The sequence below is a fragment of the Shewanella algicola genome (assembly GCF_014648035.1).
GTDB lineage: Bacteria > Pseudomonadota > Gammaproteobacteria > Enterobacterales > Shewanellaceae > Shewanella > Shewanella algicola.
This window is the reverse complement of the sequence record NZ_BMQI01000039.1, coordinates 1-47,914: the sequence shown is the minus strand read 5'-3', so window position 1 is coordinate 47,914 and position 47,914 is coordinate 1. Positions and strand designations below refer to the sequence as shown.

Annotated in this window: 51 protein-coding genes; 20 read left to right on the top strand and 31 right to left on the bottom strand. The window is 42.3% G+C overall.

Features of this window, described 5'->3' with window-relative positions:
- The 5 genes from IEY42_RS15815 to hemC form a co-directional block, all read right to left on the bottom strand.
- On the bottom strand, positions 1-668 hold a 668-nt coding region (locus tag IEY42_RS15815), incomplete at its 3' end, for a retention module-containing protein (RefSeq protein WP_188926139.1).
- 334 nt (positions 669-1,002) lie between these two features.
- Complete coding sequence (locus tag IEY42_RS15810; protein ID WP_188926138.1) at positions 1,003-2,172, bottom strand: heme biosynthesis HemY N-terminal domain-containing protein; 1,170 nt, start codon at positions 2,170-2,172, stop codon at positions 1,003-1,005.
- Positions 2,169-3,410 carry a uroporphyrinogen-III C-methyltransferase gene (locus tag IEY42_RS15805; RefSeq protein WP_188926137.1) on the bottom strand — a complete coding sequence of 414 codons (1,242 nt, stop codon included), beginning with the start codon at positions 3,408-3,410 and terminating at the stop codon, positions 2,169-2,171. Before IEY42_RS15805 ends, IEY42_RS15810 begins: the two co-directional genes overlap by 4 nt.
- A gap of 75 nt (positions 3,411-3,485) precedes the next feature.
- Positions 3,486-4,214: a uroporphyrinogen-III synthase gene (locus tag IEY42_RS15800; RefSeq protein ID WP_188926136.1), complete on the bottom strand. Its 729-nt coding sequence runs from the start codon at positions 4,212-4,214 to the stop codon at positions 3,486-3,488.
- A gap of 26 nt (positions 4,215-4,240) precedes the next feature.
- Positions 4,241-5,170 (bottom strand): hydroxymethylbilane synthase, encoded by a 930-nt coding sequence (hemC, locus tag IEY42_RS15795; RefSeq protein WP_188926135.1) that lies wholly within the window; start codon positions 5,168-5,170, stop codon positions 4,241-4,243.
- A gap of 292 nt (positions 5,171-5,462) precedes the next feature.
- Here hemC and IEY42_RS15790 point away from each other — a divergent pair, with 292 nt between their 5' ends.
- A complete protein-coding gene (locus IEY42_RS15790; protein ID WP_188926134.1) occupies positions 5,463-7,934 on the top strand; it encodes a class I adenylate cyclase in 2,472 nt (823 codons plus the stop codon).
- A gap of 28 nt (positions 7,935-7,962) precedes the next feature.
- Here IEY42_RS15790 and cyaY read toward each other — a convergent pair whose 3' ends face one another.
- On the bottom strand, positions 7,963-8,298 hold the full coding sequence (gene cyaY / locus IEY42_RS15785; RefSeq protein WP_188918961.1) for an iron donor protein CyaY: 336 nt from the start codon (positions 8,296-8,298) through the stop codon (positions 7,963-7,965).
- A gap of 79 nt (positions 8,299-8,377) precedes the next feature.
- Here cyaY and lptM point away from each other — a divergent pair, with 79 nt between their 5' ends.
- The 6 genes from lptM (at position 8,378) to IEY42_RS15755 (ending at position 13,098) form a co-directional block, all read left to right on the top strand.
- Positions 8,378-8,560 carry an LPS translocon maturation chaperone LptM gene (gene lptM / locus IEY42_RS15780; protein WP_373292865.1) on the top strand — a complete coding sequence of 61 codons (183 nt, stop codon included), beginning with the start codon at positions 8,378-8,380 and terminating at the stop codon, positions 8,558-8,560.
- Between the two features lie 20 nt (positions 8,561-8,580).
- Positions 8,581-9,825 carry a diaminopimelate decarboxylase gene (gene lysA / locus IEY42_RS15775; RefSeq protein ID WP_188926132.1) on the top strand — a complete coding sequence of 415 codons (1,245 nt, stop codon included), beginning with the start codon at positions 8,581-8,583 and terminating at the stop codon, positions 9,823-9,825.
- 41 nt (positions 9,826-9,866) lie between these two features.
- On the top strand, positions 9,867-10,694 hold the full coding sequence (gene dapF / locus IEY42_RS15770) for a diaminopimelate epimerase (RefSeq protein ID WP_188926131.1): 828 nt from the start codon (positions 9,867-9,869) through the stop codon (positions 10,692-10,694).
- 131 nt (positions 10,695-10,825) lie between these two features.
- Positions 10,826-11,443 (top strand): DUF484 family protein, encoded by a 618-nt coding sequence (locus IEY42_RS15765; protein WP_373292866.1) that lies wholly within the window; start codon positions 10,826-10,828, stop codon positions 11,441-11,443.
- 15 nt (positions 11,444-11,458) lie between these two features.
- Positions 11,459-12,358: a tyrosine recombinase XerC gene (xerC, locus tag IEY42_RS15760; protein WP_188926129.1), complete on the top strand. Its 900-nt coding sequence runs from the start codon at positions 11,459-11,461 to the stop codon at positions 12,356-12,358.
- Positions 12,358-13,098, top strand: coding sequence for an HAD-IA family hydrolase (locus IEY42_RS15755; RefSeq protein ID WP_188926128.1), 741 nt, complete (start codon positions 12,358-12,360; stop codon positions 13,096-13,098). Before xerC ends, IEY42_RS15755 begins: the two co-directional genes overlap by 1 nt.
- Before the next feature lie 60 nt (positions 13,099-13,158).
- On the opposite strand, the gene IEY42_RS15750 is transcribed toward IEY42_RS15755, so the two are convergent.
- The 8 genes from IEY42_RS15750 to prmA all read right to left on the bottom strand — a co-directional run bounded on the left by IEY42_RS15750 (position 13,159) and on the right by prmA (position 19,281).
- On the bottom strand, positions 13,159-13,683 hold the full coding sequence (locus IEY42_RS15750) for an AlbA family DNA-binding domain-containing protein (RefSeq protein ID WP_188926127.1): 525 nt from the start codon (positions 13,681-13,683) through the stop codon (positions 13,159-13,161).
- A 202-nt stretch (positions 13,684-13,885) separates the two neighbouring features.
- Positions 13,886-14,407, bottom strand: a complete 522-nt coding sequence (locus tag IEY42_RS15745) for a hemerythrin domain-containing protein (protein ID WP_188926126.1) — start codon at positions 14,405-14,407, stop codon at positions 13,886-13,888.
- Positions 14,408-14,523: 116 nt separating this feature from the next.
- Positions 14,524-15,699 (bottom strand): Kelch repeat-containing protein, encoded by a 1,176-nt coding sequence (locus tag IEY42_RS15740; protein ID WP_188926125.1) that lies wholly within the window; start codon positions 15,697-15,699, stop codon positions 14,524-14,526.
- 170 nt (positions 15,700-15,869) lie between these two features.
- On the bottom strand, positions 15,870-16,274 hold the full coding sequence (locus IEY42_RS15735; protein WP_188926124.1) for a hypothetical protein: 405 nt from the start codon (positions 16,272-16,274) through the stop codon (positions 15,870-15,872).
- Positions 16,275-16,341: 67 nt separating this feature from the next.
- Positions 16,342-16,515, bottom strand: coding sequence for a hypothetical protein (locus IEY42_RS15730; RefSeq protein WP_188926123.1), 174 nt, complete (start codon positions 16,513-16,515; stop codon positions 16,342-16,344).
- Positions 16,516-16,746: 231 nt separating this feature from the next.
- A complete protein-coding gene (gene fis / locus IEY42_RS15725; RefSeq protein ID WP_011635942.1) occupies positions 16,747-17,052 on the bottom strand; it encodes a DNA-binding transcriptional regulator Fis in 306 nt (101 codons plus the stop codon).
- Between the two features lie 23 nt (positions 17,053-17,075).
- Positions 17,076-18,038: a tRNA dihydrouridine synthase DusB gene (gene dusB / locus IEY42_RS15720; RefSeq protein WP_188926140.1), complete on the bottom strand. Its 963-nt coding sequence runs from the start codon at positions 18,036-18,038 to the stop codon at positions 17,076-17,078.
- 361 nt (positions 18,039-18,399) lie between these two features.
- Positions 18,400-19,281 (bottom strand): 50S ribosomal protein L11 methyltransferase, encoded by an 882-nt coding sequence (gene prmA, locus IEY42_RS15715; RefSeq protein WP_188926122.1) that lies wholly within the window; start codon positions 19,279-19,281, stop codon positions 18,400-18,402.
- A gap of 262 nt (positions 19,282-19,543) precedes the next feature.
- Here prmA and IEY42_RS15710 point away from each other — a divergent pair, with 262 nt between their 5' ends.
- The 4 genes from IEY42_RS15710 (at position 19,544) to IEY42_RS15695 (ending at position 23,879) form a co-directional block, all read left to right on the top strand.
- Positions 19,544-20,287, top strand: coding sequence for a fumarate reductase cytochrome b subunit (locus IEY42_RS15710; protein ID WP_188926121.1), 744 nt, complete (start codon positions 19,544-19,546; stop codon positions 20,285-20,287).
- A gap of 12 nt (positions 20,288-20,299) precedes the next feature.
- Entirely contained in the window at positions 20,300-22,294 is a 1,995-nt protein-coding gene (locus IEY42_RS15705; protein WP_188926120.1) for a fumarate reductase flavoprotein subunit, read from the top strand.
- On the top strand, positions 22,291-23,031 hold the full coding sequence (locus IEY42_RS15700; RefSeq protein ID WP_188926119.1) for a fumarate reductase iron-sulfur subunit: 741 nt from the start codon (positions 22,291-22,293) through the stop codon (positions 23,029-23,031). Before IEY42_RS15705 ends, IEY42_RS15700 begins: the two co-directional genes overlap by 4 nt.
- A gap of 146 nt (positions 23,032-23,177) precedes the next feature.
- A complete protein-coding gene (locus IEY42_RS15695) occupies positions 23,178-23,879 on the top strand; it encodes a hypothetical protein (RefSeq protein ID WP_188926118.1) in 702 nt (233 codons plus the stop codon).
- 108 nt (positions 23,880-23,987) lie between these two features.
- On the opposite strand, the gene rho is transcribed toward IEY42_RS15695, so the two are convergent.
- The gene (gene rho, locus IEY42_RS15690) at positions 23,988-25,253 is read right to left on the bottom strand and encodes a transcription termination factor Rho (RefSeq protein WP_188740564.1); all 1,266 of its coding nucleotides are present in this window, start codon (positions 25,251-25,253) and stop codon (positions 23,988-23,990) included.
- Positions 25,254-25,474: 221 nt separating this feature from the next.
- The gene (gene trxA, locus IEY42_RS15685) at positions 25,475-25,801 is read right to left on the bottom strand and encodes a thioredoxin TrxA (RefSeq protein ID WP_188926117.1); all 327 of its coding nucleotides are present in this window, start codon (positions 25,799-25,801) and stop codon (positions 25,475-25,477) included.
- A gap of 153 nt (positions 25,802-25,954) precedes the next feature.
- Between trxA and rhlB the strand changes: the two genes are divergently transcribed.
- Both rhlB and IEY42_RS15675 read left to right on the top strand, forming a co-directional pair.
- Positions 25,955-27,262 (top strand): ATP-dependent RNA helicase RhlB, encoded by a 1,308-nt coding sequence (rhlB, locus tag IEY42_RS15680; RefSeq protein ID WP_188926116.1) that lies wholly within the window; start codon positions 25,955-25,957, stop codon positions 27,260-27,262.
- Positions 27,263-28,210 carry a Ppx/GppA phosphatase family protein gene (locus IEY42_RS15675; protein WP_188926115.1) on the top strand — a complete coding sequence of 316 codons (948 nt, stop codon included), beginning with the start codon at positions 27,263-27,265 and terminating at the stop codon, positions 28,208-28,210.
- Positions 28,211-28,289: 79 nt separating this feature from the next.
- Here the strand turns inward: IEY42_RS15675 and IEY42_RS15670 are convergent, their stop codons facing one another.
- From IEY42_RS15670 to rraA, 13 genes are all read right to left on the bottom strand, one after another.
- Positions 28,290-28,841, bottom strand: a complete 552-nt coding sequence (locus tag IEY42_RS15670; protein WP_188926114.1) for a thioredoxin family protein — start codon at positions 28,839-28,841, stop codon at positions 28,290-28,292.
- Between the two features lie 183 nt (positions 28,842-29,024).
- Positions 29,025-30,035 carry a porphobilinogen synthase gene (gene hemB / locus IEY42_RS15665; RefSeq protein WP_188918922.1) on the bottom strand — a complete coding sequence of 337 codons (1,011 nt, stop codon included), beginning with the start codon at positions 30,033-30,035 and terminating at the stop codon, positions 29,025-29,027.
- A 14-nt stretch (positions 30,036-30,049) separates the two neighbouring features.
- Positions 30,050-31,969, bottom strand: coding sequence for a sensor domain-containing diguanylate cyclase (locus tag IEY42_RS15660; protein ID WP_188926113.1), 1,920 nt, complete (start codon positions 31,967-31,969; stop codon positions 30,050-30,052).
- Positions 31,969-32,784, bottom strand: coding sequence for a TatD family hydrolase (locus tag IEY42_RS15655; RefSeq protein WP_188926112.1), 816 nt, complete (start codon positions 32,782-32,784; stop codon positions 31,969-31,971). The genes IEY42_RS15660 and IEY42_RS15655 overlap by 1 nt, the downstream gene beginning before the upstream one ends.
- Positions 32,785-32,803: 19 nt before the next feature.
- On the bottom strand, positions 32,804-33,373 hold the full coding sequence (locus tag IEY42_RS15650) for a hypothetical protein (protein WP_188926111.1): 570 nt from the start codon (positions 33,371-33,373) through the stop codon (positions 32,804-32,806).
- Positions 33,374-33,478: 105 nt separating this feature from the next.
- Positions 33,479-34,237, bottom strand: a complete 759-nt coding sequence (gene tatC / locus IEY42_RS15645; RefSeq protein ID WP_188926110.1) for a twin-arginine translocase subunit TatC — start codon at positions 34,235-34,237, stop codon at positions 33,479-33,481.
- A 3-nt stretch (positions 34,238-34,240) separates the two neighbouring features.
- Entirely contained in the window at positions 34,241-34,654 is a 414-nt protein-coding gene (tatB, locus tag IEY42_RS15640; RefSeq protein ID WP_188918912.1) for a Sec-independent protein translocase protein TatB, read from the bottom strand.
- A gap of 6 nt (positions 34,655-34,660) precedes the next feature.
- Positions 34,661-34,906: a Sec-independent protein translocase subunit TatA gene (gene tatA, locus IEY42_RS15635; protein ID WP_188918910.1), complete on the bottom strand. Its 246-nt coding sequence runs from the start codon at positions 34,904-34,906 to the stop codon at positions 34,661-34,663.
- A gap of 110 nt (positions 34,907-35,016) precedes the next feature.
- Positions 35,017-36,666, bottom strand: a complete 1,650-nt coding sequence (gene ubiB / locus IEY42_RS15630; protein WP_188926109.1) for a ubiquinone biosynthesis regulatory protein kinase UbiB — start codon at positions 36,664-36,666, stop codon at positions 35,017-35,019.
- Positions 36,663-37,283 (bottom strand): ubiquinone biosynthesis accessory factor UbiJ, encoded by a 621-nt coding sequence (locus IEY42_RS15625; protein ID WP_188926108.1) that lies wholly within the window; start codon positions 37,281-37,283, stop codon positions 36,663-36,665. Before IEY42_RS15625 ends, ubiB begins: the two co-directional genes overlap by 4 nt.
- Entirely contained in the window at positions 37,283-38,038 is a 756-nt protein-coding gene (ubiE, locus tag IEY42_RS15620) for a bifunctional demethylmenaquinone methyltransferase/2-methoxy-6-polyprenyl-1,4-benzoquinol methylase UbiE (protein ID WP_188918904.1), read from the bottom strand. The genes IEY42_RS15625 and ubiE overlap by 1 nt, the downstream gene beginning before the upstream one ends.
- Before the next feature lie 270 nt (positions 38,039-38,308).
- On the bottom strand, positions 38,309-39,337 hold the full coding sequence (locus IEY42_RS15615; RefSeq protein WP_188926107.1) for a formimidoylglutamase: 1,029 nt from the start codon (positions 39,335-39,337) through the stop codon (positions 38,309-38,311).
- Positions 39,338-39,449: 112 nt separating this feature from the next.
- Complete coding sequence (rraA, locus tag IEY42_RS15610) at positions 39,450-39,935, bottom strand: ribonuclease E activity regulator RraA (RefSeq protein ID WP_188918900.1); 486 nt, start codon at positions 39,933-39,935, stop codon at positions 39,450-39,452.
- Between the two features lie 384 nt (positions 39,936-40,319).
- Between rraA and IEY42_RS15605 the strand changes: the two genes are divergently transcribed.
- From IEY42_RS15605 to IEY42_RS15595, 3 genes are all read left to right on the top strand, one after another.
- Positions 40,320-40,568, top strand: a complete 249-nt coding sequence (locus tag IEY42_RS15605; protein ID WP_188926106.1) for a YgjV family protein — start codon at positions 40,320-40,322, stop codon at positions 40,566-40,568.
- 258 nt (positions 40,569-40,826) lie between these two features.
- Positions 40,827-41,342, top strand: coding sequence for a phosphatase PAP2 family protein (locus tag IEY42_RS15600; RefSeq protein WP_188926105.1), 516 nt, complete (start codon positions 40,827-40,829; stop codon positions 41,340-41,342).
- 67 nt (positions 41,343-41,409) lie between these two features.
- The gene (locus tag IEY42_RS15595; RefSeq protein ID WP_188926104.1) at positions 41,410-42,459 is read left to right on the top strand and encodes an MJ1255/VC2487 family glycosyltransferase; all 1,050 of its coding nucleotides are present in this window, start codon (positions 41,410-41,412) and stop codon (positions 42,457-42,459) included.
- An 88-nt stretch (positions 42,460-42,547) separates the two neighbouring features.
- Here the strand turns inward: IEY42_RS15595 and rsd are convergent, their stop codons facing one another.
- Positions 42,548-43,015, bottom strand: coding sequence for a sigma D regulator (gene rsd / locus IEY42_RS15590; RefSeq protein WP_188926103.1), 468 nt, complete (start codon positions 43,013-43,015; stop codon positions 42,548-42,550).
- 452 nt (positions 43,016-43,467) lie between these two features.
- Between rsd and hemE the strand changes: the two genes are divergently transcribed.
- The 4 genes from hemE to IEY42_RS15570 all read left to right on the top strand — a co-directional run bounded on the left by hemE (position 43,468) and on the right by IEY42_RS15570 (position 46,535).
- The gene (gene hemE, locus IEY42_RS15585; protein WP_188926102.1) at positions 43,468-44,532 is read left to right on the top strand and encodes a uroporphyrinogen decarboxylase; all 1,065 of its coding nucleotides are present in this window, start codon (positions 43,468-43,470) and stop codon (positions 44,530-44,532) included.
- A 427-nt stretch (positions 44,533-44,959) separates the two neighbouring features.
- A complete protein-coding gene (locus IEY42_RS15580) occupies positions 44,960-45,148 on the top strand; it encodes a YgaP family membrane protein (RefSeq protein WP_188926101.1) in 189 nt (62 codons plus the stop codon).
- Positions 45,149-45,308: 160 nt separating this feature from the next.
- Positions 45,309-45,911 carry a class I SAM-dependent methyltransferase gene (locus tag IEY42_RS15575; protein WP_188926100.1) on the top strand — a complete coding sequence of 201 codons (603 nt, stop codon included), beginning with the start codon at positions 45,309-45,311 and terminating at the stop codon, positions 45,909-45,911.
- Positions 45,912-46,097: 186 nt separating this feature from the next.
- Positions 46,098-46,535, top strand: coding sequence for an energy transducer TonB (locus IEY42_RS15570; protein ID WP_188926099.1), 438 nt, complete (start codon positions 46,098-46,100; stop codon positions 46,533-46,535).
- Positions 46,536-46,795: 260 nt separating this feature from the next.
- On the opposite strand, the gene IEY42_RS15565 is transcribed toward IEY42_RS15570, so the two are convergent.
- Positions 46,796-47,914 (bottom strand): sensor histidine kinase (locus tag IEY42_RS15565; protein WP_229780103.1); only part of this gene is annotated, 1,119 nt, incomplete at its 5' end.

Here is a 47,914-nt window from a genome sequence, read left to right as displayed (position 1 = left end):
ACGCCATTTTCTAGAGTAACTTCAGTGCCCGCAGCATAGGTTTCACCTTCAACTTCAAAGCTGGTAACTGTTAATGCGGTGTCTGCATCTGTGTCATTACTGAGTACATTACCTGAAGCAACTTGGTCTTCTGCAATCGTAATTGCATCATTAACTAAAACTGATGGGGAATCATTTTCACCTAGACCTTCTTCCTGGATTTCAGCTGTTGGGGTAACTAAAGCTCCAGTCGTGTCATAGCCATTAGAGGCTAATGTTTCGTTAGCATCTCTTGATACAGCGATATATCCAAAATCACCAGGGTTGGCAGTTGGGGTGCCAGCAGCGGTTTCAGGTAATTCTTCAGTAGGATCTTCGCCTGCAGCGATTAAATCTTGCAGAGCTTCAATTTCGTCCAATGTTGCCTGGTCTACAACTTGTTCAGCTGTGACTTCAGCATCATTGATGGTATTTGCAATCGATTCATCTAAAGGCGTTTCAGCACTGTTAAAAATGGTGCCATCATCAAAAGTAATCACGAAGTTAATATCGTCACTACTCGTCACAGTCGCTCCAGCTGGCACCATTTGACCTAACTGAAGCTCTGTCGTGTCATTGTTGATGGTCATGGTTACTTTGCCTTCTGAGGCAGAAAGTATTCCATTTTGTGATGTTTTAATCGATTCCATGTGAAGCTCCCAACAGCTTTGATATATCAGATAATTACTACGTAAGTATGTGTGTTCTTGGTCAAAAATTCATATTAAAAAAATTTAACTACAATCTAACAATTTTATCATTTACACGCTAGGCAGTCAATTTTTTGACATTGCAGTTTTGTTAAATTAAGTGATTGAAAAATTGTTAATTTACATTAAAGGATTACGTAAAAAATGTAGACTTTATAAGAGGTGTACATGTGCAGCGAGTAAATTTATATCGGCAGAAATGGAGATTAATTGAATAAATAACCCGCAAAAAGCGGGTTATTTAATTAAAGGCATAGAATTTAATACTAAAGTATTATAATGCATTGGCTGCTTTGCGGTAGCTCTGATTTGCAGCGCTATTTTCTCCTAATTGCTCTTGAATTTGGGCAAGTGATAGCCACGATTGATGTGTAGGAGCAATTCGACAGACATTTTGCCAATGAGTTTTAGCCTGTTTTGCATCGCGCTGTTGCATAGCTAACTTAGCTAAACACATTTGATAATCGGCGTCATTTTCATGAGTTGATTCTAAACGAGCTAATACATTACGAATATCGGTGTCATCGGCACCAACCAAATCAGGTAAAGCCTCGAATAAGGTCGCTGATGGAGCGGATTTTAATTGTTTTTCCAATAACTTTAATGCTTTAGTTTGGCGATTAAAACCGTTTAAGCCGTGAGTATAAGTCACAAGTAATGCATCGTGTTTACGTTCACTTTTGCTTAGCCATTGCCAGCATTTTTCTAATTCTGTTTCAGATTTTTTAGCCGCATCTGCGAGTATAATGGTGTTTGTTTTTACGCTGAGTGTTTGTAATTCAACATCATTTAAAAGCTTGCGCTTAACGATAATGGGTAATAATAATTTTAGTGCCTGCCAGTCTTGCTGTTGTTGATACAAATCAATAGCCAGTTTGAGTACGGGCTCACTGCTTTTACTCGTTGGTTCGAGCTTGTCTACAATAGCTCTTGCTTGTGCTAACTCACCTTGTTTAATGAAATAGCGCGCTCGAGAAGTATTGACTGCAGTTTTAGCAACTGGACTCTTTTCTGCTTGAGTTAAGTAATGATCGCGGGCAGTTGTTTTACCTTGATGGTGTGCGGCACGGGCTGCGGCAAATAAATTAAGTAGCGGAATTTCACCTTGTTGTGCGCCTTTTGCCATGGCGGTTTCTGCAGTGGACCAATTTTCTTCTGCAATAGCTAGGGCACCGGTTAGGGTATGTTTTTTAGCCGCTTTTTGGCGCCATTTAGTGGGTAAGTAGCGGCTGTTAAGTATGAGATTAAGCAATAACATGATTGCCCACTCAAGTAATTGCAGCGCAAAGTAAAATACAATTAACCCTACAACGGCAGCAACAAGACTGGTTTCTATTTGGTACTCACCGATAGCAATATAAACATAACCGCTTTGGCCAATAATCAATGGACTAAGACACAAACCCACTAATATGAGTAATACAAATACTAAGACTTTGATCATTGTGTCAGTTCCTCCACAGGCATAATTTCACCATAGATCACCAATTGCTGTAGCAATGGAGAGGCTTGGAACTTATTCAAGGTTACTTTTTCAATTTTGACCCGGGCTAATTTATCTAACGCTTCGATTGTGTCTTTCGTTTTGGCATCTGACACATCAAAATATTGCTGTAACCATTTGTCTGCTAACGCAATAGATTGCTTGTAGTTTACTTGATCAAAGCGATATAAAGACAATTGTGCTTGGAGTAATTTATTACGAATATTTTCAACTAAATACCACTGTTGTTCTGGTGATAGTAGAGGCTCCAAATCTGTTGTACGTTTGCGGATGGTGACAAAACCATCTGTGAGATCATGCCAAGTACGCGCTAAGTTTTGTTGCCAATCGTCAACCGAATCACTGATAGGCTGATTATCTGATTTGTCAGCAAAGTCTTCATTAACACGATTAAGCGGTAAAGCGGTTAACTGACCAATCACAGTATCTAACTCAAAAATAGTATTGGTAATGTCAGTGGTTTTTAAGGCTTTTACTCTGGTTATGTCATCAGCTAAGGCCTTACGTAAATGAGTTAAGGCAGGGTCTTTCATAGCACTGATACGTTCATCAGCTGATTGTAATAAGCCAATTGCGGTTTGTGGATCATTTTCTAGCCACAATTTACGGCCCGCCATGCGGACTAAATATTCAGCCTCAGATGCCATCCAATGATTAGGACTACGCTGGGCTATTACCGCTACACGCTCTTGTAATAACTTACTTGATTGCTGAAGTTCAGCTAACTTTGAATAAGCTTTGGTGTCGTTTAATTGTTGTTTTTCAAGAGCAGTAAGACGCTTATTACTGTCCATTGAAATCTGTTGTAAATCGTATTTTAAAGACTGATTTTCTTTGGCTTGTTCAGAGATGCTTTTGCCGAATTGACTCTGGTTGCCATCTTGTTTGTCCAATTGCAAATAAAGCCAATAGCATGCAGCAATGGCAATAATGGCGATGATTAAACTAAATAGTACTCCAAGACGGATCCACCACGAGCTTTTCTTCGCCTGACGACGGTTGCTATTGACCGGAGCGCTTTGAGCTTGCATGTTTTTGGGCGGAGTGTCATTGGTTGGTTTGTGGACCGTGCTGTCTTCTTGGATATCCGCCGGTTTTTCTGCTGGCGCTGTTGTTGGAGAAATGACTTTCTCATCCTTGTCTGCTGGCGAGTTTGGATCTTTTTTATTGTTTTCCATGAACAGTCCTTGAAAGCAAAAATACAACCAATAAAAGCTATGTTATTTAGTGCGCGTCAACGCCAATTAACAACATTATAACAAATTAATTCCCAGACTTGTTAATGTTGCTTGAGTATTTGCTCCATTTGCATTGCTAATATGGTTCAAACCCAAAGCGTTAGCTTGTATTTCGACGCGGTTACTTGGGACTATGATATGACATGAACGTAGCCATGCAAATAATTCTTTTGGTACAAGGGCAACTAAATTGGATAATATTTCGCCGCTAGTGACCACAATGGTATCAATACCGAAAGATTGCCATTGGCGACAAATGTAGTATCCATCAAGTTTAGGGAGTGTGCGTTGATATACCTGCCAGTAATTTACTTTGGCGCCACGCTCCGTTAATTGCTCTGCTAATGTTTCACGTCCACCTACACCACGTACAATGATAAATGTTTGCTTATCGACGTGTTGTAATTCGGCTAAAGATAGCAGGCCCTCACTGTCTTGACTTTTGTCTGGCGAGGTTAGCGCATTAATATTGTGCAGCGCTAAGCTATCTGCAGTCGCTTGTCCTACTGCAAAATATCGACAATGGGTTGGGAAGGTATACGCTAATTTTTTTGCGGCAAAATCAACTGCATTGGTACTGATAAATAATAAATTGTCAGTACAACTGAGGCAAGATTCGGAGAGTTGTTCAGTGGTTTCTACAACGGCTAGAAGGGGGGTAACAAAATAAGCAACGTCACGTTGTGACAGTTGCTCTTCCATTGCTTGATTGCGCCCTTGCGGGCGCGTTAACAAGACTTTCATAGTCTAATTATCTTGATGATAAAAGATTAGCTAGCATATACGGCATCTAAAATCGTTTTGGCGCCGCGACTTAATAAGTCATCTGCCAATGCTTGTCCTAGGCTTACCGCATCAGTTTTTGCACCCGATACAGTGCCATTAATCACTTCGCTGCCGTCAGGGTTACCCACTAAACCACGTAGCGTTAATTCGTCACCGTTAATTTCAGCAAAAGCACCGATAGGAACCTGGCAACCGCCTTCTAGGCGAGTGTTCATTGCACGCTCAGCTAACACTCTGTAACGTGTTTCTTGGTGCTCTAATGGTGCAAGTAATGCTTTTACTCGTTCATCATCTGTACGGCATTCAATACCAACAGCACCTTGACCATTAGCTGGTAAAGATTCTTCAGCAGAGATAAAGCTGGCAATACGGTCATTAAGTTTTAAACGAATAAGACCTGCGGCAGCAAGAATAATGGCATCATAATCACCACTGTCTAATTTTGCTAAACGAGTGCCCACATTACCACGTAAGTCTTTAATGACTAAATCAGGACGGGCAGCTCGAATTTGGCATTGACGACGTAAGCTTGAAGTGCCCACAACAGCGCCTTGAGGAAGCTCGCTAATCGTTTTGTAGGTATTAGAGACAAATGCATCACGAGGATCTTCGCGTTCACAAATCACTTCTAAGCCTAAACCTTCAGGAAAATCTACCGGCACATCTTTCATCGAGTGCACTGCAATATCGGCACGGTTTTCAAGCATAGCGACTTCAAGTTCTTTAACAAACAGACCTTTACCACCTACTTTTGCTAAAGGCGTATCTAAAATTACATCGCCTTTTGTACTCATCGGCAAAAGCTCGACGCGTAAACCAGGATGAATACGTTCAAGTTCTGCTTGAACAAATTCTGCTTGCCACATAGCCAGTGGACTTTTACGTGTTGCAATACGAATTACATTTTCAGACATGTTAATAGATCCAATCAGATAGCCTTATTTAGCTAATGCTATCATTGCCAAAGCCTTGATGTAATATATGGATGCTAATTGTTTGAAGTCTGTAGCGGTTATTTAACTCAAATTCGCTCAAAGGTTTGATTTAAAGTACTAGCGAAATGAATAATTAATGCTACGATGATCACATAACTGGTAAGTTTGTGACGTTCAATTGACTTCGGATAGTGATAAATTCAAATTCTAAAAATTAAACGTGTATCCAGCTTTTGTATATATCTCGCATGAAGAAATAAGGAAATAGGCTTTGGCGACCGTCCCTACAGGTTATCAACAAGGATTAGCACAACAACTCAATAGTATTCGCTTGGCTCGAGTGTTGAGTGTGTTGCCACACACCCAGCAGCACCTGTTCAACATTATTCCTTTATTACTCAGTTGCCATCACCAAGATTTACCCGGCGTAATAAACTCAAAAACACCTTGCGGTATTGAAGGGTTTTCTCTCTCTGATAAAATCAAAAACGCTTGTGCTGAGTTATCACTGGCCATCCCTCAAAACTGTGCGTTTCAACATATCGATACTGATATTGCTTTTGAAGGCGTATACGCCATGGGCAGCACAGCCAGTTTTGGCCAACATTTCAAAAGCGATGTTGATGTATGGTTAGTGTATAAACCCCACTTAACTCAAAGCGAACTCAATTTAATTAGCCACAAAAATGCATTGTTAACTCAATGGTTTGCTGGGTTTGATTTTGAAGTTAATTTTTATCTTGTTCACCCGCAACAATTTATACAATCCAACGCATTTGATAGTAATCAATCTCTCGGGCTAGAGCACAGCGGAACCAGCCAACATTGGTTACTGTTGGAGGAGTTTTATCGTTCACATATTTGTTTAGCAGGCAAAACGGTTGCATGGTGGCCAAATGCCCATTGTGATGGCAACACACGTGACCCACAATTACTGTATTTAGGTGATATTGAGTCATTGCCTGCTGCAGAATATTTTGGTGCATCATTATGGCAACTCTATAAAGGATTAAATAAGCCTCATAAAGCATTGTTAAAAGTGTTGCTACTTGAAACTTATGCATCTGAATATCCGCAGACAACATTGATTACCCAACAAATTTGGCAACTGTGTGAACAAAACAACTTTAGCTGCGATAACGATGCATATTTATTGTTATACCAGAGGATTGAGACTTACTTACTGGCGCAAGGTGATACAAGTCGATTAGAAATTGTTAGACGTTGCTTTTATTTGAAATCGGGCGTGATGTTGTCGCAAAAGGCTGTTAAAAGTGGCTCTGATTGGCGTTTAGTCAAAATATCTCATCTTGTGCAAGAGTGGCGTTGGAGTTCTGATTTAATCGCGACATTAGATAACAGCCCACACTGGCACGCCGGCCAATTAAAATGGTTTAACAAACAATTGAGTGAGTTATTGCTTGTCAGTTATAAAAACTTGCTCCAATTTGCTTCCAAACAGGCGTTAAGCGACCGAATGCGAGTTGAAGAACTCGGCTTGTTAGCAAGAAAGTTACACAGTTATTTTAGTGATGATGACCATATATTACAGCCACTTAATCGGTTGTGGAGTATCACTACCACTGAGAAAGCCCTTACAGTGCGTTATTGTGAGTCAACGGCTCGGTTTTACCTTTATCGTCAGCCCCAATCTGAAATTGCAGCTTCTGTTACCCCAAGCGACTTATTAAAGGAGGTTGATGACGGTCTTATTATCCACCAAGCAGACAATGTATGCAGTTTAGTTGCTTGGTCGGTAATGAATGGAATCGCTACATCTAATACCACCTGGTCACAAATTGGCAGAGGCCATCGCCGGGCAAGTAAGTTGGCTTATTTAACGCGTAAATTAATGCCGGTGTTACACAATGTGCCTATGGTGTCTAAGCGACATTTGTGTGAACCCTGGTATTACCAAAAAGTCGTGTTAGTGGTGAATGTTGATTACGATCCAACCGGGCAGTGGCAAGGTCAGGAGTTGATGTTTGATTATATTGACTTAAATATTTTGTCGTTTGGCCGCGATAAAACCAATATGTTGTCGTCAGTCGCGGTCGTGTGCTTAAACAGCTGGGGTGAGTGGCAAAGCCACCGTTTTGACGGGGATACAGCATTATTAGAAGCCATTTCGTTTGTGATTTTAGGGCTTAAACGCTCAGATGATAAAGTCGACTTATCGATTATTAGTTGTTCTGCAAAATTAAAACAACCAATATTCAACCAGCTTAAATCATTATTATTGCGTTGTTATGGCTTAATGAAAAAGGTAAGCCAAACCAATACATTAATGCATCAAGTTTCCATTGGCGAGCATCGATATGGTATGTACTTTAACTCCCTAGGGATGATGTATCGTAAAATTGATACCGCGGTGAAAAGAGATTTAGTAGAAAACCTGGTGTTAGCCAGACCAGAACTGGTAGATGATCCTTATGCGAGTGTCCCATCGATTATTCAGCAGTTTGTGGCATTAGGTGCCAAGCAATATTTTTTGCGTGAACGCACTAATACGCTAGATGTGTTTATCGTTGATGAACATAACCGCTTAACTCAATTAGAGTATCAGCAGACCAGTATGAAAAGTTTTGTTGAAAAAGAAAGTCACTCATACGTATTTGATGGTCAAAAACAGCGTTTGTCGGTGTTTAATATGCCGCAGTTTTTCTTGCTGTCTCGTATTGAAGGTGAGTTAACCGTGATCCCGTTTGGGTTGTCAAATGATGAAATGGGGTCGGCTTTTTAACCGTCCCCATTTAGGTAAGATGCGTGCGTTAAGCCTTAATGTCTAACACTATACCGCTTTGCTTTTTGATTGAATCAATTACAAAAGGCATAAATTCTAAGCTGTTACGTGTATCAAGCCATTTACCGTCGTTATAGTTAAAATGAAAACCACCAAACTTAGTCGCGATCCAAATTTCATGAAGTGGCTCTTGTTTGTTAATTACAATTTGCGAGCCATCTTCAAATGACAATTGCAACACGTTTCCGCTTGCATCAATATCAACATCAGCATCTTGGTCGTCAATTGCTCGTTCAACCGCGTTGTCAATCTCGCCAAACATTTCATCTGCTAACCGGTGAAACTCAGTATCTGTCATAGCCATGCATTTCTATCCTTTGCTTTCTGCGTTATGAATGCGATTATAAGGCCATTATTCATTAGATGCACAGATGTTGAGAAAAATGAGACTGCTTTTATTTATTATGCTTGCTAGCCTATTCGTAACCGCATGTGGTCAAAAAGGGGATTTATACAAATCTCCCGAGCCAGTGGACAATAAAGTTGCCTCGCAACCTGTCAGTACCAATGTGGCTGATAAAACGCTAGCAACCGACGAACAAACCTCAATTTCACAACAAGAATAGCTTTTTTAAGGAACCGCATTTTGGACTACTTTTCTTATCAAGACGATGCTTTGTTCGCAGAAGACTGCGATGTAGCACAGCTGGCAAAAGTGCATGGCACGCCTCTATATATTTATTCGCGGGCAACCTTAGAGCGTCATTGGCATGCATTTAATAATGCAGTGGCCGAGCATCCTCATCTTATTTGTTACGCAGTAAAGGCTAATTCAAATTTAGCGGTACTCAATGTGCTTGCGCGTTTAGGCAGTGGCTTTGATATTGTCTCTGGTGGTGAGTTGTCTCGTGTGCTTAAAGCGGGTGGCGACCCGCAAAAAGTGGTGTTTTCTGGCGTAGGAAAAACCATCGCCGAAATGGAACAAGCACTGCAAGTTGGTATATATTGCTTTAACGTTGAGTCCAGCGCAGAACTTGAACAGCTTAATGAAGTTGCAGGTCGCTTAGGTAAAGTAGCTCCGGTGTCATTGCGAATTAACCCAGATGTTGATGCGGGCACCCATCCTTATATTTCTACCGGGCTTAAAGAAAACAAATTCGGTATCGCGATGGATGAAGCAGATACCGTTTTTGCCCGCGCAGCAGCGCTTCCGCATTTGCATGTTAAAGGGGTAGATTGCCATATTGGTTCACAGTTAACTGAACTTAAGCCATTTTTAGACGCCATGGATCGTATGCTGGCGTTAATTGACCGCTTAGCGAACCAAGGTATTGTGATAGAGCACTTTGACGTAGGTGGTGGCTTAGGGGTGACTTATAATGGGGAAACTCCGCCGCATCCAGATGCATATGCAGCCGCATTGCTCGAACGTTTAGGTGGTCGGCCACTTAAATTAATTTTTGAACCAGGACGTGCGATTGCAGCTAATGCAGGTGTTTTTGTTACCCAAGTGCTGTCTTTAAAAGAAAACAGCGACAAACGTTTTGCGATTGTTGACGGCGCAATGAACGATCTTATCCGCCCATCGCTATACAGTGCTTGGCAAAATATTATTCCAGTTCAACAAACTGATGCCGCTACGTGTGCTTATGATATTGTAGGTCCAGTATGCGAAACGGGTGACTTTTTAGGTAAAGACAGGCAGTTAGCGATAAAAGCTGGCGATTTGTTAGCCGTCCGCTCGAGCGGTGCTTATGGATTCGTGATGTCATCAAACTATAATTCACGTCCGCGAGTGGCTGAAGTGATGGTTGATGGTGATAAAGATGTCGTGGTGCGTGAACGCGAAACCATAGAACAGCTTTGGCAGGGCGAGCACCTGCTACCGTAAATCAAATAATCGTCGGTATAACGTTTTATAAGGAAACTTTAGTGATCCATTTCACCAAGATGCATGGGCTAGGCAATGATTTTATGGTTGTCGATGGCGTAACACAAAATGTGTTTTTTTCGCCTGAGCAAATTCGACGCCTTGCCAATCGAAATTTTGGAATTGGGTTTGATCAATTATTATTGGTTGAGCCGCCTTATGATCCAGATTTAGATTTTCATTATCGTATCTTTAATGCCGACGGTAGCGAAGTTGAACAGTGTGGTAATGGTGCACGCTGTTTTGCGCGTTTTGTTAGAAACAAAGGCTTGACACAAAAGAATAAAATTAGCGTGAGTACCAGCTCAGGTAAAATTACTCTTCGTATTGAGCGTGATGGCAATGTGACCGTTAACATGGGCGTGCCGATTATCGAGCCGAGCCAAATTCCGTTTAAAGCCAAAAAAAGCGAAAAAACCTATTTATTGCAAACGCCAATGCAAACCTATTTGTGTGGGGCGATTTCAATGGGTAATCCACATTGTGTGCTTCAAGTTGATGACGTACAAGAGGTCAATGTAGACGAAATTGGTAGCAAATTAACCCGCCATGAACGCTTTCCAAAAGGTGTGAATGTTGGCTTTATGCAAATTGTTACTCCGGGGCACATTAAATTGCGAGTATACGAGCGCGGTGCAGCCGAAACCTTAGCGTGTGGTACGGGGGCATGTGCCGCCGCCGCCGTGGGGCAGTTACAAGACAAATTAGCAAAGCAGGTCAGAGTCGACTTACCTGGTGGCAGCTTAGTCATTAATTGGGAAGGCGAGGGCAAGCCACTGTGGATGACCGGCCCAGCTGAACACGTATACGATGGACAAATACAACTATGAGTGACATTACCTCAGACATTGCCTCTGAAGTTACCGACATGGCAGATGACAACCAGCATACTGTGAGCAGTTCACAGGCAAAAGATATCAATGCCATTGGCCATGATTTAGGCGCTGAAATGCTTACTAATATGCAACAGCTTCCTTTTGATGAAGCGCTCATTCGCGAGTATTTACTCGATAACCCAGACTTTTTTAATCGTTACCCTGAGCTATTAGTGGCCATGCGTATCCCACATGCAGAGCGTGGTGCAGTGTCGTTAGTGGAACGTCGGCAAGAGTTGCTACGCCAACGAGTCAGTGAGTTAGAAGAAGAAATAACTTCGCTGATGAAGATTGCCACTCATAATGAAAGAATATTAAACTTTAATAATGAGTTGTCTTTTAAATTACTCGCCAGTAACGACTTAGGTGAGCTGCGCCAAGCTTTGTCAGAAGGCTTAAAAGGTGAGTTTGGTTTTAGCCATGTTAGGTTAATAACCGTGCATGACATTGACAGCGAATTAGCCAATATTTGGCGACATCGTTTGCAAGCAGGTTATTATTTTGGCCGCTTAACCCAATCAGAGTCGTCTCGATTATTTGGTGGTGAAATTGGCTCAGTAGCATTAACTAAATTGTCAGACGACAATGGCCAAGTTATTTTTGCTATTGCCAGTCAAGATCCCGCTCACTTTCACCCCGATATGGACTCATTATTGTTTAGCCAATTACGCGATTTATTAGACCATATACTGCCGCAATTATAATTGAGGGCCTGCCCAATGAAGCAAATAAACTGGCTAGAGACCTATCGCCAATATCTGACTTCAGAGCGGCAGTTATCGACCTATACTGTACGTAATTACTTGTTCGAATTACGCAGAGTCGATAGCCAATTAGGTGACAACGTAGCACTTGTCGCTGTGACTCGCGAGCAACTGCAGTCAGTTATCGCTGGGTTGCACCGCAAAGGGTTAAGCCCGCGGTCTTTGTCTTTATGTTTGTCATCAATTAAGCAATTTTTTGATTTTTTACTGCGCGAAGGTGTAGTGAAAGTAAACCCTGCTCAAACACTTAGCGCCCCGAAACAAAACAAACCTTTACCCAAAAATATGGATGTTGATTCAGTCAACCATTTATTGTCTATTGAGGGCGACGATCCTCTTTGTCTGCGTGATAAAGCCATGATGGAATTGTTTTACTCCAGCGGTTTACGTTTGGCTGAATTAGCAAACTTAGATTGTACAGACATTCACTTTGATCAAGCTGAAGTGAAGGTGATGGGTAAAGGCAGTAAACAACGCATTGTGCCGATTGGTAAAATGGCGCTAGCGGCAATTCAACACTGGCTAAGTTGTCGTGAGCAATTGCCGCATGCTGAGGCTGGAGACGCTCTGTTTATTAGCACTCAAGGTAAACGTTTGTCACATCGGAGCATTCAGGCGCGGATGAACAAATGGGGTCAAGAGCAGGCTATGTCAGTAAAAGTTCATCCGCATAAGTTGCGCCATTCGTTTGCAACCCATATGCTTGAATCAAGCCAAGATTTACGCGCAGTGCAAGAATTACTCGGACACGCTAATTTATCGACGACACAAATTTATACCAGTTTAGACTTTCAACACCTCGCAAAAGTATACGACGGCGCGCATCCAAGAGCGAAAAAAGACAGGGGAAAATAATGACATATCAGCAACCAGCCGCTTCAATTACCCAGTATCAACGCCTGCAACCTTTTAAAGCCATTAGTTTCGATTTAGATGACACGCTGTACAACAATTTACCTTACGTGACCCACGCAAGTGAGCAGTTATTTGCATTAATGAACACTCATTTCCCTGCCACTTCATCGTGGAATTCTGTCCAGTGGCAACAGCTTAAACATCATTTGTTTACGTTGCGTCCTGAGCTGGCTCACGATACTACAGCTGCGCGATATGCCATGCTGCATCAAGGCTTATTGCAATTTGGTTATTCTGAAACACAAGCTAGTCAAGGGGCACAAATGGGCATGGATTGTTTTCATCACCATCGTAGTGACTTTACCATCGCGCCTGAGGTATTGGCGGTGTTGCAAAAACTCGGGCAACACTTTCCATTAGTTGGTATCACCAATGGCAATGTCGACTCCAAACGCATTGGCTTAAGTGATGTGATGCAATTTGTATTGCACCCAGGTCACGGAGTTAAAATGAAACCACACAGCGATATGTTTACCTTGGCATGTCGACAACTTGCCATTGAACCATCACAATTGCTGCATATTGGCGATCACCCCTCGTCGGATATTGCAGGGGCTAAAATGGCAGGGTGTCAAAGTATGTGGTTAAATCCATGCATGCAACAGCGTCATAAAAAAGCCCAAACTGTATTACCACATGTTGAAATAAACCAGTTAGATTTGCTGCTTGAGTTTTTATAACGATTGCTGAATAACGACGACATAAGGTCAATAGGTCGTGTACATTGAACTATTGTATGGTTAGGGCTTAAGTCCTTTTGCCGTACGGCGGCTTAGCTCAATGCCTGCCTTTAGGCTCATTTGCTCCACTTGTTCACGACTGGCGTGCATGTCCGCATCACCAACTCGAAAATATGTCCCGCTGTATGGGTCGGTGCCGATATAGATAGGCCTGAGTTTTACCTCAACACTGGGAACGTGAATACGGATCAGCTTTTTTGCCATGATTTCGATAATTTGTACATCTGTTGGCGCTAAAATATTGTGACTGATTTTTTTAGGACCATTTAAAATGGCCCAGATTTCACTGAGCATTGGCATGGGATTAACAATCCCCTCGATAGTAAATTCCCCCTGATGTTCTTTCACTCCTAAAATGATTTCGCCACCTAACGTATTGGCAAAGGCACTGTAGCTTTCCCACATGCCTTCAGGCAGTTTGCCGTTGCCATCACGGCCGCCGGCTAACTTAAATTCTACTTGAGCAGATTCTTGTAAGTTAGCAATGTCATCTAACGCAAATGTAGGGTAATGATGTGGCGACATAGTGACTCCATGTAATTTGCAAACAGATAATGTCACTTTAGGGCCTGCTGATCTTTCAAGGTTGTTTTTGACTCGAACAAAATTTAACCAGTAAAGATTCAGTAGGCCATAAGAACTATAGCTAAAAAAAGGAAGAAATTCCTGGCTGGCGAGGCTTAGCAATAAACCGTTAGGCAGCGATAAAAATTATTGCGCTGGTTGATTACAATGATTGTAAGTCTAACGTTTTTGAAAACAATAGTGTGTCTTCAACATTGATATGCTCTTGTAAATCGGTGTCAAATTCTGCCAGAGTGCGATAGCACGTTTTCCAGGTGCTGCATGCAGCTTTTGGCGGTGTGTAATTATTGGTTATTTGCCTAATGGTTTGCAGAATATGCTCGGCATTATCATGCTCATGTTGCATCATTTTTATTGGGTTTCCCACATGACCAAAACAACATGTTGAAGGTTGCCCTAAACTTAACGATCTAATTGCAGGAAATAATATCCGCTCTTCTTTCATTAGGTGTGGCATTAGTTCGGCAATTAATTGGTTTACGGCGTGTGCAAGGGGTTTGATTTCACTGTGGTCATTGCCATGGGCGTGGACCATTTTTTCGGTGTATTCGACGAACAATGGGGCGGTATCACGAATGTATTGATGGTGAGTGGCTTCAATGTGGTCAATTAAATCGATCAAAGACAACTGTTGCAATGCGGGTAACGCGTATTCAGCTAACATGGCTTTTCCGAAGATACACTAAGTGACATGCATTTTATTCGCACCTTAAATTTGACTCAAATGATTACCCTAAAGTTGTTAGCAAACTCACATTATTATGCCTAATTGATACCTTATCACCTGCAGGTTTCATCGTTGTTGAGAGGTACACTTAATATCTCATCGCTCACCTGTAGCTGCGACAACATGCCGCCAACCCGCAATAAAGTATGTTGCCAGCACAGCAAGCCTCGATGATCCATACTCGGTTGCGATAAGGCCTGTGGCGCAAGCCATTGCTTGCTCGCTAAGTCGAAGCGGTATTGATAGTTACCGGGCTCACTTGGTTGACCGTTATAGCCAATACCTGAATAGTTATAGGGATTATCACTGCCACCTAAAAAGACGATTTGGCCGCCTTTTGGTGTCATAATACCTGTAGCAGCCATACGATAATGCGCTGTTGCTGCATTTGGCTGGCTTGCGGATTGCCCCACGGGTAGATTTGCAATTGAGTAATGCGGCAATAATTGCCAATCAATGCGTAAGTGGTTATTAGAGTTGATCTCGCCGAATAAACACACTGGTGAGGCTTTATAACTTCGGCGTGCATTGATATTGGCTTGTACTTTTACGCCATCACACAACACCAATTGATTATCCACAAGACCAACCGCTTGACCAAATACTGCTGGCGCAGGGATAGGGCTGGCTTGCGCCCAGCTGTCGGTTTGGGTGTCATACACTTGAACTAAATTAACATTGCCGTCGTTGTGCCAACCGCCAAACAAATAAATATAACGTTGCTGATATGTGGCTGCTGTGGTGTCATCAACCGCAACAGGCATATCGGCAATACGCTGGTAGCTGTTGGTACTGATGGAGTATTGATAGTTGTCTACAGTGCTTATTTCATCATGATTTTCAGCCACGGTATACCCACCAAATACATATGCATGCTCTTTTATGCCTACTGCAATAGCCGCTAAGCGACCAGAAAGTGGCGCGACATGCGGTACCGCTTTTATCGATTGCCATTGAGCTGCGGGGCTATTGATGGGTAATGCCCACGCCAAGTTGTGCACATCTTGATAATCTTTGCCTTTACCAAGGCCCATGAAGCTCAATAAATATGTTTGTTCGTCGCTGTGCACCATCGCGACCGCGTTATTGCTCACGGCTTGGGGTAAAGGCGTTATTTGAGTAGCGTAGAGCGGCGCAGATACTATCAAGACGGACCATAAACATACTTTACGCAAATGCTTAATAACCGGTTTAGAAGTTAGATAATGAGGTTTAGTTAAGCGTGGCATGAAGTCGGTCCTGTGTTGATATGTGACGAGTACAGTAGGTTATTGAGTGTTAAATTAAGGCCTAATGCCTTTGCCCATGCGTATTTCAATTGTCTGTATATATGGCGGTTTTTTATTATCTTGGCCATTTTTTTCGACAATAATATACCAATCAAAGCCAAGTTGCTCGGTTAGTGTGGACGCTTGAGTCTGTGCATAAACAAGTAAATTTGCTTTGTGGTTAATGCATAGCTCACATCAGCAAAGGCTAACTGCAGACTTGAATCATAATCGCTGGCCGTTTGATAGCTTTTATCATTGATACTGTAGCCACTGTCTATGCGTAAGTTGTCACTCACTTGCCAACCTAGGTCGAGTTGAGCATCAAGCACGACAGCGGAGTCAAACTCGCCACTAGCTTGCTCTATTTCACTGATGTTAACGTTAGACTGATAGTCCATTCCCGCTTTGGCTTTACCACTAAATGACCAGGCATCGGCATTGTTGTTTGCCGATACGTTTACCCATAATAATGGGCTCGCACTGGTCAGTACGATAGCCGTTGAAAGCGCGGTGTTACGATTGAATAAGGCCATAATGTCAGGTCCTACTGTAAGCAGAGAAAGATAAGCCGGCAATATTGCCAGCATAAACGAGGTAGGATTAAGCGCTTATAAGCCGCTGGTTAGCGCTAACACTCATGTGTGTTGATTGATCTTGGCTAAATTGCACATCAGCTTGTGCAGAAGTAGAGGTTGAAACAGACATTTCAGCACTCATGGCCATCGTTGAAAAACAGGCTAGTGCGATTAAAGTAGGTTTGAATAATGTGTTCATTGTAGTTCCCTCGTTGTTGTCGTGATTGACACAGTGATAACGAGACAACGACAGATTCTATTCCAATTATTTTTTTTAAAATTGAAGATAAATTAAATTAACAACGAAAATAAATCTTAAGTTATTGTAAATTATTGGTTTTATTTTTTAAATTATGCGTTTTGTTAAAAACAAAACGGGCTTATCATTGCTGATAAGCCCGTTTTATTACAATTACTTAGACGTTAAGTCTTAGTTCATGCCGTATTTCTTTAATTTCTTACGTAAAGTACCACGGTTGATACCTAACATATTAGCAGCGCGCGTTTGGTTGCCACGAGTGTGTTGCATAATGATGTCTAGTAAAGGCGCTTCTACTTCGCACAATACCATTTCATATACTTCAGAAGCTTCCTGACCGTCTAACTGAGAGAAGAAGTTAGTTACGGCACGTTTAACTGCGTCACGTAATAACTGCGGCTTGATAGTGCCGTTTGCTGTTTCGATTTTGCCTACGGTAAGCTGGTGAACTTCTGTGTTAGTTGTCTGATCAAACATTCTATTCTGCTCTTTATTAAATTCTAAACTAATTCATCAAAATAACATTCCACTAAGGAATGTTGCTGGGCAGCGGTTTCAAGCCGATTGAAGTCAGCACGAAATTGGCGCTGTTCCTCATGGTTTAGGTACCACCCGACATGCTTTCTAGCAAATCGGACACCTTTATACTCGCCATATAAGTTGTAAAGTTTGTTAAGGTGTTCGAGCATCACAGTGCGTTGCTCGTCTGCCTTAATTGGCGCTAACTTTTTACCTGTTTCCAGATAATGTAGGATTTCTTTAAAAATCCAGGGCCTTCCTTGTGCACCTCTTCCTATCATCAGGGCATCGGCACCGGTGTAGTCAAGCACAAACTTGGCCTTTTCCGGACTGTCGATATCCCCGTTGGCGACAACAGGAATTGAGACATTTTGCTTGATGGCTTTGATGGTGTCGTACTCGGCAAAACCTTTGTACATGCATTTTCTTGTACGGCCGTGAACGGCTAACGAGACGATGCCACAATCTTCAGCTATCTTGGCTATTTCAACACCATTACGATGTTCAGGTTCCCAACCTGTGCGAATCTTTAACGTTACAGGCGCATCGACGGCACTCACCACGGCTTGCAAAATATCTTTGACTAAGTCGGGGCTTTGCATCAGCGCTGAGCCAGCAAACTTTTTATTCACTTTCTTTGCCGGGCAGCCCATATTGATATCAATGATATGCGCGCCTTGTTCAACGTTGAACTTTGCGGCATTGGCCATTAACTCAGGGTCTGCACCTGCAATTTGTACGGAGCGTACACCTTCTTCACCAGAATGCGTCATGCGCTGGCGGCTTTTATCGCTGTCCCAAACTTCAGGATTTGATGAAAGCATTTCTGATACTGCTAAGGCTGCACCATAGCGTAAACAGAGATTTCGAAAGGCTTGATCGGTGACACCTGCCATTGGTGCCACAATCAGCTGATTCGACAGTTGATACGGGCCAATTTGCATTGCGAACTTCACCTTGCTCTTCAAAGGGGCGCTATAGTAGCCCTTTTTGACGGCCATGAAAAGGTCAATAAATGACCTAAATGCAACTTTTTTGCTTGACTTTTATTGGCTGTCACAACTTTGACTAATAATTAGCGTTTTTTCGTGATGTGCGAGTGCTGGTGCGAGCTGTAGCTCACCTTTTTTATTGACGTAGGTTTTTTTTAGGTTAATTCGGCTGTAAAAAACATCAAATGGACTGTAAAAAAGCAAGGATGATTTTGTTAAAAAACAAAAGTCATAATGTAAAAAATATGTAGTCGGTTATTTTGTATATAAAACAACCGACTCATATTGCAATCGTCAATAGCATGTAACGAATTTATTTGCGGATCCCGCTTAGGCGACTCCAATCTTCTTTATGACAAGCTGGGTCCATATCAAACCATTGACTGTAAAAGTCAGACACTTCTTGTGCTTGTTCCTGAAGTAGACCGGATAATGCTAGCTTGCCACCTGTTTTGACTTTTTCTGCAATCAGTGGCGCTAACTCTTTGAGTGGACCAGCCAGAATGTTGGCAACCAAGACATCAGCGTGTAGATTTTCTGGCTGGTTTTCTGGTAAATATAAGGCTAATTTGTCGGCGACATCGTTGCGCTCGGCATTGGCGGTAGATGCATCAATGGCCTGGTAATCAATATCAACGCCAGTGACTTTTTTGGCCCCAAGCTTAATGGCTGCAATGGCCAAAATACCTGAACCACAACCAAAGTCGATCACTTCTTGGCCTGCTAAATCTAGGCTGTCTAGCCATTCTAAACAAAGCGCTGTGGTGGGGTGAGTACCAGTACCAAAAGCGAGGCCTGGATCTAAGATAACGTTAACCGCTGCAGGGTCTGGAATTTCACGCCAGCTTGGGCAAATCCATAGGCGTTGACCAAATTGAATTGGGTGGAAACTGTCCATCCATTCACGTACCCAGTCTTTGTCTTCAACTTGTTCTATTTTATGGGTAAAACCTTTGCCTAAAAATGGCATGGTTTCTAAAAACTCGATAGTCGGTGCTAAGTCAGTTTCGGCATCAAATAAGGCGATTAAGATGGTGTCTTGCCACAGTGGGGTTTCGCCTAATTTAGGTTCAAAAATCGGCTCGTCTTGGCCATCTTCATAAGTGATGGAAACTGAACCTTGATCCATTAATAAGTCACCAAGCATATCTGCATGGTCGCGATGGGTGTGAATGCGCAATTGGATCCAAGCCATGGAATGTTCCTAATCGATAATAATACAATGTAATTGGCGACTATTATACCCAAACCACCTGCATTTGTGCGTTTTCGTCGACAGTTTATCTGCCTTATTTGTAAAACCCTGCAGACGAATTGCACTGTATTTGTGACCCGTGTCTAACTAACTGTAAATAATAGTGAGCGTTGTCACGTATTGTTTTGCGAACAGTGCTGTAGGGTTGAAAGACTTGCTATGTTCATTATCTCTTATTGTGTCAGCACAGGATGTAATGTTTATGGCCGTAAACCCTCTACCTGCAAAAAATATTCTGAGTCGTTATACCGCCAAGGGATTTTCGCATCCTATTTGGGCGGCTCGAGCAGATAGATTGCAAAGTGCCTCGGGTGTGTTACTCGGCTTGTTCCTTATTATGCATTTGCATTTTGAGTCGAGTATTTTACTGGGTAAAGAGGCTTTTTATCAGGTAGCGCAATTTCTCGAAGGTGGTATTTTTAGTGAAACCGGACATGGTTTTCCCATTCTTACACAAATCTTTTCTGTCGTAATGTTGTTGGTTGTACTTATTCATGCCGTGTTTGCCTTGCGACGTTTTCCAACTCAGATTGGCCAGTGGCGAGCCCTGCGTCAACAGATGAAATTTTTACCCCATGAAGACACCAAAATTTGGTTCTGGCAAATGATCAGTGGTTTTTTATTGTTTTTTTTAGTGCCAGTTCATCTATTTACCATGATAACAAACCCTGAAATTGGTCCGCATTTGTCAGCTGAACGAGTGGTATTTCAAAATACTTGGGTGTTATATGTGCTGTTATTACCGGCGGTCACAATACACGCCATATTTGGTTTGTATCGGGTTTCGGTTAAATGGGGCCTTATCACTCAACGCTTTGCACTATTAAAGTTAGCTAAAGTGATGCTGGCCTATTTAATGGTATTGGGTGTTGCGAGTTTAGTGGCTTATATCATTATTGGTCGTTCATTGAGTTTGCCTGTGGTGCCTTTTGTGCCTGGTTTGTAATAAGGATATGTTGTGAAAATTATTTATACCGATTCCTTAGTTGTCGGGGCTGGTTTGGCTGGCCTTAGGGTCGCGATCGCGTCTAAAGAACGTGGGCTTGATACCATAGTACTGTCACTTATTCCGGCTAAACGCTCTCATTCTGTTGCCGCGCAAGGCGGTATGCAGGCCAGTTTAGCCAATACTGTAAAAGGGATGGGCGACAATGAAGATGTGCATTTTCAAGATACAGTAAAAGGCTCTGACTGGGGCTGCGATCAGAACGTTGCCCGAATGTTTACCCATTGTGCGCCTAAGGCCGTACGCGAATTAACCCATTGGGGCGTGCCGTGGAGTCGAGTGAACCAAGGTGATCGCGAAGTCATTGTTAATGCGCAAAAAGTGACTTTAACCGAAGCAAAAGAAGCCCATGGCTTAATTAACGCTCGCGATTTTGGCGGTACTCAAAAGTGGCGTACTTGTTATACCGCCGATGGTACCGGGCATTCATTATTATACGCTGTCGATAACCGTGCGATTTCAATGGGCATTCCAGTTCATGAACGCATGGAAGCACTGAAAATTATTCACGATGGTAAACGTTGTCATGGGGTGATTGCTCGCTGCTTAATTACTGGTGAAATACGTGCATATGTGGCTAAGTCGACCACCATTGCAACCGGCGGTTACGGCCGTGTTTATGAAGTGTCGACCAATGCGATTATTTGCGAAGGTATTGGTCAGGCATTAGCGCTAGAAACCGGTGTTGCCACACTCGGTAATATGGAAGCGGTACAGTTTCACCCAACGGCCATTGTGCCAGTAGGGATTTTAACCACAGAAGGGTGTCGTGGTGACGGCGGCGTATTACGTGACAAAGATGGCCACCGCTTTATGCCTGACTACGAACCCGATAAAAAAGAGCTCGCCTCGCGCGATGTCGTATCGCGACGAATGACCGAACATATGCGTAAAGGCAAAGGGGTCGATAGCCCTTATGGGCCACATTTATGGTTAGACATCACCTTGCTTGGCAAGAAACACATCGATACCAATTTGCGCGAAGTCAAAGAGATCTGTCAGCACTTTTTAGGCATTGACCCTGTGACAGATTGGATCCCTGTGAGACCAACACAACATTATTCAATGGGTGGCATTCGCACAAAAGCTAATGGTGAAAGCCCACAGTTATCTGGGCTATTTAGTGTCGGTGAAGCGGCGTGTTGGGATATGCATGGTTTTAATCGTTTAGGCGGTAATTCGTTAGCTGAAGCCGTAGTGGGCGGGATGATCATTGGTCAATATGTGGCAGATTTTTGCCAACAAGCAACCTTAACCATTGATACCAAATTAATTGAGCAGTTTGGCCAGCAAATAGACAGTGAAATTAATGAGTTGATTGACGGTGGTGGCACCGAAAAAGCAATGACAATCAAGCAAGAAATGCAACGAATTATGATGGATTACGTCGGTATTTTCCGCAATGGCACTCAGCTCGATCAAGCCGTTAATGAGTTAAGTGAACTGCTTAAGCGCTCAGGTAATATTGGCTTAACCTGTAAAAAGCGTCACGCTAACCCTGAATTAGTCGACGCGTTAAGAGTGAAGCGCATTTTAAAGGTGGCGTTAACTGTAGCCAGCGGTGCTAGAGCTCGTACAGAAAGTCGCGGAGCGCATTCGCGTGAAGATTATCCTGAACGAAATGACCGTGATTGGCTTAATCGTACCCTCAGTTCATGGCCTGATGAAAAGGCATTAGTGCCAACGTTAAGCTACGAACCAATCGATGTGCTGTCTATGGAATTACCACCAGGATACCGAGGTTATGGTACTAACAATGCCATTGCTCATCCTGATACCGTGATACGCCAACAGCAAATTGAGCAAATACTGGCAGACTTAGATAACCCAAGTGATCGCGTAGCAAGACAGGCGGCTATTATGCCCTATGAGTTACCCGACGATTTTATGCCAGCTAACCAAAGGTTGTTTGATAACGTCAATGTTAAAGGAGATACCGCCAAATGAGCCAAGCCCGTCAATTGACGTTTTCAATATTTCGTTATGATCCACAAGACCCTAACGATAAGCCACAAATGGTTAATTATTATATTACCGAAACCCCAGGCATGACGGTATTTATAGCATTAAATAAAATACGCGAGACGCAAGACCCCTCGCTGCAATTTGATTTTGTCTGCCGAGCAGGAATTTGTGGCAGTTGTGCCATGGTCATTAATGGTAAACCAACGTTAGCGTGTCGAACGCTTACCGCTAACTTCCCAGGTGCTGAAATGAGTTTAATGCCATTACCGGGGTTTGAGTTGATTGGTGATTTATCTGTCAATACCGGTAAATTTATGCGTGAATTGGCAGAACGTTTGCAATTGTGGTTGCAACCCAACGACACCGACATGGACATTCATCGTATTGAAACGCCTATGGCGCCAGAAGAAGCGGCCAAACTTTATGAGCTTGAGCGCTGCGTAGAATGTGGTGTGTGTGTATCGGCGTGTGCCACTAAGCAAATGCGTGACACCTTTGTTGGCGCGGTAGGCTTAATGAAAATTGCCCGCTTTGAACTCGACAGTCGCGACAGCCGCAGCAGTGATGATTTTTATCATGTGATTGGTAATCAAGATGGGGTATTTGGTTGTATGACGTTATTAGGTTGCCAAGATACATGCCCTAAAGATTTACCGCATATGCAGCAAATAGCGTATCTTCGTCGCAAAATGAGTATTAGTGTCACTAATATAATTTAACTGGTTACATTCTAAACAGCCGCTTACAGCGAGAATGATCGCAGTAAGCGGCTGTTTTGTTTTTAAGGGATTATGCAGTATTGTTAACTTGTAGGTTTTTTCTACAGTGATTCGCGATAAAAAGCGATTTAAAAAGGAGTTTAACAATGCAAACTCAATTTACTGTTCAAATTGGCTCATTTCATAAAATCAATAAAATCCCCAACGCTTGGTCAAATGATGCTTACTTACAGCTTATGGCGCTCATGGGCCTTGATGATGGCTTAGAGGGTATGGATTCTGCCGAGCTACGAGAAATGTGCATGATGTCGCTCAATGATTTAGGCACGGTTGAAGCCGCAAAAATGGTATTGACGCATTTATTTTCCGATGAGGTTACCGAAGGCAAAATTGACCAGCTTGCTAATGATATGGCCAGTGACAGACTGTGGGAAGAATATTCAGACTGCTTATTTCATGAACGTTTCTTTAGTGCCTATGCGCTACTGCGTGAAGCATTTAACGGTGTGTTTGCTCAGCCTACCGGGGTTGAGTTTAGCGTTAATATTACCGCTGAAAATACCGATGACTTAACGATGTTCGATCAATCCTTACATCCCGCAATGGTGCGTTTGTTAGCGTGTGGATTAAGCCCAGATGCATTAATGCATCGTTTATATGAAGAACAAATTAGTGGCACTCAATTCCCAGAGGCTGAAGGGATTTTATGGCAATTAGTTTTGGTGTCCACGCAAGAGGGCGCACGCCAATATAAAATGGTTAGCTCACAGTTTTGGTTCGGCCAATTTGCACAAGTTGAACAATTTGATGCAACAAGCCATGCTGATGTGGCAGATGAGGATGAGTAACACTCATTCTATTAATAAAATCGTGAACTCATGTGAAACAGATAAATAAAAATGCCGCTAATTTAGGTTAGCGGCATTTTTGAGTCTATTACTCGATAATCGCCGGAATTAAGATTTAGCGCGTTTCATCGCAGTAAAGAATTCTTCATTGGTTTTGGTCATAGCCAATTTATCGATTAAGAATTCCATTGCAGAAACTTCGTCCATTGGGTGAAGGATTTTACGTAAAATCCACATCTTCTGAAGTTCATCTGGTGTCGTCAGTTTTTCTTCACGACGAGTACCTGAGCGGTTGAAGTCAATCGCTGGGAATACGCGTTTTTCAGCAGCTTTACGAGAAAGATGTAACTCTTGGTTACCAGTACCTTTAAATTCTTCGTAAATCACTTCGTCCATTTTTGAGCCGGTATCAACCAATGCTGTTGCAATAATGGTTAAGCTGCCACCATGTTCAATGTTACGTGCAGCGCCAAAGAAACGCTTAGGGCGGTGCAGGGCGTTAGCATCAACACCACCGGTTAACACTTTGCCCGACGATGGGATAACAGTGTTATAAGCACGTGCTAAACGAGTGATAGAGTCTAACAAAATCACAACGTCCTTTTTGTGCTCAACTAAACGCTTAGCTTTTTCAATAACCATTTCAGCAACCTGTACATGACGGCTTGCAGGCTCATCAAAGGTAGAGGCAATCACTTCACCTTTAACCATGCGTTGCATTTCGGTTACTTCTTCAGGACGTTCATCGATAAGCAATACCATCAACACCACATCGGGGTTGTTGTAAGTAATACTTTGTGCAATGTTTTGCAGTAATAACGTTTTACCCGCTTTAGGCGGCGCAACAATCAAACCACGTTGACCTTTACCGATAGGCGAACAAAGATCAAGAATTCGAGAGGTAATATCTTCAGTTGAACCATTACCACGTTCCATGCGAAGACGTTCTTCTGCATGCAATGGGGTTAAGTTTTCAAACAGGATTTTATTACGAGAGCTTTCTGGCTTGTCAAAGTTAACTTCGTTGACTTTTAACAGTGCGAAATATCTTTCGCCTTCTTTAGGGGGGCGTATTTTACCAAAAATGGTGTCACCGGTGCGCATGTTAAAGCGACGAATTTGGCTTGGCGATACGTAGATATCGTCAGGACCCGCAAGGTATGAGCCGTCTGAACTTCTTAAAAACCCGAATCCGTCTTGGAGGATTTCTAATACACCGCCACCGAAGATGTCTTCTCCGCTTTTAGCGTGAGCTTTTAAAATAGAGAAGATAATATCTTGCTTACGAGTACGAGCCATGTTTTCTAATTTCATGCTTTCAGCGAGAGAAACTAGATCCGAAATGGGCGTGTCTTTTAATTCTGTTAAATTCATGTATGGGAGTCTTGTGTTACGCGACGAAGCTTACCGCAATCAATCAGTAAGGTTGAAAAGAAATATATGATTGATAAACGAGAAAGGTTATTTGAAAAAATCTGATGAATAAATTAGCACTATATGACTTGTCCGTCCAGAAATTTAGACTAATTTTGATCTAAAAACGGCACAAATTGTATAAAACTTGTGCCGTTTAACACTTTTTAGATAATTGAAGCTTAGATTTTAGCGTCAATAAACTCTTTTAATTGTGTTTTAGATAGTGCGCCAACTTTAGTTGCCACTAATTCGCCACCTTTAAACATAAGCAATGTAGGAATACCACGTACGCCATACTTAGCTGGTGACACGTTGTTTTGGTCAACGTTTAATTTAGCCACGACCAACTTGCCTGCATACTCTTCAGCAACGTCGTTTAAGATTGGGGCAATCATTTTACAAGGACCACACCACTCAGCCCAGAAGTCTACTAAAATCGGTAAATCAGACTTTAGTACGTCGTTTTCAAAGCTGTCATCGCTAAGGTATACAATTTTATCGCTCATGTTGTTCTCCAGATTTGGTTCCATTGCTAGTTTATTAATGGCTTACCATGTATATTGGGTCAGTTAAATAGCTTTTCAAGAGACCGTTTTAATAATGTAGCTATTTCAAACGATCGAATCTTTTTTTGCAACCCCTACAGGTATGCTTGTGCTATGAGCCAAACACATTTATCGACCCAAAAATTCGCCGACTTCCCTTTAAAGCCTGAAGTACTTGCGGCATTAAATGAAAGCGGGTTTGAGTTTTGCACGCCAATTCAGGCGTTATCTTTACCTATTTTACTAAAAGCAAAAGACATTGCCGGACAAGCCCAAACCGGTACCGGTAAAACAATGGCCTTTTTAGTAGCCACATTTAACCATTTGCTTACCGTTGCAGCGCCAGAGGGCCGCAAAGCAACTGAACCCCGCGCAATTATCATGGCGCCAACTCGCGAGCTGGCGATCCAAATTGCTAAAGATGCTAACTTGCTCGCTAAGCATACCGGCCTTAAAGTCGGTATTGTATATGGTGGCGAAAGCTATGAAACCCAACGAGAAGTGCTCGACAAGGGGGTGGATATTTTAATTGGTACCACTGGACGTATTATTGATTACGTTCGCCAGGGTGTGATTAGTTTAAATCACATTCAAGCCGTGGTGCTTGATGAAGCCGATCGCATGTTCGATTTAGGCTTTATTAAAGACATTCGCTTTTTATTCCGCAGAATGCCTGATGCGCAGTCACGATTGAACATGTTATTTTCTGCCACGCTTTCAATGAAAGTGCAGGAATTAGCTTATGATCACATGAATGACCCTGAAAAAGTTGAAATCGCGCCGTTAGAAAAAACCTCTAAAAACATTAAAGAGGAAATTTTTTACCCGTCGATGGAAGACAAGATGCGCCTACTGCTTTCGCTAATTGAAGAAGATTGGCCAGATAAAGCCATTGTGTTTTCGAACACAAAACATAGCTGTGAAAAGTTATGGTCTTATTTAGAAGGTGATGGACATCGTGTTGGGTTGTTAACGGGCGATGTACCGCAAAAGAAACGCATCCGTATTCTTGAGCAGTTTACGACAGGTGATTTAGATATTTTAGTGGCGACTGATGTGGCTGCGCGTGGATTACATATCTCTGATGTGTCACACGTTTATAACTATGATTTACCTGATGATTGTGAAGACTATGTACACCGTATTGGCCGCACTGGTCGTGCGGGTAAAACCGGTGTGTCAGTGAGTTTTGCGTGTGAAGAATACGCGCTTAATTTACCTGCAATTGAAACTTATATTAACCATTCAATTCCGGTGTCTAACTACGACCAAGATGCATTATTGGATGATATTCCTGCGCCAGTGCGTATCCATCGCAAACATCCTACATCACGTACCCGTGACGGCGGATCAAGCAAAGGTGCACATCGTAGTGGCGGTAATAGCCGTCCACCACGTCACAGGACACGTAGACCACAGTAAATGCCAGAGTTGAATACATCTAAACCCTATGCAGCGATTACGTTAGGGTCTAACAGTTTTAATATGTTAGTGGCTAACACGGTGGGCAACAAGCCTACCGTTCTCGCTAAATACAAGCGTAAAGTGCGTCTTGCTGAAGGCATCGGCGACGATGACATGTTGTCTGAAGATGTTATTTTGCGTGGCTTAGATTGTTTGGGCATGTTTGCGTCTATGCTTAAACAGCACCATATTGCGGCTGAGAATGTTGCGGTATTTGCCACTGCAACATTACGGGTAATTAGTAACGCCGATGAGTTTCATCGACGTGCTTTGCCTATTTTGCAACATGAAATTGAAGTAATTTCAGGCTTACGTGAAGCAGAACTGATTTATCAAGGTATGGTTGCCACTACACAAGGTGACGGTCGTCGTTTAGTGATTGATATTGGTGGCGCGAGTACTGAGTTTATTATTGGTGATGGCAGCAAAGTGTTGTTTAAAACCAGCGTGCCGATGGGCTGCGTGTTATTTAACCAACGTTTTTTTAATCAATATCCTTTGCAAAACATTGATTTTGAGCAAGCCATTGAATACGTTAATGTGATGCTCAGTGAACATCGTGAGCAACTATTGTCACTAGGATGGCAGGCTGTGCTTGGCGCTTCTGGTGCCGTGCAATCAGTAGTGTCAGTGCTACAACACAGGCAATGCTCTGCGATTATCACCCAAGAGAGTTTATTGGCTTTTAGGGCAGAGATTCTGGCGCAAAGTGATGCGAGTTTGGCAGGCATTAGCGGCCTTGATGCTGAACAAGCTCCGACATTTGCTGCCGGTGTTGCGATACTCATGGCGTTGTTTGAAAATCTGTCTATCAGCAGTTTACATCTTGCTGGTGGAGCACTGCGCGAAGGCGTATTGCAGCTATTGGCCGATCGCATTGCTGCTAAGCAACTTGATAATGAATGACTTGGGCATTTTGAACATAAAAATAGGTCGCAATGGCGACCTATTTTTTTGGTTTATTAAACGCGTATGCTAAAGATATTTATTTTAATATTTCAACTAGGTCAGCTTCTAAGGTGACTTTTGGGCGTTCAACAATACGGCCTAACTCATTACCTTGCTGCTTAACAATAAAGGTTGGAATACGGCTAAATGCGTACTTAGCGGCCAATCCTTCAGTGTCTTGTTTGTTACGATCAACACCAATGTATTCAACTTGAATATTAGGGTTGGCAGCAGCTTCAAGTACGCGCATAAAGTGTGGTGTTTCACGGTGGCAATCTGGGCACCAGGTACCAATAATAACGGTGATTTGCGTTGGTTCATCAATGGCTTTAAGTACTGCGACTGCTTGCGCATCAACTTGATAACTTGCAAAACCATCGGCGTAGCCGGGTAATGTGGTGGTTAGGGTTTGTGGTTCAATGATGCCAGTTAAAATCACTTCTTCTTTCTCCTCGCTGCATGTCGCAATAAAGCCTTGGTTTTCTTCTTCAAACGCGCAGCCAGAATTGGCAGATACCGTCATTGGTAATAATTGCGTGCTAAAAAAGAGTACGGTAGTAGCTAATAATGTTTTAACGTTATTGTGCATGATAATGCCTCGTTTCAGAAGAAAAATACTTGGAGATAATGCCTGCGAGTATTCAAACATGCTAATAATGATCTGTTAAGGCTAAAATAATGTTGATGCTAGCTAGATCACTAAAAAATAAAGCCAATCATTGAGGTGATTGGCTTTATTTTTAATAACTGAAACTAAATTGAACAATTGATACTAATCTTGCTCTTTTAGCCATTGCGCAGCACGTTTGGCAAAGTAAGTTAAGATGCCGTCTGCTCCAGCACGTTTGAAGCACAGTAATGATTCCATCACAATGGCTTTTTCAGCTAACCAGCCATTTTGAATCGCGGCCATGTGCATAGCGTATTCACCACTGACTTGATAAGCAAACGTTGGCACTGCAAGTTCAGTTTTCACTCGGCGGACGATATCTAAATAAGGCATACCCGGTTTCACCATCACCATGTCTGCCCCTTCTTGAATATCCAATGCAACTTCATGTAATGCTTCATCGCTGTTGCCTGGGTCCATTTGATAGCTATGTTTGTTGCCACCTTTTAGGTTGCCTGCAGAGCCGACAGCATCTCGAAAAGGCCCATAATAGCTTGAAGAGTATTTAGCTGAATACGCCATGATTTGAGTGTTAACAAAGCCATTTTCTTCTAATGCTTGACGAATCGCACCAATACGGCCGTCCATCATATCTGATGGAGCAACAATATCTGCACCGGCTTCAGCATGAGATAGGGCCTGTTTAACTAATATTTCCGTGGTGATGTCATTAAGGATATAGCCTGTGTCATCAATAATGCCGTCTTGACCGTGTGTCGTAAACGGGTCTAACGCTACGTCGGTCATCACTCCTAACTGCGGAAAGGCTTGTTTTAGTTCACGTACGGCACGTTGCACTAGGCCATCAGGGTTGTATGACTCTTCAGCCATTAAGCTTTTTTTGTCAACGGGTGTCACAGGGAATAAAGCAATCAGTGGGATCCCTAACTCAACAAGCTCAGCCGCTTCTTTTAATAACAAGTCGATAGAGTAGCGTTCAACACCAGGCATAGAGGCGACTTTTTCTGTGCGCTGAAAGCCTTCTAATACAAACATAGGGTAAATAAGGTCATTTGCCGTTAGCGTGTTTTCAGACATTAAGCGACGGCTAAAATCATGTTTACGCATGCGGCGCATTCTGCGCTGAGGAAAGGCACTAGTAATAATATTCAATTTCGACTCCTGGATTAAATCTGGTCTGCTTTGAGGGTGTAATAACACACTTTGTTTCGGCCGCTGCGTTTTGCTTGATACAGGGCTTTATCTGCTTGCTCGAGTAATAACATAGGGTGCTCATCGCTGTCGATAATATCTGCACTCACACCAATACTGACTGTTAACGGTATATGATTATCGTTATGTACTATTTTTGATTCGCTAATTGCTTGGCGGATCTGTTCGGCAACTTGTTGGGCACCTTCAGCTTCGGTACTTGGCAGGATGATAGCAAACTCTTCACCACCAAAACGTGACACGAGATCGGTTGGGCGCTTTAAATATTCATTCAACATTTGGGCAATTATTTTAATGGTGTAGTCACCCGTTAGATGACCAAATTTGTCATTAATATCTTTAAATTTGTCGATATCTATCATTAAAAGTGCCATTGATGTTTGCTGACGGCGGCTAATGCGGCCTTCTGCAACGAGGCGACGGTCAAAGGCGTTGCGATTTTTAACGCCAGTGAGGCTATCAATGGTATTTTGTTCCGTTAACTTTTGATTCGCTTCGTTAAGCTCTCTTAGGGTGATTTCTAACTCTAGTGTGCGTTCTTGGACCATTTGTTCGAGCTTTTCATTATTTTCAGATTCAGCAAGCAATGCTTCTTCGCGAGTTTCTCTCATGCGTTGTGCTTGTTCCAGTGCTTGTTGTTGAATTTTAAACTTGGCTTTGCGCTCGTCGTTGTAACGTAATGCGAGTACCCCCGCCATAATGATAACCTCAAATGTGAGTCCTATCATGGTGGGTACGTGTGGTGCGACATCAAGCTTTAACAGGCCAAGATACAATAAACCGGTCATGATACATCCCATTAGCAAGGCAATTCTGCCTATGGCGTATAAAGTGGCATTGCGTTGACCGACAAACGCCTGGATCAGTGAAAATGTCACTAAAATGGTGCTCACGGTTAATACTACAAACACCAAGATATAAATCGCTGAACTGTATGGCATAAGCGGCATTACAAGGGCAAGCGAAAATGACATAAAAGCCATTACCCGGCAAATACGCAGCATTTTGAGGTTGTGGTACTTAAGCTGTAACACTTTTTCGGTAAACATTAAGGAAAACCCTAATGTTAATGGAATAACGAAGGTAAAAATATATTGCTGCATGATGGGCCAGTTAGGCCATAAGTAGCGAAATGAGACGCCATGAATGCTGGCTGTAAGCAAGGTTAACCCCAATACATAGCCGCTGTAATAACTGTAACTGAATGACAATGATGCAAAGGCGATAAATAAACTGAATATGCTAATGGCAATCAATAATCCGATTTGCAAACCAATATATAAGTTTTTTGTTTCAGTTAATTGCGTTAAATCATTTGATGACCATAACACCATCGGCGTATTTACGCTGCCGAGGCTATCTATTTTGATATAAAACTTGTGAGTGTCGCCGGGTTGTAAATCAATCGGATATAAAAATATATTACTTTGCATAGGACGAAGGCTAAACGGCAATGTGTCCCCCATTTTTTTCGCGTCAACTAACTCACTATTAATAAAATGATAAATCACAATGCTGTCGAGCAATGGATTATCTAATGCAATGATCCGCGATAAGTAATCGTCTGGATTATAAATACTGAATGTCAGCCAGTAATTACTTACACCTATTTGATTTGGTTTATCAGTGGGTAATTTTTTCCAGGTGCTGGCAGGTTGTTCTAATAGTTTGGTTAGTTGGCTAATATTTTTACTGTTATTGATATAAACCCAGTCTTTTAAATCAATTTTAGTAATCGAATCGGAGGTTAGCCTTAACGGTACTGTTTGTAATGAGTTTGCCCAACTGAGTTGGCTTAACAGTAATAAACATAAGCCCAATATAAGGGCCAAGCTGCTTTTTAATGATAAACCTGCGCCGTTAAAGGTATTCATTAATCGTCAACCATCAGTGGAGGGACGTTCAAACCAAAAAACTCACTGCTATTGTGGTAGCAATGTAGTGCCAATTCTGCGGATGTTTGTTGGCGTAGAGCTGCCATGCACTCAACAATATAAGGTAAGTATTGCGGCAGGTTTTTACTCGACTTAGGTTTAGGGCGCATACTGCGAGGCAATAAATAAGGGCTGTCAGTTTCAGCCATTATGCGGTTGTTAGGGATTAATGGCACTAGCTGTGCAAGCTCTTGTCCACGACGTTCATCGCATATCCAGCCTGTAATACCAATATATAAATCGGCATTTAAACAGGCTTCAAGTTCATCTTTAGTGCCGGTAAAGCAATGTAATAAGCCTTTAGGTAATGCGCTGCGATATTCATTCACAATGGCAATAAAGTCTTGATGGGCATCGCGGCAGTGCATTAACACCGGCATATTGAGCTCACAAGCTAGCGCTAATTGTTCTGCAAACGCTTGTCGTTGAGCAGGCCTAGGTGAAAAGTCACGGTTATAGTCAAGGCCACATTCACCAATGGCAACAACACTTGGCTGTGCCGCAAGCTGTTTAAGAGTTTGGCGGCTTTCGGAGTGCCAAGTTGATGCTTGATGAGGGTGAACACCAGCAGTACTAAACAGTTGTAGGGGGTATTGTTGGCAAACCGCATTGGCTTCAGCGCTTTCATCTAAATCGCTACCAATAACAATCAGCGGCGAAACATGCTGTTTCGCCGCATCATGAATGATCGAATCTATGTCGTGCTTTAACCTTTCGCTGAGTAGGTTAACCGCGATATCGATGTATTGAGTCATAAGAATAAAATGGCTTAGGCTACTTTAAACGTTTAACTCGAGTAGTGGCATTACGCTCATCACTGCCCATTAAAAATGAGTTAAGTGCGCCAGTTTCAATATAGATATCATGGCCTTTTTTGACTTTGTAACGCTCTGCGTTCGTTTGTTTCCACACTTGACCGTTTTCTAAAGTCACAATGAGGGCGCCACCTGGTGCTTTAGAGACATTGGCAACGGTAAAATACAAACGGTCGATTTCATCTTCGATGACTTTTTTCTGTAACCCAAAATCATTGACACTTAGTTCGGGCGATGCGGTAGCAGGCACTGTAATTGCGACAGGCTTGACAGGTTGAGGTGGAACACTGGCAACAACGGGTGCTGCAGGCTTATTTGCGGTAACAGCAACAGTAGGTGCTTTGGCTACGGCTGGAAGGCTTATATTAGCGCTTGGTTTGGCGTTTGCGGCGAGTTGGTCATAGCAACTCAGGCGCTCAGTATTATTGGTTTTTTGGGCACAAAAAGACAGTTGTTCGCCAAGTTGAGTGTTGGCCTGTGCGTTAACTGATATCAATAAGATACCAGTCGCAATTAAACATAAGCGCATTGTTATTCCTTATTATTATTTAGGGCAGTGGAACGTTTTTGCATATTTTTTGTTGCAACGTTCAAAAGGCCTAGCAAAAAAATGGCCAATTAAGGCCATTTTTTATTAGCTATCTGCGTGCTCGTTCTCTGGCACGTCATCTTCTTCATCTTCTTTTTTACTGTAAAAACGCGCAGCTATCAAGCCACCTTCAAACAATAACAGCATTGGTACGGCTAGCATAGTCTGAGAAATAATATCGGGAGGTGTTAACATCATGCCGATCACAAAGGCACCCACCACGATGTAAGGGCGTTTTGCCCGCAATTCATCAGGGGTTGTTACGCCAGCCCAGCATAATAGAACAACGGCTACCGGTATTTCAAAAGCCAAACCAAAAGCAAAAAAGAGCTTTAAAATAAAACTTAAGTAACTACTGATGTCTGTTGCAACTTGTACACCCTCGGGGGCGACATTGGTAAAAAAACCAAATACAACAGGAAATACAATGTAGTAGGCAAACGCGATACCTAAATAAAACAACAATGTGCTACTGGTTAATAATGGCACGACCAAGCGTTTTTCATGTTTGTATAACCCAGGGGCTACAAATGACCATATTTGGTAGAGCACATAAGGGATAGCAATAAAAAATGCTAACACTAGTGTCAGTTTAAAAGGGGCAAAAAACGGCGCGGCTACATCGGTTGCAATCATGCTGCCTGTTTCAGGTAGCGATCGCATCAAAGGCAGTGCAATGTAGTGGTAAATATCGTTTGCCCAATACACAATAGCAATGAATACAAGTAATACACTGCCAATAGCTTTAAGCAGTTTATTGCGTAATTCAAGTAAATGGCTGATAAGCGGTTGCTGTTGCGACATGAATTATCCGTTAGATTTAGGAGGTGAACTGTTCTCAGTCGTTTTTTCGGCTGGTTGCTCCACTGTCGTGCTCGATGTCGATGCTGTCTCGGTGGTTGGCGTTTTAGGTGAATCGTCTTCAACTTTATAAGGTCGATTAACTGATTCAGCAGCTTGTTTTAACTGATCAATCGACTCTTTTAACTCAGGCGATAAATTAGCTAAACCTTTGCTTTCCGCTTTTTTTAAGTCAGCATGTAACTGCTCGATTTTAAGTTCTTGCTCGAGTTCATCTTTGACAGAGTTAGCCATGCGCTTTAGGGCGCGTATCCAACCTGTTACCGAACGTACCGCCACTGGTAATCTTTCGGGGCCGAGAACAACTAGCCCCAAAATACCAATCAGCAGCAGCTCCATAAAGCCGATACCGTCAAACATAATAAATTACGCCTGTTTATCTTTAGATTCAGGTTGCTTTTCAGCTGCCTGTTGCGAAGTCGCTGCAGTCTGCTCTTGTTCTGGTTCTTTGTCTTCTAGTGATTTCTTTTCTTCTTCAGGTGACATGGCATTTTTGAAGCCTTTTACTGCTCCACCCAAATCACCGCCTAAAGAACGAAGTTTTTTAGTACCAAATAATAAAATGACAATTAACGCAACAATTAGAAGCTGCCAAATACTGATGCCGCCCATGAAGATTATCCTCTTTCAATAAATAATGGTTTATGCAAAACGTGATGTTAAAAGGTTACAATATCATCCAATTCTTTAAGTATTATGAACCTCTAATGAATTAGTGCTAGCTAAAATTTACGATTCTTTGGCCTAGATCTCCATCCGATTGCCCAAATCATCACACCAGCGCCAATACAAGTATATGCAGGCCATAGTGTATCTATTTGTGAAATTAAAATTGTGCCGCAGATCAATAATACCGCAGAGGTGATCAGTAGATAATTACTTTTGTGTGATTTCTGTTGATAGCGCAAGTACTTATCTAACATTTGCTGTTGGGTACCAAGCAGCTTACGGCCTACTTTTAAGTTGTCGTAAATAAGCTCTGGAAACTCTGGCAGTTTGTCTGCCCAAAATGGCGCGTTAGATTTTACTTTGTTGAACATGGCTTTAGGGCCAACTTGCTCTGACATCCATTGTTCAAGGAAAGGTTTTGCGGTTTGCCATAAATCTAATTGCGGATAGAGCTGACGACCTAAGCCTTCGATGTAAAGGAGGGTTTTTTCAAGCAATACCAGTTGTGGCTGCACTACAATGTCAAAGTGGCGTGCGGTGCGAAATAGTTCTAGCAATACATGGCCAAATGAAATCTCGTCTAATGGTTTATTAAACATGGGTTCACATACCACTTTTACGGCCTGTTCAAAGGCGATAATGTCAGTGTGCTCTGACACCCAACCTGATTCAATATACAGTTGGGCAATGCGGTGATAGTCGCGATTAAAAAAGGCTAAAAAGTTTTCTGCGAGGTAGCGTTTGTCGACCTCGGTTAAGGTCCCCATGATGCCGCAGTCTAAACCTATGTAAAATGGGTCGTCTGGGTGTTCTCGGCTAATAAAAATGTTACCGGGATGCATGTCTGCATGGAAAAAGTTATCACGAAATACCTGGGTAAAAAACAGTTCTACGCCACGTTCTGCAAGCAATTTAAAGTTGGTGCCTTGGGCGCGAAGCGCTTCGGTGTCTGATACTGGAATACCGTAAATACGCTCCATGACCATTAAGCGTTCATAGCTGTGTTCTTCATAGACAAAAGGCACATAAAGCGCATTTGAGTCGATAAAGTTATTGCGTAATTTAATGGCGTTCAGTGCTTCAAGTTTTAAGTTAAGCTCACCTAAAATCGTGGTTTGATAATCTTCAATCACTTCCGCTGGGCGTAAACGGTTACCTTCACCGAGTATAGTTTCAAGCAAGTTTGCCGTTTGGGTCATTAATTGTAAATCGGCCAGTATTTGCTGCTCTACGTCAGGGCGAAGTATCTTAAGTACCACGTCTTTGCCGTTAGATTTTAATATTGCAGTATGTACTTGTGAGATAGATGCTGACGCTAATGGGCTGTCGTCAAAGTCATCAAAATAGGTGTCGATAGGGACGCCAAGTTCGGCTTCTATAGCCTCACGCGCAAGAGCTGAATCAAACGGCGGCACTCTGTCTTGCAACATGGCAAGTTGGTACGCCCATTCGTCGTCGAGTAAATCACGGCGAGTTGACAGCATTTGGCCGAGTTTAATGTAAACCGGCCCTAGATCTTGCATGGCGAGTTTTAAGCGTTCAGCGGGAGATTTACGTTTATGCTTATTGCGGATCCAAAATAGGCTGTTACGTAAAATGACAAAATACCAAGGCTTTTTGTGTCGAGGAATGAGGTCATCTAAGCCAAAATGCAGAATGGTTTTAATGACATGGTAACCACGCCTGATACTTGCAAATGTCATTGAATTATTTGCTCTCTTAATTTAGCTATTTTGGCTTCTATTTGTTCGGTTTGGCTTACGAGCTCTTCTAGATTATCACGAAAATGAATGATCTCAATTTTGTGCGGTGCCAGTCGGTACTCTTCGGTGGTTAACTGGCTCACGTGTGCCCGTGATTTAAGCATCACTTGTTTAACCTCTTGGCCTAGTTGCTTGGCGCCTGTGATTAACTTGTGGGTTGGGGCATCGCCGAGATAACGTGATAAGGGTTCGGCAAAGTCGAAATGAATATGTTGTAGATAATGACTCAGTGTTTGCAGTAGCTGAATATCACCCTCTAAGCTGAGTTTATCTTGTTTGATCAACTCAGTTAAATTGGCGCCTTCGGTTAACTGATACAAAGTCGATGCATCGGCATTCACCGTAACCGCAACATCTCCTTCGTAATGGCTCATCACTTGTATTTGTTTGGCAAATATTAGGTATATGGGCCAACTGAGCTGACTTAATTGGATGCAAATCACTTTGCCATGCAATGATTTCTGCTTGGCATAATCATCTTTAGCTTGTGGCGGTAATCGATTAAAACCGGTTTCGATTGCCGCACAAACTAATAAAGCAAACTGATTGACGGCCATTAAAACTTATAACCTTTGTGTAAAGCCACAACGCCATCGGTCATATTTGTGTAATCAACCTGTTCAAAACCGGCATCTACCATCATTTGCTTTAAGGTTTCTTGATCAGGATGCATACGAATTGACTCGGCTAGGTATTCGTAGCTATCGGCATCTTTAGTGATAAGCTCGCCCATTTTTGGCAATACTTTAAAGCTATACATGTCGTACACTTTACGCATAATTTCATGCTTAGGTGTTGAAAACTCAAGTACCAACAGCTTGCCACCTGGCTTTAAAACACGCTGCATTGAGCGAAGCGCAGCATCTTTATCGGTAACATTACGTAAGCCAAATGCAATGGTAATGATGTCGAAGTGATTATCAGGAAACGGTAATGCTTCAGCGTTTGCTTGTACATAACTGACGTTATTAACAATGCCTTTGTCGCGCAGTTTAGTGCGACCCACTTTAAGCATAGAATCATTGATATCAGCCAGTACCACTTGGCCACGATCACCGACTAAATGTGAAAATTTAGCCGTTAAGTCGCCGGTGCCGCCTGCTAAATCTAGCACTTTCATCCCTGGGCGTGCAGCCGCAGTTTCGATAGTGTGACGCTTCCAAAAGCGGTGAATACCGAAAGACATCACGTCATTCATAATGTCGTATTTAGCGGCCACAGAGTGAAACACATCGGCAACTAAGTCCGCTTTTTTATCTGCTTCAACGGTTTTATATCCAAAATGCGTGTTCTTTGGGTCGCCCTCAGACATTGGTATATTCCTATAATGTGCGATTATTCATTGCGAGTGTTAGTAAGTGCGAGTGTAAGTCATTGCGAATGATTGCTGAAACACTGTGGTGCTAGAGTGTGACAACAATCAATTAGTTGTCTTGTCTGCACGCAATGGGTAATTCACATCATCTTAAGCGCTACAATGAGCTCGCGTCGATTAACCCTGATAAAAATGACCATCAAAGGCTAAAAATTTGCACTGCATTAGAGCATAAAATTAGCCTTTAATGAATAGCTTCAGCTGATTCTAATTCAGCCGAGTTAATCGTCCTTGAATATAAGCATAAATTAACTCACTCAGCCCTTGGCCTACGTCACGATAACCCGCATCCGCACCAGCGTGATGACATGACGGGGCTGCTTCGGCAAAGTGCACGTAACTGCACGAGCAATGTTTGGCAATATAATGCACATATTGGCAGGCATCGAGAAGCGGAATACCGGCAAATGTGGCCGCGCTACTGGGCATATTGGCTATGGCGTCAACGTCGAGCTCTAACGCAACCGGTAATTGAGTTTGATTTAATCCTGCTGCAATGTGCTTTAATGCGGCGTCGAGCTGCAATTCTCTGCGCACCCAAATTTGTTGAAAACTGTGCCATGTAGCACCAAATAAACTCAATTGTTCTAGGGTTGATTCGCTATTTTTAAGCTCGTGTAGCCCCAAAATATGGTAATGATCTAACGCTCCATTGGCTGCTGCGTAGCTAAACCCATTGCCACTGTGACGACCTTCACGGGGCCTAAAATCGGAATGAGGGTCTAAATTAACCGCGGCAACGGGTAGACCTGTGTAGGCTTTAATCGCCATTAATAATCCGTACGCATTATTGTGACCACCGCCAATGACGATGGGTTCTAACCCGGCTTGAAACAGCTGGCTTGTCGCGTCAATAACAAGTTGATCAAGTTCGGCTGTGGCCTGGCGAAGGCTTTCAATGCTGGTGGTTGAGTCTGGTAGTGTGGTTAAGCTTATTTGCCCAAGAATGGCACATTGATTTCCGTGTAAAAAACGGTTCGATTGTAAATTTAAAAATTGAGCCATGCAGGCACGTAAGGTTTCACTTGCGCCACCACGGCCTAGGTTTGCCCGTGGGCCAATATCTTCTGCAATGGCTATGATGCCAAACCGGGCGCCGGCATTGGCTGCAAACTGGGCATTTTCCGCCAAGTTCTTTTGTGGGTTAGCCAATAAGACTTGCTGGCCCAATTTGGTTTCATTGGCTCTGATGCTCAGTAAAGCATCACAATGTTGTTGGGTAAACGCAGTAAACATTGGTGTGTACCTCACATTGGCTAAATATTGACATAAAAAAACCAGCATAGCTGGTTTTTAGAAATCGTGTCGCCCTAGATTATGTTAGGGCGCTGTCGTTGAGTCTTAGCTATTATTCAATATCTAATGGTTCAGGTGACAAAATTACGCCGGTATTGTCAGCATAAATATGATCGCCGGGTAAGAAAGTTACGCCGCCAAAGTTAACTGGAATTTCAACTTCGCCAACGCCATTGCCTTCCGCGCCAACAGGAATAGATGCAATAGCTTGAATCCCAATGTCAAGCTCCTCAAGGGTGTCGACATCGCGAACCGAACCATAAACAATAATACCTTCCCAGTTGTTTGCAACGGCAAGTTCAGCAATTTTGGCGTCAACTAAGGCACGTCTTAATGAACCGCCGCCATCAACTAGCAAAACTTTACCTTCACCGTCTTCTTCTAAAGCATCAGCAATTAGACCGTAGTCTTCAAAGCATTTAATGGTACTGATTGAGCCACCGAAGGAGCTGCAACCACCATAGTTACTGAACATAGGTTCGACGACATCAACTACATCTATATACATGTCGCAGAGTTCTGAGGTGTTGTATTCCATATTTAACTCCTATTGGGCAGCAAGGGTAAATTGCTGGGTAAAGCAAAGATAAATGAATTATATGAGCTTTTTGTGAAAATAAAAGCCTTATCAATCACCAGATTGCTGTAAATCAACTTATTGCAAAAACAGGCTAATTTTGTCGATTGACCTAAATACAGAACAAGGGTCAAATTTGGAAGTAATTTTCTTTCAAATTGAATGTTTTAGTCGATATATGTTGATTTAGGTCATTCTAATACGTTTTTTAATTACAACTTTGAAGTTCATTTTGTTAACATAACGCCAAGATTTTTAATGTTAGTTTACAATTAATACTAGCTTTAGGGGCATGGATCCCCCGTTACGCTTACGGAAGGTAGAGGGCCTGAAATAGAGGTTCTTATGGAAAATATCAATTTTATTGAAATCTTAGGTTATGCAGCATCGGTTATGGTTGCTATTTCTTTGATGATGAAAGACATCATATTACTAAGATGTTTAAATTTTCTTGGTTGTTCTTTTTTTGTTGCTTATGGGTATTCAATCGAAGCTTGGCCTGTTGCAGGCATGAACGCCTTCGTTGCCTGTATTAACATTTATCACCTAGTGAAAATTTATCGCAACAGATCATTAGAAGCACAAACAGCTTAAATCGCATTTAGCGTTTTTAGTACGGTAAAACGTGCGAGCTTAGTCGATTACAGAAACCTCTCAAACTTATGTTTGAGAGGTTTTTGGTTTTATAAGCTTGATGATTTATACCCTATAGTTATTCACTCTTTCATTGTCATAAAACTGTAGACTCGCTGTCACCTCGCGTTCATTCCTTCTCTTTATTATCTAGCTTGTTAACAAATAGATAACCTTGCTCGGGTTGAAGATGTCCCAGCGTTTGGCATGGAGTCAAGCATGAGAATGAGTATCAGTGAGTTAGATAAATATTGGTTTTATTGGATAGTGCAATTTAGTCGTGACAACCAGTTAAGCCCTGCGGCTAAACGCGTGTCGGCAACAGGCGATGGCCACTACTATGTCTATTTATCTGTCGCGTTACTTTTTTTTCATCCTCATGGGCAGCAATTCTTTAATTTAATGCTGGCTAGTTTTATTGTCGAGTTTCCGTTGTATTTACTGCTTAAAAATAGCATTCGTCGTCATCGTCCATGTCATGCATTAGCTGGCTTTGACTCAGGTTTTCAACCCTCTGATAAGTTTAGTTTACCCTCAGGGCATACCGCAGGCGCTTTTGTGTTTGCTAGCGTGGTGAATGTCGTCTTTCCGTCATTAGCGCCCATTGCTTTTGCTTGGGCCTGTTTTGTGGGCTCATCTCGTATCGCGCTTGGTGTGCATTATCCCTTAGATATTATGGCGGGTGCGGGATTAGGCATGGGTTCCGTCATACTGGTTGAGCAACTAATACTGTAATTTCTCTTTCAATAATCATTGTTTAACACGCCCTAGTCATTCAGCCTTTTTAGGAAATAAAGCCAATATGAAAATTTTGTACGGGGTCCAAGGTACCGGTAATGGCCATATTAGCCGTGCACGGGTGATGGCTAAAGCGTTAGGGCAGCAAGACATTGATGTAGATTTTGTTTTTTCAGGACGAGCGCCTGAGCAATATTTTGATATGCAATGCTTTGGCGATTACCAAACGCGTAACGGCATGACCTTTATCAGCGAGAATGGCCGCGTGAATGTCGCTAAAACCGCAAAACAAAATTTCATGGCGAATATATTTTCAGAAATTAAACAATTAGATTTAACGGGTTATGATCTTGTGCTCAACGACTTTGAGCCGGTTAGTGCTTGGGCTGCGCGCCAACAAAGCGTGCCATCGATTGCCATTAGTCATCAAGCGGCGTTGCAATACCCGGTACCTAAACAGGGCACAAGTTGGTTTAATGAGTTGCTACTCAATCGTTTTGCGCCGGTTGATATTGCCCTCGGTTGCCATTGGCATCATTTTGGCTTTCCTATTTTGCCGCCTTTTGTCGAAGTGTCGGCAAGTTGCGGTGATCATAGTCATCAAATATTAGTGTATCTGCCATTTGAAGACCCTGACCGGATAGCTGAGTTTTTAGCGCCGTTCGATCAATATCAATTTTTTGTTTATCACAGCATAAAACCCATAAAAGGCATTGCTGGGCACATACAGTGGCACGGTTTTAGTCGTGACGGCTTTAAGCAGCATATGTCGCAATGTGGTGGTGTGATTGGTAATGCTGGATTTGAACTCGCCAGTGAAGCAATGACCCTAGGTAAAAAGCTACTGGTTAAACCGCTATTAGGCCAATTTGAGCAGCTGGCAAATGTGGCTGCGTTGCAATTACTGGCAGCGGCAGAGAGTATGGAACAGTTAGATTCTGCCATATTAACACGCTGGTTAAAGACACCTTCACCCAAACCTATTGCTTATCCGCAAGTGGGCGACGCATTGGTGGATTGGTTAAAAAAGGGCGACTGGCATCAGTCTGAGCGCTTATGCCAAGAGTTATGGTCGCAGGTTGAGTTACCTGAAAATTGGCATAAAAGGCAATAAACTCTTTGATAAACGAGAGTGAAATTATATGCAGAAAACAAAAAAGTGCGACTATTCGCACTTTTATTAGTTGAGCCGTTCACATGAGTTACGAATGGCGGTTATACAACACTTCTAATAACTGATCTTCTAACTCAAAGCGGGCTTCCATTGCCTGCGCCAATTTCGATAAATCATTATCAAGTTGATAGAGGATCTCTTCGTCGGCAGCCTCGGTGTACTTGTCGTTAAAGTCGAGAGCGGCATCGGTGCTGTCGCTTATTTGCGGTAACAATGCTTTGGCTGTATCTATACTGGATTCGCCGAATTTCTCACAGGCTTTAACGACGTTATTGTAAACCTCAAAGTGACCTTCAGAAACATAGTCGACTAATTGATCGCAAAAGTTTTTCACTTGCTCGAGTGTCGGCAATGACTTTTCGGCCCGAGAATAAGGTGCAAGACCCGCCACAATGAAATATTGGATCAATAATTTTCGGCGGTGATTAAGCCACTGATCGACTAACTTATTGGCGCCGCCCCAGCGTTTCTCTGCTTTTTCTAATTTTGTTAGCATGTGTTTTCTCTAATCAGCAACCTTTCTATAACACCTAATGTATTGGACAAAGTGTATTGTGATCAACTGTTTTATTTATATTCTCAGGACCAACCAGCTAGAGGCTGTGAAAAAGAGGATGGCAAATTACAGGCAATAAAAAACCCCGTGAAGGCAAGCCATCACGGGGTAACGAAGTTTTCAAAGGCTCGATTTTTCGGGCTTCTTGATTGTTCTTGCTAGCGCACACTTTTTATACCAAACGACTTACCCAGACGCAACTTTTAATCAGTTAATTTGCGATTTACACATCAGTGTTGTGTGTTTTGTGAGCGACAAAACGGATATGTTAAAAAATTAACCATTAGATTTAGGAATAGCTCACATAAATCTCTCTTGAGTGGTTACATTAATCGCGTAAGTGCTAAACTACCGCCCAGCAGAAATCATAACAGTCTAGGAAGAAAGCCCACATGGCAGAATTAAAAAATGATCGTTATTTACGTGCGTTGTTAAAGCAGCCAGTTGATGTCACTCCAGTATGGATGATGCGTCAAGCAGGTCGTTATTTACCAGAATACAAAGCAACTCGAGCGCAGGCTGGCGACTTTATGTCTTTATGCCGCAATGCTGAGTTGGCATGCGAAGTGACGTTACAACCGTTACGTCGTTATGATTTAGATGCTGCGATTTTATTCTCAGATATTTTGACTGTACCCGATGCGATGGGCCTAGGTTTGTACTTTGAAGCGGGTGAAGGTCCACGTTTTGAACGTCCAACAGATACCATTGATGCCATCAAAAAACTTAGCATCCCAGATCCAGAAGACGAGTTAGGTTACGTCATGCGTGCTGTGAGCACCATTCGCCGCGAACTTAACGGTGCAGTACCATTAATTGGCTTTTCAGGTTCACCTTGGACGCTCGCCACTTATATGGTTGAAGGCGGTTCTAGCAAAACGTTTGAAAAAATTAAACGTATGGCTTACGCAGAACCTGCAGCACTACACATGTTACTAGACAAGTTGGCCGACTCAGTAGTGTTATACCTTAACGCTCAGGTGGCTAACGGCGCACAATCGTTAATGATTTTCGACTCATGGGGTGGCGCATTATCGCACCACGCTTACCGCGAATTCTCATTACGTTACATGCAAAAAATTGTAGATGGCTTAACTCGTTTTGCCGATGGCCGTAAAGTGCCAGTAACCTTATTTACTAAAGGTGGCGGTTTATGGTTAGAGTCTATGGCTGAAACCGGTTGTGATGCACTTGGATTAGACTGGACTGTTGATATTGGTGATGCACGTCGTCGCGTAGGCGATAAAGTAGCACTACAAGGCAACATGGACCCTTCAATGTTGTATGCATCGCCTGAGCGCATTCATCAAGAAGTTGACCAAATTCTTGCAAGCTACGGTGAAGGTACCGGCCATGTATTTAACTTAGGCCACGGTATTCATCAACATGTTGATCCTGAGCATGCCGGTGCATTTATCAACTCTGTGCATGAGTTATCGGGCAAATACCACAAGTAATTATTGGTATTGTCTAATAAAAAAAGCGAATCTTCGGATTCGCTTTTTTTGTTTTATAATGGTCATTTTTTCCTTGGTCTCTTTGTGTGCTCTTACGAGTTGTATCCTGCATTATTCACCTCTACCTATTCGTTTTATATTTGAACCTTTTCCTTATGGCTAATATCGACATAGCATTCGCGCTGAAAATGTGATTTTTAAAAGTTAATTTTTTGCTGTTTTTTTGCGTCATAAAGGCATATTGTTAATGATATAGGTGAATAAAAAACACACAGGTTTTAAAGGTGTTAACCAATCATTCAGCGCGAAAAACGCAAAATGCCTTTAGCGTTTAATTAGCAATAATGGATTCAATCTTTGAGGTTAGCGACTAAAGGTTTTGTTATTGGTTTTCATTTTGCCAACCCTGAAGTAAATGGAGGTTTATATGAAATGTAACATAGGTAAAATCGACCGGATGATAAGGATTTTTCTTGGAGCATGCATCATTGCTGTTGGCTTTTATAATCAGTCTTGGTGGGGAATCGTTGGGATTATTCCCTTGTTTACCGCTGCGTTTGGCTGGTGCCCGGCATACGTGCCTTTTGGCATATCAACGTGCGAAACCAAGAAGTAAATCTAACACTTTAAATATTACTGTGGGGTATGCCGTCAGAGGATGACTTGTGCCCCTCAAATTTGGCCATTGATGTGTAGGGTATACATAGGATAACTTTGTGCTTTGAATTAGCCGTTGTTGAGGCTAGGTGTTAATTAGCTTTAATGTAGGGGTGTTGATGTGGGATCAAAGATATAACGAAGCAGGCTTTGTATATGGCGTTGAGCCTAATGATTTTTTAAAGTCTGAGTGTTCTCGTATACCTAAAGGTGGTCGAGTATTGTGCTTAGCTGAAGGTGAAGGCCGAAATGCTGTGTTTTTAGCGACGCAAGGCTACAAGGTTACCGCTGTCGATCAATCTGCCGTCGGCCTTAAAAAAGCACAAGCCCTTGCAGTAGAATGTGGTGTAGAGATAACAACCGTGGTTGCCGATTTAAGTCATTATGATTTAGGGCAAAATATTTGGGATGGTATCGTCTCAATCTCTGCACATGTTCCGCCTTCATTACGTAAAGATCTCCACCGCCAAGCGGTAAGCGCACTGAAAATTAACGGTGTGTTTATTTTAGAAGCCTTTACAGAACGTCATATTTATATGACGGGCATAGGCGGACCGCCTCCGTCGAGCAAAGAGTTATTTATGTCTCTGGAAGCATTAGAAGCCGAGCTAAAAGGGCTCGAATTTTTGATTGGCATTGAAGTCGAAAGGCATATCTCTGAAGGTAAATATCATCAGGGAGACAGTGCTGTAGTGCAACTTATTGGATGTAAAACGACTTAAATCAACCAAAGCTGTGGAGGCTAAAAATTCATACCTATATCTGCAAGATATAATGCCTCCGCTATATCCCCCTTCAAGAATGCTTTATTTTACAGCTGGTTAACAATTACTTATAGTCTTATGCTGCTTAAATCAAGCAAGGTAATAACAGCATTAACTGTAATGAATAACACAATGGAATGTAAAATGAGATTGTTAGTCTTGGCAGTACTATTAAGTGCAGTGGTTTTGTTTCCTAGTGAAGCTAAAAGAATGAATATTTACGGTGAAACCATCGTAACAGAGATTACTCCAGAAAGTGGTGCAATGTGGACTCGCGTTAACGATAAAGAGCCTATGTTTCCTATTGAACTAGCTAAGGCACGAATGGCTGGCTGTACAATATTGTCATTTGATGTTATCGAATCGGGTAAAGCAGATAATATTCAAACAGTTATTTCAATACCTAATACTAAGATTAGTCAACACGCAACGAGTATTGTGAGTCAGTGGCAATGGCAAACCGCTCAAACGCCAACCGCGAAAGAAAGCCATACTGTTCGTCTCGACTTTTGTTTAGGGCTAGAATCGCTAGAAAATACTCAGCAAGCTTGTGCAAAACAAATACAACTCCCCTGTGAGTAATGCTTATGGCTTGCAGCCAGTGTCAAGCCTTGCGGTTTGTTGCTGAAATAAGTAATCATATAAAATGAAATGAGTTTTTATCACTTATTTAATGATAAAAACTCATTTATTCATAGTGTTTTAGATTATCGTTTTTATATACCTGCACGTAGCCTGCTGCAGGCAATTAGTTATCATGACGCTTAATGATAGATAAACCTTAGTCAGTACCAATTTAAGATATGAAGAAATCGTTATTTATTTACGATTCAAAAATGAGATTAACTTTGCGTTACCAGCTCTATCTTAAACTCACTTCCCACCCCTGGTTGGCTGTCGATTTCAATTTTGCACTTTAATAACCCCAATAACTGCCTGACGATGGCGAGTCCGACACCGAGTTGTGGCAGGCTTTGATTAGCTTCAAATGACAGCGTGGTCATCGACAATTGTTTAAGGGCGTCGACTTCATGTTTGTGCATGCCTGCGCCGGTATCACGCACGGTTAACCATTGTTGGTCATTGTGGAGCGCATTAATGATTTGGATTTTGCCGCCAGCAGGAGTGTAGCGTAGCGCGTTGTCGACTAAGTTGTTGAGGATTCGGCGCATTAAGGTGGGGTCGGTATAGATTTGACCTGCATGATTAATGTCAAAATCAAGTTGTACCCCCAACTTTTTAGCGCGAGGGGTAAAGGTTTGTTCAATGTCGCTGAGTAATTCAGTTAAGTTAACTTGTTGTAATTGTGCATCGATTTGACCGTTTTCTAATGCGGCTAACTCTAATAACTGGGCAAGCAATTGCTGTAAAGTTTGGCCGGAGTTGGCAGCGTATTGGATCAATGCTTCGTCGCGCTTATCTTCAGGCAAAATAAGCCAGGTATCGATATAGCCTAATAGTGCAGTCAGCGGGGTTTTTAAGTCATGCGACAAGTGTAATAAAAAGTCATGCTTAGCTTGTTGCTGTCGTTTAACTTGCTGTTGTTGTAATTGGATTTCTTGCAGTAAATGATTGATATGATGACTCAGTTGGCTTATCTCTAAACTGCCGCGATAACGCTGTGGCAGCATGAGATTGTCTGACATAGGCTTATCTTTTAGCTCGGTTAAGTCTTGGGCTAACTTTTGGATCGGACGAGTAAAATAGCGTAATAAAATCACAAAGAGCACCAAGGCAAAAATAATCCAAAAACCGATGGTCGCGCCCCAAATTTTAGGTTGGTTTTCGGCGTTGATCAGCGCTTGCCAGCTGTCGTAATCTTCACCTCCAATAATGACGTACAAATAGCCGTTGTGCAGGCCTTCTGGTGTCACAAGTTTACTCACCGAAAATATCTTTTGGGTGATGAGATGGACGTTCCCTAATACGGCGTCAATGCGCCAAACTGATGTTGAACCAAA

Excerpts from the sequence above, each read along its gene's own strand:
- IEY42_RS15810 (WP_188926138.1), bottom strand. The coding sequence starts at position 2,172 with ATGATCAAAGTCTTAGTATTTGTATTACTCATATTAGTGGGTTTGTGT.
- IEY42_RS15805 (WP_188926137.1), bottom strand. The coding sequence starts at position 3,410 with ATGGAAAACAATAAAAAAGATCCAAACTCGCCAGCAGACAAGGATGAG.
- IEY42_RS15800 (WP_188926136.1), bottom strand. The coding sequence starts at position 4,214 with ATGAAAGTCTTGTTAACGCGCCCGCAAGGGCGCAATCAAGCAATGGAA.
- hemC (WP_188926135.1), bottom strand. The coding sequence starts at position 5,170 with ATGTCTGAAAATGTAATTCGTATTGCAACACGTAAAAGTCCACTGGCT.
- cyaY (WP_188918961.1), bottom strand. The coding sequence starts at position 8,298 with ATGGCTATGACAGATACTGAGTTTCACCGGTTAGCAGATGAAATGTTT.
- lptM (WP_373292865.1), top strand. The coding sequence starts at position 8,378 with ATGAGACTGCTTTTATTTATTATGCTTGCTAGCCTATTCGTAACCGCA.
- IEY42_RS15765 (WP_373292866.1), top strand. The coding sequence starts at position 10,826 with ATGCAACAGCTTCCTTTTGATGAAGCGCTCATTCGCGAGTATTTACTC.
- xerC (WP_188926129.1), top strand. The coding sequence starts at position 11,459 with ATGAAGCAAATAAACTGGCTAGAGACCTATCGCCAATATCTGACTTCA.
- IEY42_RS15755 (WP_188926128.1), top strand. The coding sequence starts at position 12,358 with ATGACATATCAGCAACCAGCCGCTTCAATTACCCAGTATCAACGCCTG.
- IEY42_RS15750 (WP_188926127.1), bottom strand. The coding sequence starts at position 13,683 with ATGTCGCCACATCATTACCCTACATTTGCGTTAGATGACATTGCTAAC.
- IEY42_RS15745 (WP_188926126.1), bottom strand. The coding sequence starts at position 14,407 with ATGTTAGCTGAATACGCGTTACCCGCATTGCAACAGTTGTCTTTGATC.
- IEY42_RS15740 (WP_188926125.1), bottom strand. The coding sequence starts at position 15,699 with ATGCCACGCTTAACTAAACCTCATTATCTAACTTCTAAACCGGTTATT.
- IEY42_RS15735 (WP_188926124.1), bottom strand. The coding sequence starts at position 16,274 with ATGGCCTTATTCAATCGTAACACCGCGCTTTCAACGGCTATCGTACTG.
- IEY42_RS15730 (WP_188926123.1), bottom strand. The coding sequence starts at position 16,515 with ATGAACACATTATTCAAACCTACTTTAATCGCACTAGCCTGTTTTTCA.
- fis (WP_011635942.1), bottom strand. The coding sequence starts at position 17,052 with ATGTTTGATCAGACAACTAACACAGAAGTTCACCAGCTTACCGTAGGC.
- dusB (WP_188926140.1), bottom strand. The coding sequence starts at position 18,038 with ATGCAAATTGGCCCGTATCAACTGTCGAATCAGCTGATTGTGGCACCA.
- prmA (WP_188926122.1), bottom strand. The coding sequence starts at position 19,281 with ATGGCTTGGATCCAATTGCGCATTCACACCCATCGCGACCATGCAGAT.
- IEY42_RS15710 (WP_188926121.1), top strand. The coding sequence starts at position 19,544 with ATGGCCGTAAACCCTCTACCTGCAAAAAATATTCTGAGTCGTTATACC.
- IEY42_RS15700 (WP_188926119.1), top strand. The coding sequence starts at position 22,291 with ATGAGCCAAGCCCGTCAATTGACGTTTTCAATATTTCGTTATGATCCA.
- IEY42_RS15695 (WP_188926118.1), top strand. The coding sequence starts at position 23,178 with ATGCAAACTCAATTTACTGTTCAAATTGGCTCATTTCATAAAATCAAT.
- rho (WP_188740564.1), bottom strand. The coding sequence starts at position 25,253 with ATGAATTTAACAGAATTAAAAGACACGCCCATTTCGGATCTAGTTTCT.
- trxA (WP_188926117.1), bottom strand. The coding sequence starts at position 25,801 with ATGAGCGATAAAATTGTATACCTTAGCGATGACAGCTTTGAAAACGAC.
- rhlB (WP_188926116.1), top strand. The coding sequence starts at position 25,955 with ATGAGCCAAACACATTTATCGACCCAAAAATTCGCCGACTTCCCTTTA.
- IEY42_RS15675 (WP_188926115.1), top strand. The coding sequence starts at position 27,263 with ATGCCAGAGTTGAATACATCTAAACCCTATGCAGCGATTACGTTAGGG.
- IEY42_RS15670 (WP_188926114.1), bottom strand. The coding sequence starts at position 28,841 with ATGCACAATAACGTTAAAACATTATTAGCTACTACCGTACTCTTTTTT.
- IEY42_RS15660 (WP_188926113.1), bottom strand. The coding sequence starts at position 31,969 with ATGAATACCTTTAACGGCGCAGGTTTATCATTAAAAAGCAGCTTGGCC.
- IEY42_RS15655 (WP_188926112.1), bottom strand. The coding sequence starts at position 32,784 with ATGACTCAATACATCGATATCGCGGTTAACCTACTCAGCGAAAGGTTA.
- IEY42_RS15650 (WP_188926111.1), bottom strand. The coding sequence starts at position 33,373 with ATGCGCTTATGTTTAATTGCGACTGGTATCTTATTGATATCAGTTAAC.
- tatC (WP_188926110.1), bottom strand. The coding sequence starts at position 34,237 with ATGTCGCAACAGCAACCGCTTATCAGCCATTTACTTGAATTACGCAAT.
- tatB (WP_188918912.1), bottom strand. The coding sequence starts at position 34,654 with ATGTTTGACGGTATCGGCTTTATGGAGCTGCTGCTGATTGGTATTTTG.
- tatA (WP_188918910.1), bottom strand. The coding sequence starts at position 34,906 with ATGGGCGGCATCAGTATTTGGCAGCTTCTAATTGTTGCGTTAATTGTC.
- ubiB (WP_188926109.1), bottom strand. The coding sequence starts at position 36,666 with ATGACATTTGCAAGTATCAGGCGTGGTTACCATGTCATTAAAACCATT.
- IEY42_RS15625 (WP_188926108.1), bottom strand. The coding sequence starts at position 37,283 with ATGGCCGTCAATCAGTTTGCTTTATTAGTTTGTGCGGCAATCGAAACC.
- ubiE (WP_188918904.1), bottom strand. The coding sequence starts at position 38,038 with ATGTCTGAGGGCGACCCAAAGAACACGCATTTTGGATATAAAACCGTT.
- IEY42_RS15615 (WP_188926107.1), bottom strand. The coding sequence starts at position 39,337 with ATGTTTACTGCGTTTACCCAACAACATTGTGATGCTTTACTGAGCATC.
- rraA (WP_188918900.1), bottom strand. The coding sequence starts at position 39,935 with ATGGAATACAACACCTCAGAACTCTGCGACATGTATATAGATGTAGTT.
- IEY42_RS15605 (WP_188926106.1), top strand. The coding sequence starts at position 40,320 with ATGGAAAATATCAATTTTATTGAAATCTTAGGTTATGCAGCATCGGTT.
- IEY42_RS15600 (WP_188926105.1), top strand. The coding sequence starts at position 40,827 with ATGAGAATGAGTATCAGTGAGTTAGATAAATATTGGTTTTATTGGATA.
- IEY42_RS15595 (WP_188926104.1), top strand. The coding sequence starts at position 41,410 with ATGAAAATTTTGTACGGGGTCCAAGGTACCGGTAATGGCCATATTAGC.
- rsd (WP_188926103.1), bottom strand. The coding sequence starts at position 43,015 with ATGCTAACAAAATTAGAAAAAGCAGAGAAACGCTGGGGCGGCGCCAAT.
- hemE (WP_188926102.1), top strand. The coding sequence starts at position 43,468 with ATGGCAGAATTAAAAAATGATCGTTATTTACGTGCGTTGTTAAAGCAG.
- IEY42_RS15580 (WP_188926101.1), top strand. The coding sequence starts at position 44,960 with ATGAAATGTAACATAGGTAAAATCGACCGGATGATAAGGATTTTTCTT.
- IEY42_RS15575 (WP_188926100.1), top strand. The coding sequence starts at position 45,309 with ATGTGGGATCAAAGATATAACGAAGCAGGCTTTGTATATGGCGTTGAG.
- IEY42_RS15570 (WP_188926099.1), top strand. The coding sequence starts at position 46,098 with ATGAGATTGTTAGTCTTGGCAGTACTATTAAGTGCAGTGGTTTTGTTT.